Below are 55461 nucleotides of genomic sequence, written 5' to 3'. Positions count from 1 at the left end.
CGCGCCTCGATGTAGGTGGCCAGCGGCTCGACGGTGTCGAGCACCTCGTCGACGGTCAGGGCCCGGTCGGCCCCCAGCAGCGCCAGGGAGACGATCGCGGTCACGGTGACCGGTGTCGCGCGATTGAGCCGGTGGGAGATGTCCAGCGCGATCCGCTCGACCGCCTGGTGGCCGGTGACGCCCTCGGCTGCGAGGTCGTCCATCCGCTCCTTCAGCGAGAACGGCTCACCCACCGTCAGGTAGGCGCGTCCCAGCCGGTTGCGCTGGAGCCGCGCGAAGCGCACCAGCCAGCGCCAGTCCTCCGGTGTCTTGCGGGCCCCGCGCGCCTCGTCGGTCATCAGCGCGACCTCGTGGAGCTGGTCGTAGACCACCGAGAGCGGCACCACCTGGACGTCCGGGGCACCGTCGTCGCCGTCGCCCTGCACGGTGTCGGTGAGGTACTTCAGGATCCCGTGGACCGGCGGTCGGAGCTTGCCGGTGCGGGTGCGACCGCCCTCGATCGACCACGCGAGGTTGCGCCGGTTGGTCACCATCTGGCGGATGTAGGAGCGCAGCGCGAGCCGGTAGACCGGGATCTCCTGGGTGGCCCGACGGATGAAGATGACGCCGGTGCGGCTGGCCACCGAGCCGATCAGCGGCAGGTTGAGGTTGGCACCGCCGAAGGTGTAGGTCGGTGAGAACCGCCGCGCCATCAGCGCGTTCGGGATGACCATCCCGTCGAGGTAGGACCGGTGGCTGAAGGCGAGGGCCAGGGAGTGCGTCCGGTCCAGCCTGCGCAGCTGGTGCATGTCGTCCTCGTCCACCAGCACGTCGTACGCCCGGAGGAACCACTCGCCCATCCGCGCCCAGCCCTGCGAGGCACGGTCGTCGTGGGCGGCGGACATCTCGTGGAGGTAGCCCTCGACCTCCTTCATGACGTCGGACGCGTCGCGACCCTGGCTCGCGGCCTGCTCGGCCACCGCCTGCCGGAAGCGCTCGTCGGCGAGCAGCTCGCCCACCTCCTGCGGCGGCGCGGCCGGAAGCCGCTCCCCCACGGCCCGGGGCAGCGAGGACCTGGCGAGCTCACGGATGCGTCGGACGGCGGCCACGGCTCCTCCTTCCCGCGTGCGCGTCGACGAGCACAGGCGTGCGGCGAAAGTTACCGCCGTCACAGCCGGGAGACCACGGCATCGGCCCAGTTGCTGGACCTGGTCGGACAGGTGGCCGCCGGTTTCCTGCTCTCCCGACCCCTCCGGTAATGTTCCGCGCGGTGGCGTGTCCGAGCGGCCGAAGGTGCAACACTCGAAATGTTGTGTGGGGTCAAACCCACCGTGGGTTCAAATCCCACCGCCACCGCCAACCGATCGGGCCGGTCCCTCGCGGACCGGCCCGGTCGTCGTCTCGGGCCCGGCTCAGAGCTGCTGCGGCGCGGCGCTCGACGCCCGCTCGACGAGCGTCACCGGCACGGAGACCAGGCCTGGCGTGCGCCGCGTGCGCGGCCTGCCCCGCACGGCGTCGAGCAAGGACGACATGGCGAGCCTGCCCACCGATGGCGGGAGGCTCACCGTGGTCAGCTGGGGGCGGACCAGGCGCGAGATGGTCAGGTCGCCGTATCCCACGACCGAGACCCGGCCAGGGACGGCGACGTCCCGCTCGGCGCACACGGTGACCAGCGCGGCGGCCAGGAGGTCGTCGTCGCACACGACCGCGGTGACGGAGTCGTCCGCACCGATCGCGTCGAGCATGGCGCCGGCGGCCTGCTCGGCGGCGTCGAGGTCGAGGGCCGACTCGATCGAGCACGTCTCCACGATCACGCCGTCGTGCTCGCCGAGGGAGTCGGCGAGTGCGCGCCGTCGTCTGAGGTAGGTCTCCCGGGCCGGGTGCACGGCGAAGTAGCCGACCCGTCGGTGCCCGAGCCCGGCGAGGTGCTCGGCGACGAGGCTCGCACCGTGCTCGATCTGGAGGTCGATCCGGGTGAACTGGTCCGAGCCTGCCTCGACGAGCACCAGGCGGTCCCGGATGCTCGTGAGGGCCGCGACCTCGTCGTCGGTCGGTGCCCACACGATGGCCCCGTCGAGCTGTGTGCTCCGGACCATGCGGGCGAGCCGGTGGGTCCAGTCGTCGTCGCCGCCGCTGTCGAAGAGGATCACGTCGCAACCGGCCCCCCGGGCCTCCTTCTCGGCCTCCACGAGCACGCTGGCGAAGTAGGGCTGGGTGATGGTGGGCACGACGAGCGCGACGACGTCGGCCCGCCCGCGCTTGAGGTTGAGCGCCACGGCGTTGGGTTCGTAGTCCAGGTCGCGCGCCGCGGCCCGGACCCGGGCCGCGGTCTCCGCGGTCACGCGTCCTTCGTCCTTGCCCCGGAGGACGAGCGACACCGTCGACTGGCTGACGCCGGCCCGACGCGCCACGTCCGTGCTGGTCGCGGGCCGCTTCATCTCAGTCCCTTCCGGTGGGCTGGCTCATCGAGACAGCGGAACGGCGCTGTGCCCGACGCTCTCCTCGGCGGTGGTCCGGGAGGCGAGGTAGTCGTTGGCGACGCGCTCGTCGATGAACCGCGGCACCGGGACGACGCAGTCTCGCCGTCCGACGCGGTCAGTGGCAACTGCTTCGAGGCAGCGCGCCTGCAGCGCGAAGCCGAGGTCCATGGAGTCGATGGAGTTGCCGAGCGGGAGCGGACCACTGAGGTTCATCATGTGTCCCTCTGCGACCACGTGGACTCGACGTCCGTCCTCGAGGGTCCAGGTGTCCATCCCGTTCACGTTGGCGGCGACGTCCTTGACGGAGGCGTCGGTCGACATGCCGGCGACGTCGATCTCGAAGGGGAAGTGGCCGGCGTTGGACAAGATGGCGTCGTCCTTGAGGAGCGGCAGATCGGCCGCGGTGAGGACGTCGCTCGCGCCGGTGACCGTCACCAGGACGTCGGCGCCGCGGATCGACTCCTCGCGCGAGGCGACGACGTAGCCGTCGAGGAAGGCCTCCAGGCGTCGGACGGGGTCGTGGTCGACGACGGTGACCTGCGCGAAGGCGTTGCGGAAGTTCATCGCGACACCGCGGCCGCACTCGCCGTAGCCGAAGACGGTGACCCGCTTGCCGTTGGTCATGATGTTGGTGATCCGCAGCATCGACTCGAACACGCTCTGACCCACGGCGTGCCGGTTCTCGCCGAACTGCTTGATGGGGCTGTCGTTGATCACGAGGACGGGCATGTCCAGCCGATCGCGGAGACCGGCGAGGCGAGTGCGTCCCGAGGTCGTCTCCTCGGTGCCACCGCGCAGACCCTCGTAGGGCGCCTCGAGGTAGCGGGCGAACAGGTCGCCTCCGTTGTCGAGGATCAGGTCCGGCTCGTGGGCGATGACCTCGGCGAGGAAGCCCTGGTGCTCCGCACGGTCACGGGTGGGTCCTCCGACGACGGTGACGCCGTGGCGACGCAGGTAGTCCACGGCCGTCGGCTGGGTGGTGTTCAGGTTGCCCGTGCTGACGACGTTGGCGCCGCCAGCGGCCAGGGCGAGCAACAGGGTGACCGTCTTGGGCTCGAGGTGGATGCCGGTGCCGATGGTCATGGCCTCGAAGGGCCGCGTCTGCTCGTACTCCTCGCGCAGGGCTCGGAGGAGCCGGCACTGGGACTGGACCCACTCGATGCGGGCGTCGGCGTTGGTGTTCGTCATGCGGTGCTGTCCTGACTCGTGTGACCCGAGGGGTCGTGGTGTGAGGGTGGGTGCTGCTCGCGCGCTGCGCGGCGCGGGCTCAGTGCTGGGTGGGGTCGATGCCCTTGGTCTCGGGGCCGTAGGGGAAGGGCGCGATGGCGCCCATGGTGAGCAGCTCGAGCGGGCCGTCGGTGGGGGCACTGACGACCACCACGTCGGGGTCGGCGCCACAGAACTCCCACACCGTCTGGCGGCACTCCGAGCACGGGATGCCGGAGTAGGGGCCGACGACGCAGACCGCCCGCAGGCGACGGTGCCCGGCGTTGGCCATGGCGACGACGGCGGATCGCTCGGCGTGGACCGAGGCCTGGAGAGTGACGGTCTCCATGTTGGCACCGGCGAACACGCTTCCGTCGAGGGTCAGGACGGAGGCCCCGACGTGGTGGACGGAGTACGGGGCGTAGGCGTGTGTCCGGGCCGCGGTGGCGGCGTCGACGAGGCGTGCCACGTCGGCATCGGTGACGGTCATGCGGTTCCTCCTGAGGCGCTCACGACCACGGCACGGGCGTGGTCGACGTAGATGTCGAGGGCGTCCCCGGCGATCGGGACGCTCGAGGTGGGCGGGACCGACACGATCCCCTCGTCGCCGGAGGCGACTCGCAGCTTGAGCTTGAGGTGGTCCCCGGCGAACGCCGAGGCGACGACCGTCGTCGGCACGCACGCCCACGAGTCACGTTCCCCGGGCCGCGGTGCTGCCGAGACCGACCCCGACCGCCAGATGGAGCGGGCCGGCCCCTCTTCGACGTCAGCGACGTCGAGGCGGAGCGGCACGTCGCCGTCCGCGGTGAAGGCGCCCCCGGTGACCTGGCCGCTGATGGAGAACGACTCCCCGAGGAAGTCGGCCACGAACAGCGACCGCGGTCGGTCGTAGACGTCCTGCGGCGTCCCGACCTGCTCGACGCGGCCCTGGTTGAACACGACGATCTGGTCGGACATGGCCAGGGCCTCCTCCTGGTCGTGCGTGACGTAGATGATCGTGACGTCGAGCCGCTCGTGCAGGGCCTTGATCTCCAGCTGCATCGTCTCGCGCAGGCGTCGGTCGAGCGCGCCGAGCGGCTCGTCCATGAGCAGCAGCGCCGGGTCGAAGACCAGCGCGCGGGCGATCGCGACGCGCTGCTGCTGCCCGCCCGAGAGCTCGTGCGGACTGCGGCTCGCGACGTGGGGCAGCTCGACGAGCTCGAGCGCCGCGCGGACCCGCCTCGACCGGTCGCTGCGATCCACACCGCGCATCCGGAGGGGGAACTCGACGTTCTTCGCGACGGACATGTGCGGGAAGAGCGAGTAGTTCTGGAACACCACCCCGACCCCGCGCTGCTCGGGCGGCTGGGAGGTGATGTCGCGGTCCCCGAAGAGCACGGCACCCTCATCGGGTCGCTCGAAGCCGGAGATCATCTTCAGCGTCGTCGTCTTGCCCGACCCCGAAGGGCCGAGGAAGGAGACGAAGGAGCCCGCCTCGACGGTGAGGTCGAGCGGCGCGACGGCGACCTCCGTCCCGTAGGACTTGCTCACCCCCCGCAGCTCGACCGGGACGGCACCGGTCGGCGTGGTGCCGGCGCGGGCGCGCGCGGCGGCTCCCGGAGGGCCGCTGGGCGACGGGCCGGCCTCGCTGCCGGTACGGGTCTCACTGGACACGCTTCTTCCTCTCTCCCTTGAGCACGACGTACGCCATGACCAGGCTGGTCACCGCGAACAGCAAGGTGGCCACGACAGCGACGTTGGGATCGACCCGCTCCCGCAGCTGGTTCCACATGACGACGGGCAGGGTCTTGAACGTCGGGTCGGTCAGGTAGATCGCGACGACCACCTCGTCCCACGAGGTGATGAACGCGAAGATCGCCCCTGCGGCCATGCCGCCCTTGACCAGGGGTAGCACGATCTCGACGAGCACGCGCCACCGCTTCGCACCCAGGCTCTGCGCGGCCGTGAGGAGGGTCGGGTCGACGAGCTGGGCGCTGGACATCACCGTGAGCACCACGAACGGGAGCGCCATCACGGTGTGCGCGGCGACCAGGCCCCAGTAGCCGACCAGGTCGAAGCGCGCGTAGGTGATGTACATGCCGATCGCCAGGACCATGGGGGGCATCACGGCCGGCACCAGGGCGAAGCCGAGGAAGAGGGACCGTCCTCGCCAGCGCCACAGACCGATGGCGATCCCGGCCGGCGCGCCGATGAGCGTGGACAGCACGACGACCGCGAGGGCCACGGCCAGGCTGTTGCGCGCGGCCTCGAGCCAGACGGCGTTGCCCGCGATCGCCTCGTACCAGCGCAGGCTGAAGCCCTGCGGCGGGAACTCGAGGATCTGCGAGGAGGAGAAGCTCATCGGCACGACCACCAGCGACGGCAGCACGAGCAGCAGCACGATGAGCAGGACGGGCAGCGGGCGCAGGACCCTCGCGACGAGGGACATCAGCTCTTCCTTCCGGTCTCGAGCACCGAGCGCGTCAGCGAGCGCCACCCGGCCATCAGCGCGACGAGCACCATCACGGTCGTCAGCGCCGCCAGGGCACCCGCCAGGCCCCAGTCACCCTGCTGCTGGACCGCGTTCTCGATGAGCACGGCGATCGGCTGGTCGCCTGGTCCTCCGAGGAGCACCGGGGTGATGTAGTAGCCGGTCGCCAGGATGAAGGTGAGGAACGCGCCCGCCGCCAGCCCGGGCCTCGTGAGTGGCAAGAACACGCGGAAGAACGCCTTCGTGGGGCTCGCGCCGAGGCTGCGGGCGGCCTGCACGAGGCTGACGTCCACGCGCGTCATCGCGCTGTAGCAGGGCAGGATCACGAAGGGCAGCAGGATCTGGGTCATCCCGAGCGTGACCGCGAAGCTGTTGCGCAGCAGTGGCAGCGGCGCATCGATCATGCCCAGCGAGGCCAGCGTCTTGTTGATGACGCCCTCGTCGCGGAGCATCACGGCCCAGGCGTAGGTCCGTACGAGCAGGCTCGTCCAGAAGGGCACCAGCACGCAGTAGAGCAGGAACACCCGCATGCGCCGTGACGCCTTGAAGGTCGCGTAGGCGTAGGTGTAGCCGAGCAGGGAGGCACACACCGTGACGGTGACGGCCGTGCGGACGGTGTTCCACGCGAAGCGGCGGGCGGCCGGGTCGTCGAGCACACGACGGTAGTTGTCGAGTCCGGCGCCGGCCGGGTCGGTGAAGCCACGCTCGATGACGAAGTAGAGCGGCGCGACGAAGAACAGGGCGAGCAGGCACAGGAGCGGCATGATCAGCAGCCAGTGCAACGACCCGGTCCTGGGTTGCGACATGGTGTCCTCCTTCGTCATCGAGCGTGGCGTTGCGGGATCGTCAGAGCGTGGAGCGCCACTTCTGGTAGGCGGCCTCGACGTCGGCTGAGTTCTCGGCGATCCACACGTCGTCGAACTCGGCGTGCGGCTCGTCGAGGTGCGCGGTCGGGAGGTCCTTCTCCATCGCGGCGTCGGGGGTCGCGGCGGTGTTCGACGGGGCGAGCGGGAGGTACTGGCTCGGCTTGCCGTTGGCGTCGGCCCCGACGGCGTAGGCGATCAGCTCCATCGCGGCGTCCTTGTTCTTGGTCCCCTTGGGGACCGAGAGGTAGGAGGCGGCGAGGATCTGGTCGCGGAAGGTGTAGTCCACGGGCTTGCCGAGCTCGTTCTTCACGTCGTAGGCGCGCGCGTTGTAGGTCATCACCATCGCGACCTCACCGGAGCCGACGAGGTCCTCCGACTCGGCGCCGCTGGTCCAGAAGACCAGGTCGTCCTTGATCGTGTCGAGCTTCGCGATCGCGCGGTCGAGGTCGAGGGGGTAGAGGTCCTCGGGGGCGACGCCGTCGGCGAGGAGCGCGATCTCGACGATGCCACCGACGGAGTAGTCCATGACGGCGCGCTTGCCGGGATAGGTCTCGGTGTCGAAGAAGTCGGCCCACCCCTGGGGAGTGCCACTGACCTTGTCGGTGTTCCAGGCGAGCTGGATGGAGTAGATCGTGTTGGCGACGCGGTACTTCGAGGCATAGCCGTCCAGGATCTCGTCCTCGGGGATGACCGAGTAGTCCAGCGGCTCGAGGTAGTCGGAGTCGGCCTCCGTGCCCCAGGTGTTGTCACCGTTGTAGACGTCCCAGGTCACCCGGTCGGCCTCGACCATGGCGCGGAGCTTCGCGTTGTCGGTGCCGGCCTCGGAGACGATGTCGACGTCGTTCTCGCTCGCGTAGGGCTGGAGGACGCCCTGGTCGATCGCCTCGTGGAAGGCTCCGCCCCCGTCGACCCAGACGATCGAGTCGCCGGATCCCGAGCCGTCGCCCGACGACCCGCAGCCCGCGGCCGCCATCAGTCCGAGGGCAGCGACCGCTGCCAGGGCTTTCCGCTTCATGATGTCTTCTCCGATGCGCGTCATGGGCCCGAGAGCCGACCCGGATGGCCAGCAGTCATTCGTATGACTGGGGAACCTAGGCCGCCCGCGATCACCCCGTCAAGAGGTCTTGCCGAACTCGTCCGATCCGTGTCATCGTTCCCACTCCCGTCTAGTCATACGATTGACCTAGGAGATCCCGTGAGTCGTCAGTCCGTCCCACAGCTGCTGAACAGGAAGCGACACGGCGAGGAGCTCACCCCCGCGGAGATCCGCGGACTGGTGGAGGGATACGTCGCCGGCGAGGTGGCCCACGAGCAGATGGCGGCGTTCTGCATGGCCGTGTGCTGCTGGGGCGCCTCGGAGGCGGAGACCGTCGCCCTCACCGGAGCCGTGATCGACTCGGGCCACCGACACGACCTGTCGGCGCTGGGTCGACCCGCGGTCGACAAGCACTCGACGGGCGGGGTGGGCGACAAGATCAGCCTCCCGCTGGTCCCCCTCGTCGTCGCCTGTGGCGCCGTCGTCCCGCAGACCGCCGGTCGGGCGCTCGGGCACACCGGCGGCACGCTCGACAAGATGGAGTCCTACCTCGGCTGGCGCGCCCGGCTCACCCCCGACGAGCAGCACCGCATCCTGACCGAGGTCGGCGGTGTCATCAGCGGCCAGAGCGACGACCTCGCCCCCGCCGACCGGCTCATGTACGCCCTGCGCGACATCACCGGCACGGTGGAGTCCGTCCCGCTCATCGTCGCGAGCGTCCTGGGCAAGAAGATCGCCGAGGGCACCCAGGGCCTCGTCCTCGACGTGAAGGTCGGCAGTGGCGCCTTCATGAAGGACCTCGACCAGGCCACCGAGCTCGCCCGTGCCCTGGTCGGGACCGCGACCCGGTTCGGGGTCGCGACGAGCGCCCTGCTGACGGACATGAGCACCCCGCTCGGCCTCACCGTCGGCAACGCGCTTGAGGTCCGCGAGGCGGTCGAGGTCCTGCAGGGCGGCGGGCCGAGCGACGTCGTCGAGCTCACCTTGGCCCTCGCGCGGGAGATGGTGCGCCACGCGGGCATCGACGTGGATCCCGCGACCAAGCTCGCCGACGGCAGCGCGTACGACGTGTGGCGACGCATGGTGGCCGCCCAGGGTGGCGATCCCGACCAGACCCTCCCGACCGCGACGCACGTCGAGCACGTCGTCGCGACCACGGAGGGGCACCTCGTCCTCGACGCGTGGGAGGTCGCCGCGGTCGGGCGTGCCGCCGGCACCGGACGCGAGCGCAAGGAGGACGAGGTCGACCTCACCGCGGGTGTCGAGCTGCTGGTCTCGGCCGGCACCCGGGTCAGTGCGGGGCAGCAGGTCGCGCGGGTCCACTCCTCCTCCCCCGATCGGATGGCGGCCGCCATGTCCCTCACCGACGCCATCGCCGCGACGACCCCGGAGGCGCCGAGCCCCCCGCCGCACGACCGCGTGCTCGCACGGATCGGCTAGCGGCCGGTCGAGGGCGACCGACCGGGATCGACGGTGCGAGGATCGCCCGCATGCGAGCGATGGTGGTCGATGCCGTCAGGGCACAGCCGGAGGTCCGCGAGGTCCCCGATCCCTCGGCACCCGAGGGCGGTGTCGTCGTACGGGTCCAGGCGACGGGCCTGTGCCGCAGCGACTGGCACGCCTGGGCGGGCCACGACGACATCGCCTTCCCGCACGTGCCCGGTCACGAGCTGGCCGGCGAGGTCGTCGAGGTCGGCGCCGGGGTCACGCGCTGGCAGCCGGGCGACCGGGTCACCGTCCCCTTCGTGTGCGGGTGCGGGCGCTGCGAGTGGTGCGCCAGCGGCAACGCACAGGTCTGTCCCGACCAGCAGCAGCCGGGCTTCACCCACTGGGGGTCCTTCGCCGAGCTCGTGGCGCTGCACGCGGCCGACACCAACCTGGTCGCCGTTCCCGAGGAGGTGGAGACCACCGCCGCGGCCGCGCTGGGCTGCCGGTTCGCCACTGCGTACCGCGCGCTCGTCGGTCGCGCGCAGGTGGCGCCGGGCGAGTGGGTGTGCGTCGTGGGCGCGGGCGGCGTGGGCCTCAGCGCGCTCATGATCGCCCGAGCGCTCGGCGCTCGGGTGGTGGCGGTCGACCGCCACGCCGAGGCGCTCGAGGTCGCGACCGGGCTGGGGGCCGAGCACGCCGTCCTCGCCGACGGAGCCGACGTCGCGGCGATCGTCGCCGACCTCACGGGCGGCGGCAGCCACGTGGCGGTCGACGCGGTCGGGAGCGAGCAGACGTGCTCCGCGGCCATCCTCGGCCTACGGCGGCGAGGTCGGCTCGCACAGGTGGGCCTGCTGCCTCCGGTCGACGGTCACCCGCGCGTGCCGATGGACCGGGTGATCGCCTGGGAGCTCGACCTCCTGGGCAGCCACGGCATGGCCGCGGTCGACTATCCGGCCATGATGGCGCTGATCGCCTCCGGGGACCTGGAGCAGCAGCGACTGGTCGAGCGCACGGTCGACCTGGCGGAGGCCTCGCTCCTGCTGCCCGGCTTCGACCGGCTCACCGTCGCCGGGATGACGATCGTCGACCCCGCCCGCTGACCCGGGGCGGTCAGCCGGATCAGGCGGCGGTGCGCGTGGTGAGCCTGGCGACCAGGCGCCGCAGCGCGCTCTGGCGCGGCGCGCCGAAGGTGAGCGGCAGCATCGAGGTGAGGCCCTCGCGCTCGGCCATCAGCGCGATGGCGTCGTCCTCGTAGGCCTGGGCGAGCCGGTCGGCGGCTGCGAAGTCGTCGCGACCGACGGCCAGGTCGATCTGGCTGCGGTAGTGGGCGTGGAGCTCGTTGAGCTCGTCGATCAGGCGCATGGGATCTCCTCGGGAAGCGTCGTACGTCCAGTGTGCGCACATCCATTGGATCGATCCAAAGGGTGGGTGGTGTGATTTCCAACCCGCCGGTCGGCGTCCGCCGGGGCTTCGCACCCGAGACTCCCGCTTGGCGGCCGAGATCTGGTGTCACAACCGGGGCGGTCACCGGATATCCGGTGATTCCGGAGCACGGGGCGGGCGCAATTTGCACTCAGTGCAATACTCGACGACGTGAACTTCCTCTGTCGTCCGGCGTCGGCGCGCGAGCAGCGGCACGACGCCATCGTCGAGGCCGCTCGCGCGCTGGCGAGCGAGCACGGGGCCGGTGGCTTCACGGTCGACCAGGTGGCCGCGCTGGCCGGGGTCTCGCGGCGTACGGTCTTCAACCACTTCGCCGGCGTGGACCAGCTGCTGGTCGCGGTGTGCGACCAGATCCTTGCCGAGGTGATCGACGAGCTCCTCGTGGCCGTCGACCGGCTCACGACGGACCTGCCGCCGGGAGAGGCCGGAGCGAGGGCGGCCCTCGACGCGCTCTGCGAGGCCACGCGAGGTGTCGACCTCCCGACCGCGATCGTCAGCATCCACCAGGCGATCGCGGGCCCGGAGGCCGGCCACGACGACGACAAGGTCGGCGGGATCTCGCGGGCCGCGTTCGAGCACGTCATGGTCCGGTTGAGCGAGCGCCTGAGCGAGCGCGCGCCGGACCTCGACCCCCTCGACCTCGAGCTCACGCTCACACTGCTGACGAACGGGCTCGCAGCCGTCGGTCAGCGGTGGGCCGAGCGGCACGACGTCCTCACCCACGACGTACCTCCCGCAGCTCGCGCCGACTGGGACCACCTGGTCGACCGCCTGCTGCACCTGCTCCGTGTCGGCCACTCCGGCTGACTCCACCGACCTCGCCACCACCCTCCCCGAAAGGCCTGCCCCCACATGGCTGAGCTCCTCTACCGTCTCGGTCGCTTCGCGGCCCGCCGCCACTGGACCGTCATCGGTGCGTGGCTGGCGCTGCTGGCCGTGACCGCGGTGACGTACGTGTCGTTCGCCGGCACGCTCTCGTCGGCGATCACCCTGCCCGACACCCCGACGACGCGGGTCTCCCAGCAGCTCGAGGACGACTTCGAGGGCACCGGTGGCGGCAACGGTGCCCTCGTGGCCGAGACGACCGACGACGCTGCCTTCACCTCGCAGCAGGAGAAGCAGCTCGGCGAGCTCTTCGACCGGATCACAGGAGTCGACGGCGTCGCCGACGTGACCGACCCCTTCGAGACCCAGGCACAGCTCGACGACTCGGCGAAGCAGGTCTCCGACGGCAAGGAGCAGCTCGACGACGGCCTGGCCAAGCTGCGCGAGGCCCAGGCGCAGATCGACGGCGGCCGCGCGGCGCTCGAGCAGCAGCGCGAGCAGGCGCGCGAGGCGGGCACGCTCGCCGACGTACGCGCCCAGCTCGCCGCGGCCGAGAAGCAGCTCGACGAGGGCCAGGCCGAGCTGGACGAGCAGCGCGCCAAGGCTGAGGCCCAGGCGCCGCAGCTCGAGCAGGGCCTCACGCTGTCGCGGCTGTCCGCGCCCTACCGCAGCGTGTCGGAGGACGGCTCGGCCGCAGTGGCCAACGTGGTCTTCGACGTCGCGACCAACGAGGTCAGCGTGGAGACCAAGACCGCGATCGAGGACCTCGTCGCCGATGCCGACATCGACGGCGTCGAGGTGTTCGCCTCGCAGGAGATCGCCCAGACCGTGCCCGAGATCCTCGGACCCGGCGAGATCGCCGGTGTCGTCGTCGCGGCGATCGTCCTCGCCGTCATGCTCGGAACCCTCGTCGGAGCGGCGCTGCCACTGGTGACCGCGCTCCTCGGCGTCGGCATCGCCTCGCTCGGGTCGCTCTCACTGTCGGGGACCGTGGAGTTCCTGTCCGTGACGCCGGTGCTCGGCGTGATGCTCGGTCTCGCCGTGGGCATCGACTACTCGCTCTTCATCATCAACCGCCACCGCCGTCAGCTGATGCAGGGAGCCGACCTGCACGAGTCGCTCGGCCTCGCCAACGGCACCTCGGGCAACGCCGTCGTCTTCGCCGGCGTCACCGTGATGGTCGCCCTGCTCGCCCTCAACGTGACGGGCATCGGCTTCCTCGGCCTGATGGGCACCGTCGGGGCTGTCGCGGTGCTGGTCGCGATCCTCATGGCGGTCACCCTCACCCCGGCCATCCTGTCCCTGGTGGGCCACCGCATCCTGAGGAAGAAGGAGCGCGCCCGGCTCGCGTCCGGCGAGCGCGTCGACGACGCGGTGGTCAGCGAGCGCGACAAGCCGATGCGCACCAGTCGTGCGTGGGCGGTGCTCGGCCTCGGCGTCGTCGCGCTCCTCGCCGTCGCCGCCCCCGCCACCCAGATGCGGCTCGGACTGCCGGACGGTGCCACCCGGGCACCCGACTCGTCGGGCTACCGGGCCTACGAGGCGCAGGCGGAGAAGTTCGGCGACGGGTTCAACGGACCGCTGCTAGTCGTCGCCGACCTGCCGAAGACCGTCGGGAAGGACGACGTCGTCGCCGAGCAGGCCGCCGTCGGCGAGGCGCTCGGCCGGGTGTGGGACGTCCACGCCGTCGTCCCGATCGGTGCGTCGACCGACCGCTCGGCGCTGGCCTTCCAGGTCATCCCCGAGCAGTCCCCGTCGAGCCAGTCGACCACCGACCTGGTGCACAACCTGCGCGAGCTCCGGCCGACGACGAGCGACGGCGAGCGGGCGACCCTCGGCGTCGCCGGCAACGCCAGCGCCGGCATCGACATCTCCGAGCAGCTCGCCGGCGTGCTGCCGGTCTACCTCGTCCTGGTCGTCGGGCTCTCGCTGCTCATCCTCGTCGTGGTGTTCCGCTCGATCCTGGTGCCGGTCACCGCGACGCTGGGCTTCGTGCTCTCGCTGCTCGCGGCCTTCGGCGGGCTCACCGCGATCTTCCAGCTCGGCTTCCTGAGCGACCTCTTCGGCGTCCACGCACCCGGACCGGTGCTGAGCTTCCTGCCGATCATCGCGACCGGAATCCTGTTCGGCCTGGCGATGGACTACCAGCTCTTCCTCGTCTCGGGCATGCGCGAGGCGTTCGCCCACGGCGCACCTGCACGGGTCGCCGTCCAGCACGGCCTCCGCGCCGGACGGGCGGTGGTCACGGCCGCGGCGATCATCATGACCTCGGTCTTCGCGGGCTTCATCTTCAGCCACGACGCGACGATCAAGCCGATCGGCTTCGCACTCGCCTTCGGCGTCCTGATCGACGCCTTCGTCGTCCGGATGCTGCTCATCCCGGCCGCGATGCACCTGCTCGGCGAGCACGCGTGGTGGCTGCCGCGCTGGCTCGACCGGATCCTCCCCGACGTCGACGTCGAGGGGGCCGGGCTCGAGCGGAGCCACCCGGTCGAGGCGGCGAGTGGGACGCACCGCGCCGGTCCTGACGCCTGACCCCGCCCGCCGGGGTGGGGTCGGCGCGTCAGTACCAGCCGAGCTCGTGCAGCCGCTCGTCCGAGAGACCGAAGGCGTGCCCGACCTCGTGCCCGAGCACCTTGAGCACGCGGGCGGGTACGTCGTCCGCGTCGCGGCAGGTCGACAGGATCGGCAGCCGGTAGAGGGTGATCGTGTCGGGCATCGAGCCCGGCGGGCGACCGCCGTAGCGGGTGCGCGGGACGCCGCGGTAGAGCCCGAGCAGGGTGCGGCCCGGGCCGACCAGGTCGGCGGGAGGCGCGTCGTCGACGGTGATCACGATGTCCTCGACGAAGTGCTCGACCCACTCGGGGAGCTCGTCGATGGCGTCGCGCACGAGGTCGTCGAACGCCTCGGCCGACACCAGCTCCTCCACGATGCGAGCCTACGTCGGCCGACCTCGGTCAGACTGTCCTCGTGACCGAGACCCGACCCGTCCTCACCTGGCTGACCGACATGGACGGCGTGCTCGTCCGAGAGGAGGACCCGATCCCCGGCGCGAAGGAGTTCATCGCCGCCCTGCGCGAGCAGGAGATCCCCTTCCTGGTCCTGACCAACAACTCGATCTACACCCCGCGCGACCTGCGCGTGCGTCTGCTGCGCAGCAGCGGCATCGACGTGCCGGAGGACTCCATCTGGACCTCGGCGCTCGCGACCGCGCAGTTCCTCGACGACCAGCGTCCGGGAGGGTCGGCCTACGTCGTGGGCGAGTCGGGCCTGACCGCGGCCGTGCACGACATCGGCTACGTGATGACCGACCGCGACCCCGACTACGTCGTCCTCGGCGAGACGCGGACCTACTCGTTCGAGGCCATCACCCGGGCGATCCGCCTCATCAACGACGGGGCGCGCTTCATCGCGACCAACCCCGACCCGAGTGGTCCGAGCGCCCAGGGGATGCTGCCGGCGACGGGATCGGTGGCCGCGCTGATCAGCACCGCGACGGGACGCTCGCCCTACTTCATCGGCAAGCCCAACCCGCTGATGATGCGCTCCGCCCTCAACCGGCTCGAGGCGCACTCGGAGACCACCGTGATGATCGGCGACCGGATGGACACCGACATCATCAGCGGCCTCGAAGCCGGCCTGCGCACGATCCTGGTCGCGACCGGTGCCACCGAGCGGCACCAGGTGGAGGACTTCCCCTACCGACCCACGCGGGTCGTCGACTCGATCGCCGACGTGGTGTCGCTGGTCGGCGAGCTGTTCCGTCCCGACGAGGCCTGACCCGCGACGCGCCGAGACCCGGACACCCACCCCGTCGGGGATGGGCGTCCGGGCCTCTGGAGCTGCGGGTGTGCACCGGGATCAGACCCGGGTCTTGTCCTTGCCCGCGACGGTCTCGGCGACGCCGATCAGCAGCACGGCGGCGATCACCGCGAAGATGAAGCCGAGGACGTTGAGCTCGCCGATGTCACCGGTGCCGATCATCGAGGCGAGCAGTCCGCCGATGATCGAGCCGACGATGCCGAGGCCGAGGGTGGCCAGGAGGCCCAGGTTCTGCTTGCCGGGCTTGATGAGTCGGGCCAGCGCTCCGATGATGAGGCCGGCGATGAGGAATCCGATGATCCCGAACATGGTGTGCTCCTGCTTTTCGAGGGTCGGAGCGAATGACTCCGCCTCCACCATAGCCGCGCCTAGGCCAGGGGCCCCGGTCGCCGCAGGCGGTCGCTGCGCCACGAGCGATGGACGACGATCGCCGCGACGACGGCGCCGAGCACGCCGAGACTCAGGTCGCTCAGCGTGTCGGCGTAGGCGAAGCGCCGCTCGGTCGACCTGCTGATGAAGGCGAAGAACTCGGCCACCTCCCAGGCGATGGCCGCGGTCGCACCGAACGCGAGGGCTCGCTCGAGGACGCGGCCGAGCCCCACCTCGCGCGAGAGCGTGAGGAGGATGAACGCCGCCGCGAGGAGCCCGGTGTTCATGAAGTGCATCCAGTCGTCGAACCACCAGACCGTGTCGTAGAGGTCCATCCGGTTGCCGAGGATGTCGGTGAAGCAGGTGATGGTGATCAGGAGGTCGGGCAGCCACGGGAACGAGATCCGGTCGCGCCAGAGCGTCCACCACAGGACCGGCACGACGAAGGAGGCCAGCGGATAGCCGACGGCGCGGAGCCCGGCGGCCTTGTCGCGCAGGTTGGCCTGGTCGGGGTACAGCACCGCGAGGAACAGCATCCCGACCAGCAGCCCTTTGGCCAGGACGTTCGCCGTCTTCGCGATCGTCGGGGTCGTCGTACGCTCGATGGCTGCCTCGGTCACGCGCACACCCTCTCATCGGGTGGGCGCGGCCGACCTCACCAGGATGCGGCGTGGCACTCCTTGGCGGGGTTGGCCTCGACCTGGAGCGTGGCGTGGTCGATGCCGTGGCCCTCGCGCAGCGTGGTCTGCGCACCGGCGAGGACGGCCTGCGCGTCGGCGCCGACGCACACCACGAGGTGGGCGGTGGCGACGTTCATCCCGGAGGTCAGCGTCCACGCGTGGAGGTCGTGCACCTCGGCGACGCCCGAGACCTGCTCGAGGTCGCGCACGACCGCGGCGAGGTCGACGTCCTGCGGAGCGTGCTGCCCGAGCACGGCGAGCACCTCACGCCCGAGCACCACCGCCCGGACCGCGACGAAGAGACCGATCGCGACGGCGACGACGGTGTCCCACTGGCCGGCGCCGGTGAGGCTGACGAGGAGCCCGGCGACGATGACTCCGACGCTGCCGGCGGCGTCGGCCACCACCTCGAAGTAGGCGCCCTTGACGTTGAGCGACTCCCGCGCCCCGCTCCGCAGCAGCGCCAGGCAGACGACGTTGACGAGCAGACCGAGGGCGCCGACGACCAGCATCGGTACGGACGCCACCTCCACGGGCCCGCCGATGCGGCCTACGGCCTCGATCACCACGAACGCCGAGACGCCCAGCATGATCAGCACCGTGAGGCCGGAGGCGAACACCTCGGCGCGGTAGGAGCCGTAGGTACGTCGACCAGTGCCGTCGGGCCGGGTGGCGATCTTGGTCGCCACGAGCGCGGCGCCCAGCGCGACCACGTCGGCGGCCATGTGGCCGGCGTCGGAGATCAGCGCGAGCGACTGGGCGGCGAGGCCGACCACGAGCTCGACGACGAAGAAGCTCGCGACGAGGCCGAACGCGACGGCCAGGCGCCAGCGGTGCCGGCCCGCCGCACTGCCGTGACCGTGTCCTGCACCCACGTGCATCCTCCATCGCCTGTCATCTTTGTCATCGCTCTTTGGCGATGATAGACCGGACGGGGCGTCGCCGTCCACCTTGCTCGCATGCCGCAGGATGGAGCCGACCAGACCCGCCCACGCGCCGAGGACCACGGATGAGCCAGCACGACCCGGAGCCGGTGACCGACGACCGCCGCCTCGCCTGGGGCCTCGTCGTCGGCGGTCTGATCGCCTTCGTGGCAGCCTTCGTGCTGCTGCTCGAGCGGCTGCGGCTCTTCGAGGACAGCTCGTACGTGCCCAGCTGCAGCATCAACCCGGTGCTCAGCTGCGGCAACGTGATGGAGTCCGCACAGGCCTCGCTGCTCGGCTTCCCCAACCCGATCATCGGCGTCGCGTCGTTCCCCGTCGTCATCGCGACGGGCATGGCGCTGCTCGGCGGCGCGCGGCTCGCCCGGTGGTACTGGGCCGGGCTCCAAGTCGGCGTCACCGTCGCGATGGTCTTCATCTCGTGGCTGGTCTTCCAGAGCCTCTACCGGATCGGCGCGCTCTGCCCCTACTGCATGGTCGTGTGGGTCGTGGTGATCCCGATGTTCCTCTACGTCACGCTCCGCAACGTCTCGGCGGGCGTCCTCGGCAAAGGCGCGGCCGGGCGACCGGCGGCAGTGCTGCGCGACTGGCACGCACCGCTGCTGGTGCTCGCCTACATGGTCGTGGTGCTGCTGATCCTCGAGCGGTTCTGGGACTACTGGTCGACCCTGCTCTGAGGCGCGCCGTCCGCTCCCTCAGCCGTGGTGGTCCTCGTAGTGGTGCCCGGGGCTGACGGCCGTGAGGTCGAGCAGGCGCTCCGCGGTGCCGAGGACCTCGAGCAGCTCGTCGCTGTGGTTGAGCGACCACATCGACGCCCGCCCCTCCGGACGCGAGGTGACCAGGCCGCAGTCCTTGAGGCACGCGAGGTGCTTGGAGACGGTGCTCTGCGCCAGACCGAGGTGGGCGGTGAGGTCGACGACGCGGTGCTCACCGAGGACGAGGTGGCGCACGATCAGCAGCCTCGAGGGATCCGACAGCGCGTGGAAGAGGGCGGCCTCGGCGGTCAGGCCGTCGGTCTCCTGCTTCATCGCCACCCGACGATGCTAGGTCATCGTGGACCACCCACCCGGCCCCGCCTGCGGGTCGCCTAGCCTGCGAAGGTGGACAGGCGACTGCTGGCGGACACCCGGCCGCTCGCCAACCCGCACTTCAAGCGGCTGTGGCTGGCCAACATCGTCACGGTCATCGGAGCCCAACTGACCGTCGTGGCGGTGCCCGCGCAGATCTATGCGATGACCGGCTCGTCGGCGTACGTCGGGTTGACCGGTGTCTTCGGGCTGATCCCGCTGGTCGTCTTCGGTCTGTGGGGCGGCGCGCTGGCCGACGTCTTCGACCGGCGCACGCTGCTGATGATCACCACGACCGGGCTGATCGTGACCAGCGCGTGCTTCTGGGCCCAGGCCGCGCTCGGCGCGGAGGACGTGTGGCTGCTGCTGTCGCTGTTCGCGGTGCAGCAGGCGTTCTTCGCGGTCAACCAGCCGACGCGCTCGGCCCTGCTCCCGAGGCTGCTCGACAAGGAGCTGCTGCCCGCGGCCAACTCGCTCAACATGACCGTGATGCAGGCCGGTGGTATCGCGGGCCCCCTCGTCGGCGGCGCGCTGATCCCGCTGATCGGCTTCTCGTGGCTCTACCTGCTCGACACGATCACGCTCTTCGCCACCCTCGGCGCGGTGGTCGGCCTCCCCGCGCTGCCGGTCATCGGGGCGACCGTGACACCCGGGCTGTCGGCGGTGATCGACGGGTTCCGCTACCTGCGCACCCAGCCGGTGCTGATGATGTCCTTCGTCGTCGACCTGATCGCCATGGTCTTCGGCATGCCGCGGGCGCTGTTCCCCGAGATGGCGCACGTCGACTTCGGCGGACCGAGCGAGGGCGGGCTGGCCTTCGCCCTGCTCTTCGCCGCCATCCCGGCCGGCGCGGTCGTCGGCGGCGTGCTGTCGGGCTGGGTCTCGCGGGTCGAGCGCCAGGGCCTCGCGGTCATCATCTCGATCGTCGTGTGGGGCGTGGCGATGGTCGGCTTCGGCGTCTCGGCGATGTTCGCCTCGCTCGCCCCGGCCGCCATGCTCACCGTCGCGGTCCTCATGCTCGCGATCGGGGGCGCGGCCGACATGGCCTCAGCGGCCTTCCGGATGTCGATGCTCCAGGCCGCCGCCGACGACTCGGTCCGCGGGCGCCTGCAGGGCATCTTCATCGTCGTGGTCGCCGGCGGACCCCGCATCGCCGACGTGGCCCACGGTGCGACCGCGGCAGCCACCGGTGCCGCGGTCGCCGCGGCGGGTGGCGGCGTGCTCGTGGTGGTCTTCACAGTCCTCGCCGCGCTCCTCGTGCCGGCGTTCGTGCGCTACCGGATCACGCGGGTCGCCTGACCGCCGCCGTCCGGAGCCGTCGTACTCCCGCCCGGACGCACACGTGTCCGAGATGTCGCCCCCGATCGGTCCGACTCAGGGCAACTTCGCGGACACGTGTCCGGCGCGGGCGACGGTCGTTGCCTCCAGACCGCAGGCCCGGCGCCACGACCGCGGCGGCGCGGGTCAGACCGGGCGGGACTTCGGCGAGTTCTCCGCGGTCAGCTTCGGGTCGCGGACCACGACCGAGCCGATGGCGTCGTCGATGCGCTTCATCACGTCGGCGTCGAGGCGTACGCCGGCGGCCTTGACGTTGTCGGCGACCTGCTCAGGGCGCGAGGCACCGACGAGGGCGGCGGCCACGTTGTCGTTCTGGAGCACCCAGGCGACGGCGAGCTGGGCCATGCTCAGCCCGAGGTCGGAGGCGATCGGCTCGAGGTCCTGCACCGCGGTGAGGACGTCGTCCTTCATCCAGCGCGAGATCATGTCGGCGCCGCCCTTGGTGTCGGTCGCGCGCGAGCCGGCCGGCGGCTCTGCCCCGGGCTTGTACTTGCCGGTGAGCACGCCCTGCGCGATCGGGCTCCACACGATCTGCGAGACACCGAGCTCCCGCGAGGCCGGCACGACCTCGTCCTCGATGACGCGCCAGAGCATGGAGTACTGCGGCTGGCTCGAGATCAGCTGGAAGCCGAGCTCCTTGGACAGCTCGACGCCGGCGCGGATCTGGTCGGCGGTCCACTCGCTGACGCCGATGTAGAGCGCCTTGCCCTGGCGCACGACGTCGGCGAAGGCCTGCATCGTCTCCTCGAGCGGGGTCTCGGTGTCGAAGCGGTGGGCCTGGTAGAGGTCGACGTAGTCGGTCTGCAGGCGCTCGAGGGAGCCGTTGATCCCCTCCATGATGTGCTTGCGGGACAGGCCGACGTCGTTCTTGCCCTTCGGGCCGGTCGGCCAGTAGACCTTGGTGAAGATCTCCAGCGACTCGCGCCGCTCGCCCTTCAACGCCTCGCCGAGCACCGTCTCGGCCGCGGTGTTGGCGTAGACGTCAGCCGTGTCGAAGGTCGAGATGCCCTCGTCGAGCGCGGCGCGCACGCACTGCGTGGCGACGTCGTTCTCGACCTGGGAGCCGTGGGTGAGCCAGTTGCCGTAGGTGATCTCGGAGATCTTGAGTCCGCTGTCGCCGAGGTATCGGAATTCCATCCCTCGACACTAGCCCCGGCCCCGCGCGCCCGCGACGGCGCGGCTCAAGCCTCGGCCGAGGGCGGCGTCGGCGACAGCGTGCGGTCGAGCCACACGTAGAGCGCGAAGAAGCCGACGAACAGCAGCGTGATCCCGCCGCACGCGACGAGGACCGGGCCCCAGCCGTCCTTGTCGGCGTCCATGAACGGATAGGGCACCCACCCGTCGATCTCGGCGAAGACCAGCGTCCACGCCGTCCACGCGATGGGCCAGACGATGGCGTACGCCGCGTCCCGCACGCTGGCCCTCGGCCGGGGTCCGACCCAGGCCCAGGCGGCGACGGCCACGACCGGGACGACCATGTGCAGCCACTTGTCGGCGAGCCAGTCGGCACCGTCGAGGTGGAGCAGCGGACGGAGCAGGAAGAAGTGCACCAGCCCGGTGACGGTGATGCCGACGAGGCCGGCCAGCCGTGCCACCCGCCACCAGGGCCGGTCGGCGAGCGGGTCGCGGGCCAGGACCGTGGAGGGGATCGCGACCAGCAGGTTGCTCTGGATCGTGAAGTAGGCGAAGAAGCGATAGATGCGCTCCCCCATGCCGGGCGGGTCGTCCTCGAGCAGCACGTCCGAGCCCCGGAGCACCAGGACGAGCTGGAAGAGCACCGCTCCCCAGGCGAGGACGGCGACGACGAGGTGCACGGTCCGGGCGCGCGCGGGGCTCATGGCAGGAGCCTAGGGCTCCGAGGAGTCGGCAGCGAGGATCAGTCGAGGACGACGAGGACGTCGCCGTCCTGCACGACGTCGCCGACCGTCACCTTGATGGCGGTGACGGTGCCCGCGCGCTCGGCGAGCATCGGGATCTCCATCTTCATCGACTCCAGCAGCACCACGGTGTCACCGGCCTCGACGCGGTCGCCCTCCGCGACCTCGATCACCAGCACGTTGGCGACCAGCTCGGACACGATCTCGAGGGAGGTGGGACGGGCCATGCCGCCGACGTTAGCGGTTACCGCGCCGTATGCAGGGATCGGACCTCACAGCTCGGCGAACCGGCGCGGCTCCGGCCGGTGCGGCCCGGCCTCCTCGGCGCGGCGTCCGCCGCGACCCTTGGTCCCGGTCAGCGCCAGGTCGGCGCGGATGATCAGGTAGCCGAGCAGCACACCGAGGACGAGGGAGTACGCCGCCCGCAGGCCGGCGTCGGCGTAGGAGCTGTCCGGCGACACGAGGCCCGTGGCCAGCGGCACCGTGGCCGCGACGCCGAACGCGCACACCCACCACCCCTGGCGCCGGCGGGCGCGGACGTGGGTGCCCCACACGAGCGCCGGGATGCCCAGGAGCACGACGAGCGGCCGCGGGAAGGCGCCGATGCGGTCGGTGGTCCAGTCGGTGAAGTCGAGGATCGAGGAGACGAAGGACTGGGCGCCGTAGCGGCGCAGCAGCTCGGCGTACGCCAGCGTCAGGACCAGCACGGCGATGCCGATCGCGACGACGATCAGCCCGCGCCTGCCGAGTCCGTGCAGTCCGGCGCCGAGTCGGTAGACGATGGTGAAGACCAGGCCGAGCGCGAGGAAGAGGGCTGCGAGGTCGAAGCGCTCGGTGGCGACGGTCGGCTCGAAGCCCACGGCTGCGAACGCGGTGATCCCGGCGACGACCGTCGACACGAGCACCTCGCGGACCGAGCGCAGCCACGTCACGGCCGGCACGGTCACCATCACGGCGTACACGCTGCCGATGACGCAGGTCATCACCGCGGCACCGGTCGGCAGCACCCGGCCACCGACGAGGAGGCTCGCGACGCCGAGGACGAAGGCGAGGCCCGCCGAGATGAGGGGGCGACCGGCCGTGCGGGTGCCGAGGAACCACGCCAGCGCGGTGACCACCAGGACCGAGCCGACGCCGTCGATCCACTCCGGGCCGGCCCCGATCGCCCGCAGGGTCTGGTTGTGGTGCCAGATGCCGTTGACGGCCGACCAGGCGAGGACGGCGCACCCGAGGGCGAGCACGCCGAACCAGGTCGCCAGCATCCGGCGCCCCGGCCCGGGGAACGGAGGATCCTCCACGACGGGAGCGACCGGGAGGGTCGGTGGCGTCGGCGGCGGCTCGACCGCGACCGACCTGCGCCCACGCCGCAGCCGCGACGGCGGCCGGTCGGCAGCCCGCTTGCCGCGCGCGGACCCGCGCGGGCTGCTGGAGGTGGGGGAAGACACGACGGAGGAGGTTACAGCCGGCGGTTGGCCAGGGACGGGTTGGTGCGGCGGGCCGCCGCGAGCTCCTCGCGGTCGAGGACGACCTCCAGCGTCTCCTCCTCGCCGGCGGCGGCGGCGAGGGTGTCACCGAGCGGACCGAGGACCGCGGAGTGGCCGCTGTAGCGCGGTTCCGGCTGCCCGGCGCCGACCACGAAGCAGGTGTTCTCGATCGCGCGGGCGGCCAGGAGCGTGCGCCAGTGCTCGACCTTGCGTTCGCCGGGCAGCCACGCGGCCGGCACGACGATGACCTCGGCGCCCGCGTCGACGAGCCGGCGGGCCAGCTCGGGGAACCGCAGGTCGTAGCAGGTCATCAGGCCCACCTGCCAGCCCGCGACCTCGATCACGACCGGGTCGAGCGCACCTCCGGTGAGCCGGTCTGACTCGCGGTAGCCGAAGGAGTCGTAGAGGTGGATCTTGCGGTACGACGCCGACGCACCCCCGCGCGCGACGAGGGTGTTGTAGGGGCGACCGGGGTCCTCGGCCGTCTCGAACATCCCGGCCACCACGGTGCACGAGGCCGCGTCGGCGACGCGGGCGACCTCGTGGGCGAACGGCCCGTCGAGCGGCTCGGCGTACGCGCTCACGTCGGAGCCGGCGGCACCGAAGTCGCGGGCGAAGGCCTCGGGGAGCACGACCAGGTCCGCACCGGGCGCGACGCCCTGCGCCAGGCGGACGCGGTTGTCGGCCGGGTCGAGCCCGCTCGCCCACTGGTGGACGCGCACGCGCAGGTGATCGGTCATGGGGTTCAGACTAGGACGGCCTGCGAGGATGCCCGCATGGACTTCAGCGGCGTCGTCCTCGCCGGCGGCACCGCCGTGCGGATGGACGGGGTCGACAAGGCGAGCGTCGAGCTCGACGGCCGCACCCTGCTCGCCCACGCGATCGAGGCGTTCCTCGACGCCGACGATGTCGTGGTGGTCGCGCCGACCCGCGTGTCGACCGACCGGCCGGTGACCTTCGCGTGCGAGGACCCGCCCCGCGGCGGACCGGTCGCCGGCCTGCTGGCCGGCCTCGACGCGCTGCCGCGCCGGCCCCGGCTCCTGGGCGTGCTGGCGGTCGACATGCCGCGCGTCACGGCGACGACGATGCGGCGGCTGCGCGAGGCGGCGCCCGGCCGGGACGGCGCGTTCCTCCACGACGGCGACGGCCGGCGACAGCTCGCCGGGGTGATCGACACGGCCCGCCTGGCCGACGTACGACCCGGGCCGGAGGAGCAGCACGGCATGTCGTTGCGCCGGCTGCTCGCCCCGCTGGACCTCGCGGAGGTGCCGACGGACGGCGACGAGGCGGTCGACGTCGACTCCTGGGACGACCTGCGCGACCTCCGTCCGCCCCCGTCCTGACGCTGGTGCCGTCGCAGGTGCGTCCAAGGTTCCGGACACGCCCGGATCGACCCGACTCCCTTGCCGCGACCCCGGCGGTGCGAGAGATTGGGATCGTGAACCTCCACGACTGGATCGATGAGCTGAGCGACGTGCTCGACGTCGAGACCGAGCTCGACGAGGGGCTCGTGCTCGACCTGGCGCGCATCGCCGCCCAGAACGTGCAGAAGACCGCGGCGCCCATCACGGCGTACCTGCTGGGCTTCGCGGCCGGCGCGGGCGACGCGAGCCCCGAGACCGTCGAGCGGCTGGCCGCCAAGGCACAGCGGCTCGCAGAGGGCTGGGACCGCCCCGCCGACGCGGCCGATCCCGACGACGTGGACGATGAGGTCCCGGACGACTCGACGGTCGACCACTCCGACGATCTCTACGAGGACTGATCCCTTGCGTGCTGTCGTGACCACCGGCGCCGGTGGCCCTGAGGTCCTGTCCGTCGGCGAGGTCGAGGAGCCGCGGCCCGGTGCCGGCGAGGTGTTGCTGGACGTCGTCGCGACCGCGGTCAACCGCGCCGACACCCTGCAGCGCAAGGGCGTCTACCCGCCGCCCCCCGGCGCCTCGGAGGTCATCGGCCTCGAGTGCAGCGGCCGGATCGCCGAGCTCGGCGAGGGCGTCGAGGGCTGGAAGGTCGGTGACGAGGTGTGCGCGCTGCTCGCCGGCGGCGGCAACGCCGCCCGCGTGGCGGTGCCGGTCGGGCAGGTCATGCCCGTGCCGGCCGGCCTCTCCCTCGTCGAGGCGGCCGGCCTGCCCGAGGTCGCGGCGACGGTGTGGTCCAACGTCTTCATGACCGCCCACCTGCAGAAGGGCGAGCGCCTGCTCGTCCACGGAGGTGCCGGCGGCATCGGCACGATGGCGATCCAGCTCGCCTCGGCGCTGGGTGCCGAGGTGTTCACCACCGCCGGCTCGCCGGAGAAGCTCGAGCTCTGCCGATCGCTCGGTGCCGCGCACGCGATCAACTACCGCGACGAGGACTTCGTCGAGGTGCTGGAGAAGGCTGGCGGCGCCGACGTCATCCTCGACAACATGGGCGCGAAGTACCTCGGTCGCAACGTCTCGGCCCTCGCCACGGGCGGGCGCCTGGTCATCATCGGCATGCAGGGCGGCGCCACGGGCGAGCTCGACATCAACGCGCTGCTCCGCAAGCGGGCCTCGGTCACCGCGACCTCGCTGCGTGCCCGGCCGCTCGCCGAGAAGACCGCGATCTGCTGCGGCGTGGTCGAGAACGTCTGGCCGCTCGTGGCCTCGGGCAAGGTCCGACCGATCGTCGAGGCGACGATGCCGCTCGAGGACGTCGCCCGGGCCCACGAGCTGATGGAGACCGGCGGCCACGCGGGGAAGTTCGTCCTCACGCTCTGATCGGCCTGTGGGGTCCGGCTAGGGTCGTGGCATGACTGAGCAGCAGCCCGAGTCCGCCGGAGCGAGCGAGGACATGGTCGTGGTCGTCGGACCCGACGGTCAGCCGATCGGCACGATCCCGGCGAGCGCGCTCCCGGCGATGACCCAGGTCTCCTCCGACGGCGGCGACGCCGAGGACGGCGACGGGGACGGCGGGGGCGAGCGCCACATCACCGAGCTGGTCGAGCAGCCGGCGAAGGTGATGCGGATCGGCAGCATGATCCGCCAGCTGCTCGAGGAGGTGAAGGCGGCGCCCCTCGACGAGGCCAGCCGCCAGCGCCTGAAGGAGATCCACGCCGCCTCCATCAAGGAGCTCGAGTCCGGCCTCGCGCCGGAGCTCGTCGAGGAGCTCGAGCGCCTGTCGCTGCCGTTCACCGAGGACGGCACACCGTCCGAGGGCGAGCTGCGCATCGCCCAGGCCCAGCTCGTGGGTTGGCTCGAGGGTCTCTTCCACGGCATCCAGACCGCGATCTACGCCCAGCAGGTCGCCTCGCGCGCCCAGCTCGAGCAGATGCGCCGCGCCTTGCCGATGGGTCAGGGCGGCGGCGAGCCGCAGCACCAGCCGACCGGCATGCCCACGATGCCCGGAGGCGAGGCGTCGGAGGGATCCGGCGGACCCTCGGGCGGTATGTACCTCTAGGAGGCTGCTGGACGGGTCCTGGTCAGCGGCGCGCGAGGCGGCGCACGACGACGAGGCCGAGCAGGCCGATGATCGCGGCGGCCGCCCCGGGGGCGGCGGTGCGCGCCAGGCCGGCCGGCGGCGACTCCTCGACCTTGGTCAGCACGGCGGTCGGCGGCGGTGGCGGGTCCACCGACGTGCCCTCGCCGAGCAGCGCCTCGACCTTGCCGATCCGGTTGGGGTTGGCCAGGCTCGTGCCGCTGCATCGGTCGGTGACGTAGGGCGCCTCGGCGCCGGTCGCGAGGAACACGTAGGTCGTGCCGACCGTGAGCCCCCCAAGACCGCAGTCGTTGCGGCCGCCGGTGGAGGTGGACACGACCTGGGTCGAGCGCGCCGGGGTGCCGGCGTAGGCACGCGAGGCCGTGACGTCGTACGTCGTGTCGTTGCCCTCGGTGGCGACCTTGTCGATGGTGCCGATGAAGACGGCGTCGGCCCGGTTGACCTGCTGCTCGAGCTGGCCCTGCTTGCAGGAGCACGCGGCGCTGGCCGGGGTGCTGACCGTGAGCACGAGTCCCAGGCACGCCAGCAGCAGCGCGGCGGCGGCGCCCAGGGAACGGATCACGGCACGGGACATGGCGATCAGCCTAGCGACGCGAGGTCGAACAGCTCGCTCAGCACGACCGCGACGCCGTCCTCGTCGTTGGCCGGCGCGACGTGGTCGGCGAGGTCGCGCACCGACGGGTGCGCGTTGGCCATCGCGTAGGACGCGCCAGCCCACTCGAGCATCGGGAGGTCGTTGGGCATGTCGCCGAAGGCGACGACGTGCTCGGGCCCGAGCCCCATCTCGGCGGCGACGGTGGCCAGCGTCGTGGCCTTCGTGACGCCTGCGGCGCTGATCTCGACGAGGGCGAACGTCGAGGACCAGGTGGTGGTGACGAGGTCTCCGACGGCGTCGTCGACGCGCTTCCAGAAGTTCTCCGCGTCGAGGTCGGGGTGGACCGCGAGCACCTTGACGACGTCGTCGGCCCAGATCGACTCCCACCGTCCCTGGACCGACTCCTGGTCGTCCGGGTGTCGCGGGAAGGCGGTCTCGCTCGCCCAGCCCGAGGTGTGCTCGACGGCGAAGGTGGTGCCCGGGATCGCAGCACGCACCCGCTCGGCGACCTGCATGCCGACCTCGCGCGGCACCGCGCTGTAGTCGCGCACCTGCTGCGCCGCGACGTCGTACACGACGCCGCCGTTGCTGCAGATCGCCAGCCCGTGGCCGCCGACGGCGTCCCAGAGGTCGACCATCCAGCGGATCGGGCGCCCGGTGGTGAAGACGACGGGCACGCCGCGCGCGTCGAGCTCGTCGAGCACGGCGCGGGTGCGCTCGGAGACCCGGCCCCCGGAGTCGAGCAGGGTGCCGTCGAGGTCGGTCGCGACGAGGCGCGGCTCGTCAGGCATCAGGCGGGAACCACCGCGACATCTCGATGGCGGCGCCCTCGTCGACGACGGAGTCGGTCACGAAGTCCGCGGCCGCCTTCACCTCGTCGACGGCCTGGCCCATGGCCACCCCGCGACCGGCCCACTGGAGCATCTCGATGTCGTTGCGGCCGTCGCCGATCGCGAGCACGTCGGCCGCGGTGAGGCCGCCGATCGCGTCGCAGACGTGCTGGAGGCCGGAGGCCTTCGACACCCCGACCGGGGAGAGGTCCATCCACGCTGTCCAGCCGACGACGTAGTCGGTGCCGTGGAGGCCCAGCCGCGAGGCGAGCTCGATGAAGTCGTCTGCGGTGGCCTCGGGATCGCGGATGATGACCCGGCTGACCGGCTGGCCGACGATGTCGTCGACCTCGGTGATCAGCTGCTCGCCGGAGAGCTCGCCCTCGGGGAAGACGCGGTTGACCCGGTAGCCGCCGACGCCCCGCTCCTCCACCGCGACGAGCGCGCGGGGGTGGTGCTCCAGCACGGCGGCGACGGCGGGAGCGGCGTCGAAGGTCTCCTCGTGGACGACGTCGATCGGCGGGTAGCGGAAGACCACCGCGCCGTTGGAGGCGACGATCCAGAGCCGGTCGGCCTCCTCGCGCGGGAGGTCCAGCAGGTCGGCGATGCGGGTCATGCCGTGCGGCGAGCGACCGCTGGAGAGCACGATGTGCGCGCCGGCGTCGAGCGCGCGGTGGATCGCGTCGTAGACCGGCGCGGTGATGGTCTCGTAGTCCTCGGTCTGGCCGTCGACCCACTTGAGCAGGGTGCCGTCGATGTCGAGCGCGACCACCTTCGGTGTCCAGTCCGTCATGCGAGCGGCTTGATGAGCTCGAGGCCACCGAGGTAGGGCCGCAGTGCCTGGGGCACGGTGACCGAGCCGTCCTCGTTCTGGTGGGTCTCGAGCAGCGCGATCATCGGCCGGTTGGTCGAGCAGAGCGTGCCGTTGAGGGTGGCGACGTTGACCGTGCCCGACTCGCCGCGGGTGCGGATGTCGAGGCGACGGCTCTGGAAGTCGGTGCAGTTGGACGTCGAGGTCAGCTCGCGGAAGCGGCCCTGCGAGGCGATCCAGGCCTCGCAGTCGAACTTGCGCTGCGCCGAGGTGCCGAGGTCGCCGGCGGCGACGTCGATCACGCGGTAGTGCAGCTCGAGGGCGTCCATGAACTCCTTCTCCCAGGCCAGCAGGCGCTGGTGCTCGGCGTAGGACTCCTCGACGGTCGTGTAGACGAACATCTCGACCTTGTCGAACCAGTGCACCCGGAAGATGCCGCGGGTGTCCTTGCCGTGCGAGCCGGCCTCCTTGCGGAAGCACGAGCTGAAGGCGGCGTAGCGCAGCGGCAGCTGGGCGCCGTCGAGGATCTCGTCGGAGTGGTAGGCCGCGAGGGGCACCTCCGAGGTGCCGACGAGGTAGAGGTCCTGGCCCTCGATCCGGTAGACGTCGTCGGCGGCCTGGCCGAGGAACCCGGTGCCCTCCATCGCCCGGCTCTTCACCAGGGCGGGCGCGACGACCTCGGTGAAGCCGTTGGCGTGGGCCATGTCCATGGCCATGTTGACCAGCGCGCGGTGCAGCCGGGCGCCGATGCCGGTGTAGAAGTAGAAGCGCGAGCCACTCACCTTGGCGCCGCGCTCGAGGTCGAAGGCACCGAGCATCGCACCGAGCTCGACGTGGTCGCGCGGCTCGAAGTCGAACTCCGGCTTGGTGCCGATGGTCTCCAGCACGACGAAGTCGTCCTCGCCACCGGCGGGTGCCTCGTCGGCGGCCGGGTTGGGGATCGCCCGGATCGCCTCGTCCCACTCGGCCTCGGCGGCGTTGCGCGCGGCCTCGGCCTCCTTCACCCCGGCGGCGAGCTCCTTGACCTGCGCGAGCAGGGCCTGCTTCTCCTCGCCCTGTGCCTTGGCGACCCGGGCACCGCTGGCCTTCTGCTCGGCCCGCTTGGCCTCGAAGTCGGCGATCGCCTGCCGGCGCGCGGAGTCCGCCGCCAGCGCCCGGTCCACCACGTCGTCGGACAGCCCGCGCTTGGCCTGGGCGGCACGCACGCGGTCGGGGTCGTCACGGAGCAGGCGAGGGTCGATCATGCACAGAGGCTATCGGCCGGGAGATGGGGAGAAGGAACCGCCTTTGGGCATACTTCGCAGGTGACCCCCGCCTCTCGGAACCGCTGCCTCACCTGGGCTGCCATCGCCTTCGTGCTGTTCGGCGTGCTCGCGATCCTGGTCACCCGCGAGCGGGCGCCGCTCCAGGCCCTCGACACCGAGGGCAAGTCCCTGCGGGAGTGGTCGGAGGACTACTCCGTGCTCATCGACGCGCTGCGGGTCATCGAGGTCGCCTTCGGGACCATCGGGATGACGGTCCTCACCGTCCTGCTCGCCCTCGTGCTGCTCGTACGCCGGCACCGCTGGGCGGCGCTGCTCACCGTCGTCGTGATGAGCTCGACCGCCTTGGCCACGTCGGGCACCAAGCTGTGGCTGGGGCGCGACCGGCCGAGCTGGCAGGACACCCTGGGCCTGCACGAGAACTACAGCTTCCCGTCCGGCCACGCCTCGGCCGTGGCGGCGTACTCCGCGGTGCTGGTCATGCTGCTGGTGCTCTTCGTGCGCCGCGCCAGCCTGCGCCGGCTCGGCATCACGCTGGTGGTGGCCTGGTGGCTGCTCGTGTGCTTCGACCGGCTCCTGCTCGGGCGGCACTACCCCACGGACGTCATCGGCGGCACCCTGCTCGCGCTGACCCTCTTCTTCGTGGCCCTCGCCTTCATCGACCCGCGACCGCGCTCGACGGCGGCCAAGGCCGACCCGCTGCCGGAGGTGTACGCCTCCGAGCGCCGCCTGGCGGTGATCCTCAACCCGGTCAAGGTCGAGGACGTCGGACAGTTCCGCTCGATCGTCGGCGCGATGGCCAAGGAGTCGGGCTGGTCCGAGCCGACCTGGCAGTACACGACGGTAGAGGACCCGGGGACCGGCATGGCCGAGCAGGCCGCCGTCTCGGGCGCCGACCTGGTGATGGTCTGCGGCGGGGACGGCACCGTGCGCGAGGTCTGCGCCGAGCTCGCCGGCACCGGCATCCCGGTCGGCATCATCCCCGCCGGCACCGGCAACCTCCTGGCCCGCAACCTCGACATCCCGCTCTACCTGCGCTCGGCCATCGACGTCGCCCTCAACGGCCAGGACCGCGCGATCGACCTCGTCGAGGTCGGCGGCGACGGCATCGAGGACACCCACTTCATGGTGATGGCGGGCATGGGCTTCGACGCCGCGATCATGGAGGGCGTCAACGAGGACATCAAGAAGAAGATCGGCTGGGTCGCCTACGTCGTCTCGGCGCTGCGGTCGCTGATGTTCCCGGCGGTGCGGATCGAGATCCAGATCGACGACCAGGAGCCCACCGTCCACCGGGCCCGCACGGTCGTCGTCGGCAACGTCGGCTTCCTCCAGGCCGGCATGCCGCTGCTGCCCGACGCCGCGATCGACGACGGCGTGCTCGACGTGGTGATCCTCCACCCGCGCCAGTTCCTGTCCTGGATCCCGCTCGCGGTCCGGGTGCTCCGCAAGAGCTCGGCGACCGACGAGCTCATCGACCGGCGCACGGGCTCCCGGGTCCGGATCAAGGCCACCTCCGACACCCCGCGCCAGCTCGACGGCGACTCCATCGGCGAGGGGCGCGAGCTCTGGATGGAGTGCATCCACGGGCGGCTGCTGGTCCGCGTCCCGCGCTGACGCCTCGCGGTCGCGCCTGGCCCGACCCTGGCGGCGTACGACACTGCCCACCCCGACCCTGGCGGCGTACGACACTGCCCACCCCGACCCTGGCGGCGCACGACATCGGAACGAGGCCGCGGGATGTCGTACGCCGCCACCCTCAGGTCCGAGGTGGCGGCCGGCCGGGCGAGCCGCGCGCGTCAGCCGGCGGCGAAGCGGTAGCCCATCCCGGGCTCGGTCAGGAACAGCACCGGACGCCCGGGGTCGCGCTCGAGCTTGCGCCGGATGCCGGCCATGTGGACCCGGAGGTAGTTCGTCTGGGTGTCGTACGCCGGACCCCACACCTCGCGCAGCAGCTCGGCCTGGCGGACCAGGCGGCCGCGGCGACGCGCGAGGACGTCGACGATCCGCCACTCGGTCGGCGTCAGGTGCACCTCCACCCCGTCGCGCCAGGCCCGCGAGTCGGTGAGGTCGAGCCGCAGGCCGTCGGCCTCGACGACGAGGTCGGGCTCCTCGCGACCGGCGCGCCGGGTGGTGACCCGGATCCGGGCGAGCAGCTCCTCGATCGAGAACGGCTTGGTGATGTAGTCGTCGGCGCCGAGGTCGAGCGCCTCGACCTTGTCGTCGGACTCGGTGCGCGCCGACACCACGATCACCGGGACCTCGGTGAACGACCGCAGCTGGGTCAGCACCGCGATCCCGTCGAGGTCGGGCAGGCCGAGGTCGAGCAGCACCACGTCGGGCATCCGCTCGTCGACCACCTGCAGCGCGGAGCGTCCGTCGCCGGCGGTCTCCACGTCGTAGTCGCGGGCACGGAGGTTGATCGACAGCGTGCGTCGCATCGCGGGGTCGTCGTCGACCACCAGGACGAAGGTCACGAGACCGCCTCCAGCTCCAGCACGAACGTGAGCCCGCCACCGGGCGTCTCCTCGGTCGCGATCGTGCCACCCATCGCCTCGGTCAACCCGCGCGCGACGGCCAGGCCGAGCCCGACGCCGTCCTGCTGCGGCACGTCGCCGAACCGCTGGAACGGCGCGAACAACCGGTCCCGGTCCTGGTCGGCCACGCCGGGTCCCGAGTCCGCGAGACGTACGACGACCCGCTGGCCGGCGGCGACCGCGTCCACGCGGACGCCGGCCGAGGCGGGGGTGTACTTGAGGGCGTTCTCGCAGATGTTGGCCAGCACCCGGTCGAGCAGCCCCGCGTCGGCCATCACGGAGAGCGAGGGATCCACGTCGACCTCGATGCGCGAGCCGCCGTCGAGCGGCGCGATGCTGGTGCGCACGGCGTCGGCCAGCCCGACCTCGCGCAGCACGACGCTGACCGACCCGGTGCTGATCCGGCTCATGTCGAGCAGGTTGGTCACCAGCGCCGTCAGCCGGTCGGTCGACTCCTCGATCGTCGCCAGCAGCGCGTCGCGGTCCTCGTCGGAGAAGACGACATCGGTGCTGCGCAGGCTGTCGACCGACACCTTGACCGCGGCCAGCGGGTTGCGGAGGTCGTGGGAGACCGCCTGCAGCAGGGCGGTGCGGGTGCGGTCGACGTCGACCAGCCGGAGCCGCTCGACCTCGGCGGAGGTGGCGCGCCGGCGTTCCTCCATCACCTTGGCGTAGGCGGCGTAGGCGTTGAGCAGGCCCCGCTGGTGAGCCGGCAGGGTGGCGCCGGTCAGCACGAGCGTCGAGCGGTCGTCGATCGCCGCGGCCATGTCGGCCCGCTCGACCGACGCCGGCGGGGAGCCGCAGCTCGCCACGACGACGTCCCCGTCCGACGAGCCGCGCAGCACCGCGGCGCCGTCGGCGTCGAAGAGCCGGCAGGCCGACGCCAGCAACCCGGGAAGGTCGTCGCTGGAGGTCAACAGGCTGTGGGCCAGCACCGTCAGCGCGTCGGCCTCCCGCCGGGCGGCGCGCGCCTCGGCCGTCCGGCGCGCAGCGTTGTCGACGACCGTCGCGACCGCGATGCCGACGGCGACGAAGATCGCGATCGTGACGACGTTCTCCGGCTCGGCGACGGTCAGCGTGTGGATCGGCGGGGTGAAGAAGTAGTTGAGCAGCACCGCGCTCACCAGCGCCGACAGCACCGCCGGCGCGAGTCCGCCGACCAGTGCGGTCGCGACCACGACCAGCATCAGCGACATCGCCTCGATCGGCAGGCCGTGGAGGTCCTTCGTGGCGTCGAGCGCCGCGGTCAGTGCCGCCGGCACCACGAGGCCGAAGACGAGCCCGGCGACCCGACGCCGGGCACCGAGGTTGTCGACCTCGGGTCGGCGCTCGGAGGACCGGGCGTAGTCGTGGGACACGATGTGCACGTCGATGTCGCCCGACCCGGCGACGACCCGCTCCCCCACACCGGGGCGCAGCACGGTCGAGACGCGGCTGCGCCGGCTGGCGCCGATGACGACCTGGGTGGCGTTCTCCGCGCGGGCGAAGGCGAGCACCGCGTCGGCCGGGTCGTCGCCGACGACGGTGTGGAAGCTGCCGCCGAGCTCCTCGGCCTTCGCGGCGAGCGCGGTCAGGTCGTCGGGCGCGATGCCGCGCAGCCCGTCCTGCCGGGTGACGTACAGCGCCTGCCACTCGCCGCCCGACCGACGGCTGGCGATCCGCGCCGCGCGCCGCATCAGGGTCGAGGACTCCGCCCCACCGCTGACGGGCACGACGATGCGCTCGCGTGTGGCCCACGTGGCCTCGATGTCGTGCTGCTCGCGATAGCGCTCGAGGCCCTCGTCGACACGGTCGGCCAGCCAGAGCAGCGCCAGCTCGCGGAGCGCGGTGAGGTTGCCCTCGCGGAAGTAGCGCGAGAGGGCCGCGTCGATCTTGTCGGCGGCGTAGACGTTGCCGTGCGCCATCCGGCGCCGCAGCGACTGCGGGCTCATGTCGACCAGCTCGATCTGGTCGGCCGAGCGCACCACGTGGTCGGGCACGGTCTCGCGCTGCCGGACGCCGGTGACCTGCTCGGTCACGTCGTTGAGCGACTCGAGGTGCTGGATGTTCACCGTCGTGACCACCTCGATGCCCGCGTCGCGCAGCACCTCGACGTCCTGCCACCGCTTGTCGTGGTCGGCCATGCCGCCGGGGAGGTTGGTGTGCGCGAGCTCGTCGACCAGCACGACCTCGGGCCGGCGCGCGAGGATCGCCTCGAGGTCCATCTCCTCCTGCTGGGTGCCCCGGTGCTCGAGCCGCCGCCGCGGCACGACCTCGAGCCCCTCGACGGCCTGGGCGGTCCGTGCGCGGCCGTGCGTCTCGACGTAGCCCACGACGAGGTCGGTGCCGCGCTCGAGGCGGCGATGACCCTCGTCGAGCATGGCGAAGGTCTTGCCCACCCCGGGGGCCGCACCCAGGTAGACGCGCAGCGGTCCTCTCTCCACGGGCTCAGTCTCCACCCCGGTCGGCGACGGTGGTCGCGATCGCGAGGTTCAGCCCGAGCACGTCGACGGTCGGCTCGCCCAGGAAGCCGAGGCTCCGGCCGTCGGTGTGGGCGGTGACCAGCCGCGCGACCTCGGCGACCGGCAGCCCGTTGGCCCGCGCGACCCGGGCGACCTGGATCCGGGCGTACGCCGGCGAGATGTCGGGGTCGAGGCCCGAGCCGGACGCCGTCAGCGCGTCGGGCGGCACGTCGGCAGGTGCGACGCCCTCACGCGCGGCGACCTCGCTGCGCCGCTCCTCGATCCCAGCCAGCAGGTCGGGGTTGCTGGGCCCGAGGTTGCTGGGCGCGGAGGCGAGGGTGTCGTAGTCGTTCGGCGACGGCCGCCCGTGGAACCACTGGTCGCCGTCGAACTGCTGGCCGATCAGCCGTGATCCGACGACGTGTCCGTCGAGACGTACGGGCTGGCCGTCCGCACGGTCCGCGACGACCTGGCCGGCGGCCCAGACCGCGGCCGGGTAGCCGACGCCGAGCACGACGGTCATGACGACCAGCAGCCGCAGGGCGGCCAGCGACTGGCGGGCGAGGTCGGAGAGGAGGTGGGTCATGGCATGCCTTTCTAGGAACCCAGCCCGGGGAGGGTCGAGACGATGAGGTCGACGAGCTTGATCCCGACGAACGGGACCACGAGGCCGCCGACCCCGAAGACGAGGATGTTGCGACGCAGCACCGACGTCGCCGACGCGGCGCGGAAGCGCACGCCGCGCAGCGCGAGGGGGATCAGCGCCACGATCACCAGGGCGTTGAAGACGACGGCGGAGAGGATCGCCGACTCCGGAGACGACAGGCCCATCACGTTGAGCCGGTCGAGCGAGGGGTAGGCGGTGACGAACATCGCCGGGATGATCGCGAAGTACTTCGCGACGTCGTTGGCGATCGAGAACGTCGTCAGCGCACCGCGGGTGATGAGCAGCTGCTTGCCGATCTCGACCACGTCGATGAGCTTCGTCGGGTCGGAGTCGAGGTCGACCATGTTGCCGGCCTCCTTCGCGGCGGCGGTGCCGCTGTTCATCGCCACGCCGACGTCGGCGGCGGCCAGCGCGGGGGCGTCGTTGGTGCCGTCGCCGGTCATGGCGACCAGCCGGCCGCCCTCCTGCTCGCGGCGGATGTAGGCCATCTTGTCCTCGGGCGTCGCCTCGGCGAGGAAGTCGTCGACCCCGGCCTCGGCGGCGATCGCCTGGGCCGTGAGGGCGTTGTCGCCGGTGATCATGACCGTGCGGATTCCCATCGCGCGCAGCTCGGCGAAGCGCGCGACCATGCCGTCCTTGACCACGTCCTTCAGGTGGATCACCCCCAGCACGGCGCCGGACCCCGAGGCGTCGGTGCGGCCGATCACCAGCGGCGTACCTCCCTCGCGGGAGACCTCCTCGACGACGTCCCGGACCTCCGGGGGCTGGTCGATGCCGAGCCACTGGGCGACGGCGGAGCCTGCGCCCTTGCGCACCTGGGTGCCGTCGGCGAGGTCGACGCCGGACATCCGGGTCTGCGCGGTGAACTCGACAAAGGTCGCCCCGGCCGGGAGGAGGCGGTCGTCGGCCCCCTGCGTGAGGGCGAGCTCGACGACCGACCTCCCCTCGGGGGTCTGGTCGGCGAGGCTGGCGAGCCGCGCGGTGTCGCGCAGCTCCTCCTCGCTCACGCCGGGGGCGGCGACGAAGCGGCTGGCCTGCCGGTTGCCGTAGGTGATCGTGCCGGTCTTGTCGAGCAGCAGGGTGCTGACGTCGCCGGCCGCCTCGACCGCGCGCCCCGACATGGCGAGCACGTTGACCCGCACCAGCCGGTCCATGCCGGCGATGCCGATCGCGGAGAGCAGCGCGCCGATGGTCGTGGGGATCAGGCAGACCAGCAGCGCGACCAGGACGACGAGGTCCTGCGGCGCACCGGCGTACGTCGCCATCGGCGCCAGCGTCGCGACCGCGGCCAGGAAGACGAGGGTCAGGCTGGCGAGCAGGATCGAGAGCGCGATCTCGTTGGGCGTCTTGCGCCGCGAGGTGCCCTCGACGAGCGCGATCATCTTGTCGAGGAAGGTGTCGCCCGCTGCCGCCGTGATGCGTACGACGATGCGGTCGCTCAGCACGCGCGTGCCGCCCGTCACCGCCGACCGGTCGCCGCCGGCCTCCCGGATGACGGGCGCCGACTCACCGGTGATGGCCGACTCGTCGACCGAGGCGATGCCCTCGACGATGTCGCCGTCACCCGGGACGACCTCGCCGGCCTCGACGACCACGCGGTCGCCCACCTTCAGCTGGGTGGCCGCGACCTCGGTCTCGGTGCCATCGGGGGCGAGGCGCCGGGCGACGGTGTCGGTGCGGGTGGCGCGCAGCGAGGCGGCCTGCGCCTTGCCGCGGCCCTCGGCGACGGCCTCGGCGAGGTTGCCGAAGAGCACCGTGAGCCAGAGCCAGGCGGCGATCGAGATGGTGAAGACGCTGGGGTCGCCGACCGCGGCGACCGTGGTCGCGACCGAGCCGAGGAGCACCAGGAACATCACCGGCGCGCGCCACAGGTGGCGGGGATCGAGCTTGCGGAAGGCGTCGGGGAGCTGGTGCCCGGCCTGGGAGAGGAGATTCATGTCAGGGCCTCTGCGATCGGTCCGAGGGCGAGCGCCGGGAAGTAGGTGAGGCCGGTCATCACCACGAGGACGGCGACCAGCATCCCGACGAAGAGGGGGGTGTGGGTGGGGAGGGTGCCGGCGGTGACGGGCACCTTGCCCTGCGCGGCCAGCGAGCCCGCGAGCAGCAGGACCAGCACGATCGGCACCAGCCGCCCGAGCAGCATCGCGAGCCCGAGGGTGAGCTGGAAGAAGTCGGAGGTCACCGTGATCCCGCCGAAGGCGCTGCCGTTGTTGTTGGCCGCCGAGGTGTAGGCGTAGAGCACCTCGCTGAAGCCGTGGCCGCCCGGGTTGCCCATCGCGTCGGCGGTGCTGCCGCGCGCGATGGCGGCGCCGGTGCCGACGAGGACGAGCGCCGGGGTGGTCAGCGTGTAGAGGGCGACGTACGTCATCTGGCGCGCGCTGATCTTCTTGCCGAGCAGCTCGGGGGTGCGCCCGACCATCAGGCCGGCGACGAAGACCGTCAGGATCGCCATCACGAGGATGCCGTAGAGGCCGGCGCCGACGCCGCCGGGCACGACCTCGCCCAGCATCATGTTGACCAGCACCGCGCCGCCGCCCGCCGGGGTGAGCGAGTCGTGGGAGGCGTTGACCGCACCCGTCGACGTCCCGGTGGTGGCGACCGCGAAGAGCGCCGACGCCCACTCGCCGAAGCGGGTCTCCTTGCCCTCCATCGCGGCGCCCGCGGCCCGGGCGGCGGCGGAGTGCCCGCCGACCTCGGCCCAGGTGGTCACGGCCAGCGAGACCGACCAGAGCAGGCCCATCACCGAGAGCACGGCGAGGCCCTGGCGGCGGTTGCCGAGCATCGTGCCGAGCGTGCGGGTCAGCGCGACGGGCAGCACCAGGATCAGGAAGACCTGGAGGAGGTTGGTCAGCGCGGTCGGGTTCTCGAAGGGGTGCGCGGAGTTGGCGTTGAAGAACCCACCGCCGTTGTTGCCGAGCTCCTTGATCGACTCCTGGCTCGCGACCGGCCCGCCGGTGAGCACCTGCGAGTGCCCGGCGAGCGTGGTGATCGTCGTGTCGGTGAAGCTCTGCACGACGCCGCCGAGCACGAGCAGCAGCGCGGCGACGAACGCCAGCGGCAGCAGGATCCGCACGGTCGCGCGGGTCAGGTCGACCCAGAAGTTGCCGAGCGTGCCGCTGCGCGACTTCGTGAAACCCCGGAGGAGGGCCACCGCCACGGCGATGCCGACGGCCGCGGAGAGGAAGTTCTGGACGGCCAGTCCCGCCATCTGCGCGGCGAACCCGAGCGTCGACTCGCCGGCGTACGACTGCCAGTTGGTGTTGGTGACGAAGGAGACCGCGGTGTTGAACGACATCCACCACGGCATGCCGGGCAGGTCGCGGCTCATCGGCAGGTGGGCCTGGCCGAGCAGGATCGCCATCAGGACGACCACGCTGACGAGGCTGAAGCCGACCACGCTGGTGGCGTACGAGCGCGCGCCCTGCTCGGCGGCCGGGTCGACACCGGTCAGGCGGTAGACGGTGCGCTCGACGCGGAGGTGACGGGTGCTGGTGAGCACGCGCGCCATGTAGTCACCGAGCGGGACGTACGCCGCCGCGAGCAGCGCCACGAGGACGGCGATGGTCAGGAGGCCGGAGGTCGCGTCGCTCACTCGAAGCGCTCCGGGAAGACGAGGGCCGCGAGGACGTAGAGCGCGAGGACGACCACCGCGACCACGAGCAGGCTGCTGGAGAGGGACATGCCCCCAGCCTCAGCCCGCTCTCGGCCGCCCGGCCCGGTCTTGACGCCGTCTTAGCGGGCCTTGACGCCCGTTTGTCGCCGCCGCCGCTCAGGGGCGGGCGTGCTCGATCGCCTCGTCCTCCTCTGGCGAGAGCTGCTGCTCGCACGACCAGGAGGCGATGGACTTGGCATAGGTGCGGGCCTCGCTGCGGCCGTGGATCGAGGTCAGCACGACCCCGTGGCCGGCGTCGTCGAGCAGCGCCAGGCTCCAGCTGAGGTGGCCGCCCACGTCGCCGAAGGCGTCGTAGCGCACCACCGAGAGGTGCCGCAGCGCGTCGCGGTTCTCGGCCTTGAGCGCGGCGACCTCCTGGCGGAGACCGTGCACGTCCTCGGGCAGCGCGTCGACGTCGTCGCCGGTGCGGCGCGACGTCGTACGTCGCAGGGCGAGGCCGGCGAGCACGCAGGCCAGGGCGGCGAGGACGACGGCGACCACATCGAGCATGAGGCGACCCTATGTTCGGCGACTGGTCACGGCCGGTCGGACACGGCCGGTGGTGACAGACTCTCCGGCGTGACCTCCACCCCGCGCCGGATCGCCTACCAGGGCGAGCCCGGGGCCAACTCCCACCTGGTCTGCCAGCAGGCCTACCCCGACTGGGAGCCGCTGCCGTGCGCGTCGTTCGAGCACGCCTTCGCCGCGGTCGAGAACGGTGACGCCGACCTCGCGATGATCCCGATCGACAACTCGATCGCGGGCCGGGTCGCCGACATCCACCACTTCCTGCCGACGTCGTCGCTCAAGATCGTCGGCGAGCGCTTCCTGCGGATCCAGTTCTCGCTGATGGCGCTCCCGGAGGCGAGTGTGGACTCCCTGCGCACCGTGCACAGCCACGTGCACGCCCTCGGGCAGTGCCGCGGCGTGATCCGCGAGCTCGGCCTCACCCCGGTGGTGGCCGGCGACACCGCGGGTGCGGCGCGCGAGGTGGCCGAGAGCGGCGACCCGACCCAGGCTGCGATCGCGCCCCCGCTCGCGGCGGAGATCTACGGCCTCCAGGTGCTGCGGGCCGACGTCGAGGACGAGGACCACAACACCACCCGCTTCGTGGTGCTCTCCCGCGACTTCGAGCAGGCGCCCTCCGGCAGCGGCCCGGTCGTCACGACCTTCATCTTCAACGTGCGCAACCTGCCGGCCGCCCTCTACAAGGCGCTCGGCGGCTTCGCCACCAACGGGGTGAACATGACCAAGCTCGAGAGCTACATGGTCGGTGGCCACTTCACCGCGACCCAGTTCCTCGCCGAGGTCGACGGCCACCCCGACGACCCCGACGTGCGCAACGCGCTCGAGGAGCTCGCGTTCTTCACCACCGAGGTCAAGGTGCTCGGCGTCTACCCCGCCGACTCGTTCCGCGGCGCATAACCCCTTGCGCGTCGCTGGCACTATCGGTCAGGTGGCAGACGACATCCACACGTCCATCCGCGACCGCTTCGTCGCCGTCAACGGAGACCATCCGATGACCCCCGACGACGACGCCTACGTCCGCGAGCACTTCGTCGCCGCGACGCCCGAGGCGCTGTCGCTGATGCTCGAGCGCCGCCTGCCGCTGCCGTCGTACGTCCTCTCCGACGGCACGCCGATGGTGCCCGCCGACCATGGCGGGCTCGCCGAGATCGCCGGAGGTGTCGAGCACCTGCACGACTGGTTCGTCGCCTTCTGGGAGGACGACCCCGACACCGGCGAGCAGGAGTGGTCGGCCTACCTCTCGGGGCAGTACGTGTGCCTGCGCGAGGTGAACCCGTTCCGCATCAAGCAGAAGACCGAGCGCGTCGCCGAGGCCGCCGCAGCGGTCGACCGGCTCCGTCACGACCCGCACGACCCGGTCGCGCGCGGGATGCTCGGTGAGGCGGTCGACGGCGTGATCGCGGTGCCCGGGCTCGACTCGCTGCTGCTGCCGATGACCGCGTACGACCGGCTCCGCTTCGGCGGCCCGACGACCCGCCAGACCTGGGTCGACCGTCCGCGCGAGGAGTTCCTCACCCCGGTGCCGCCGATCTGGCCTCTCACGACCGAGCGCCTGGTGCTGCGGCCGTTCGAGTCCGAGGACGGCGAGGCCTTCGTCGAGGCCTGGGCGGACGAGGCCTGGACGAGCATGCTCCTGACCCGCCCGATGAACCGGGCCGAGGTCGTCGAGATGATGCGCCGCCGGACGACGCCGGGCTCGGGCGAGGTCGTCGGGCTCGCGGTCGTCCACGACGGCGAGGTGGTGGGCGACGTGATGCTCCACCTCCAGGGTACCGGCCTGAGCGAGGCGGAGATCGGCTGGACGATGCTGCCCCAGCACGGCGGTCGCGGCTACGCCACCGAGGCCGCCGCGGCGCTGATCCGGCTGGGCTTCGAGCACTACGGCCTGCGCCGGGTCGTGGCCAACCTCGACGCCCGCAACGAGCGCTCCGCCGCCCTCTGCGAGCGCCTCGGCATGCGCCGCGAGGTCCACCGGCTCGGCGACTTCTGGTCGAAGGGCCGCTGGACCGACTCCTACGAGTACGCCCTCCTCGCCGAGGAGTGGCGCGCGGCGCAGGCCTGAGCGTCGTACCCGCACCTCCGCCCCGAGCCCTCGGCTCCCACACGTGTCCGAGATGTCGCCCGCGCTGGCGTCGAGCCCCACACGTGTCCGAGATGTTGCCCCCGCCGGCCCCGAGCCCCACACGTGTCCGAGATGTCGCCCCCGCCGGCCCCGAGCCCACACGTGTCCGAGATGTTGCCCCTGGATCCGGGTACCGAGGTCAATATCGCGGACACGTGTACGGCGACGGGCGGGCCTGTGGAGGACGGCAGCACGGGAGGAACCGATCTGGGCACCATCTCGGCATGACCTTCGACCCGACGCAGCCGTTCCTCCGCGCCGACGGACTCGAAGCCGGACTGACCGACAAGGTGCTGCGCGGTCCTGGCTACCGACGGCTGTTTCGCAACGTCCTCGTGTCGGCGACGACGCCACCCACCCCGCTGCAGCGGGTCAGGGGCGCGCTGGCGCTTCAGTGCGCAGAGGCGTGGGCGAGCCATGCGTCGGCTGCCCGGGTGAAGGGGGCGCCGATCCCGACCATCGCCGACGAGCACGTCAGCGTCTGGCACCAGAAGCTGCGGCGCCACCACAGGGGCGTCCGCTGCCACGTCGGCGATCCGCAGGGCGTCGTGATCGAGCGAGGAGTCCGCGTCTCCGGTGATGTGGCGATGTTCATCGAGCTCAGCGGGCTGTTGAGCCTCGTCGACCTCGTCGTGGTGGGTGACTGGCTGGTCCGCCGCCGCGGGGTGGTGCCGGAGCAGCTGGTGAAGGCGTGCGAGCGGAGCAGGCACAAGGACGCGCGCAAGGCCCTCGCGGCCGCCCACTACGTCCGTCGCGACGTCGACTCACCGATGGAGACGCGGCTCCGGATGCTGCTCGTCCTGGCCGGGTTCCCCGAGCCGGTGGTCAACCTCGTCGTACGCGACGCGGACGGCGAGGTCGTCCGCCGCTACGACCTCTGCTACCCCGCGGCCAAGACGGCGGTGGAGTTCGACGGCAGGATCCACGTGGAGATCGTCGAGAACTGGGAGAAGGACCTCGAGCGCCACGCCGACATCGACGATGACGAGTGGCGTTTGATCGTGGTGATCAGCTCCGGCATCTACCGCGACCCCCTCCGTACGCTGCGCCGCGTCCATCGCGTGCTGCTCGCCCGCGGTCTGCCGGGTGTCCCTCGGCGGCTGGGCGACGACTGGCGGCCGCACTTTCCCGGGTTCGCCGCCGCCGCCTGATCGTCGTACGCAGCGCGGTCAGCGCTCGCCTGGTCGGTTCCGTCGCCACACCCCACACGTGTCCGAGATCTTGCCCCCGACGCGCTGCCCTCGGGGCACGCTCGCGGACACGTGTACGACCTCGAGGTGAGGGCGGCGAGTTCCGCGCGGACCGGCGGACACGTGTCCGAGATGTCGCCCCCAACCGCGGGTCTCGAGGTCAACTCCACGGACACGTGTACGAACGCGGGACCGGGCGCCACCAGAGGACCACTTCTCGGACACGTGTGGATCGGCCCGCCGGAGATAGAGTCCGAGCCATGGCACAGACCCCCCACGGCGCGGACAGCGAGGTCGGCCGCCTGGCCACCGTCATGCTCCACCGGCCCGGCAACGAGCTGAAGCGGCTCACGCCCCGCAACAACGACCGCCTCCTCTTCGACGGCATCCCGTGGGTGAGCCGGGCGCAGGAGGAGCACGACGCCTTCGCCGACACGCTGCGGGGCCGCGGGGTGGAGGTCCTCTACCTCACCGAGCTGCTCACCGAGACCCTCGACAGCGAGCTGGCCCGCAACCATGCGATCACCAGCGCGCTCTCGGGCCTGCACCTCGGCGACACCATGCGCCGCTACCTCGCCTCGGCCCTCAGGGACCTGGCGCCGGCCGAGCTCACCGACGTCCTCACCGCGGGCATCCGCAACGACGAGGTCAAGGGCGGGCACGGCCTGGTCACCAGCCTGCTCGACCCGCACGACTTCCTCGTCGACCCGCTGCCCAACCTCCTCTTCACGCGCGACTCGAGCGTGTGGGTGCGCGACCGGGTGGCCGTCACCAGCCTGGCGATGCCGGCGCGCAAGCGCGAGACCCAGCTGACCGAGCTGATCTACACCGAGCACCCGCGCTTCGCCGGCACCCGCAAGATCCACGGCTGGCACAACGAGCACGTCGAGGGCGGCGACGTCCTGCTGCTCGCTCCCGGCGTGATCGCGGTCGGCGTCGGGGAGCGTACGACGCCCGCGGGCGTGGAGCGGCTGGCCCGCCAGGTCTTCCACGCGGGCCTGGCGCACACCGTCCTGGCCGTGCCGATCGCGCAGGAGCGCGCGACGATGCACCTCGACACGGTCTGCACGATGGTCGACGTCGACAAGGTCGTCATGTATCCCAACGTCGCCGACACGCTGCGCGCGGTGACGGTCACGATGCGCAGCGCGGGTGCCGACGAGGCCGACCTCGAGCTCGACGTCAGCGGCTCCGAGCCGTTCCTGGTCGCGGCGGCCAAGGCGATGCAGATCGACACCCTCCACCAGATCGACACGGGCCTGGACCCCGTGACCGCCGAGCGCGAGCAGTGGGACGACGGCAACAACACCCTCGCCCTCGCCCCGCGCGTGGCGGTCGCCTACGAGCGCAACGACGAGACCAACGACCGGCTCGAGGACGCCGGCATCGAGGTCGTCCGGATCGCCGGGTCCGAGCTGGGCTCGGGTCGCGGGGGGCCGCGCTGCATGAGCTGCCCGGTCGCGCGCGAGCCGCTCCACGCCGACTGAGGTCCGGCAGCGGAGCGCGAGGGGCTCCGCACGGCCGGAAGCACCCCCGGAGCACCGCTCGAGCGGGCGATCCGCGACTCAGTGCACGACTGTTGACCGAGCTGCCGTCACGTCGCCGGCCGTGATTCGTTGACGGGTCATGACTGAATCCATCCTGGACGCCCTGAGCCCGGCCGACGCCGAGCGCGTCCTCGCCTCCGGCCGGGCGCTGACCTTGCCGCAGGGGTGGTCGCCCATCGCCGAGTCGACGCCCGCGGACAAGGCCTACCTCATCACCGAGGGCGAGGTGTCGGTGCGCAAGGGCGGCGTCGAGGTCGCCACCCTCGGCCCCGGCTCGGTCGTGGGCGAGGCCGCGATCGTCAACCGGACGCTGCGCTCGGCGACCGTGGTCGCGCTGACGCCGCTGCGGGTCGTGCACTTCACCAGCGAGCGCCTGACCGAGCTCGTCGACCAGGTGCCCGCCTTCGGCGACGCCCTGCGTGCGGCGGCCGCGGCCCGGGTCGACCGGGGCTGAGCCCTCGTGGACGCCCCGGGTGACGGCGGGGAGGGAGCGCGGGACGCGCCGCCCGACGTGGCGCGCGAGCTGGCGGCCCTGCTGATCGGCGAGCTGCCCCACCTGACGCGGGTCCAGGTCGCCGAGCGCGCCGGCGTACCGCTCGACGTGGCGGTCACGCTCTGGCACCAGCTCGGCTTCCCGCACCACAGCGACGACGACGTCGCCTTCACCGAGGGCGACGTCGCCGCCCTGCGGCTGACCTCCGAGCTGGTCGGCATGGGCATCTGGTCACCGGAGTCGCAGGCCGCCCTGGTGCGGACCTGGGCGCGCAGCTATGCCCGGCTCGCGGAGTGGCAGACCAGCCTGCTGGCCGGTCTCGTCTCAGACGTCGGGGAGCCTGCCACGGCGCTGACCGACCTCGCCGGCGACGTGCTGCCACGGGTCGAGGAGCTCCAGACCTACGTCTGGCGCCGCCACCTCGCCGACGCCGCCCAGCACCTGCTCGAGGACGAAGGAGTGCTCACCGCCGCCGAGACGCAGCTGTCGGTCTGCTTCGTGGACATCGTCGGCTACACCACCCACAGCCGCGGACTCGACGGCACCGAGCTCGTCGCGTGGGTCGACGGCTTCGAGCAGGACACCGCGGCCCTCGTCGTCGACCACGGCGGGCAGGTCATCAAGACCATCGGCGACGAGGTGCTCTTCACGGTCGCCGACCCGGCCGCCGCGGTCACGGTCGCGATGGCACTCACGGCCCGCGGCGAGGACGCGGACGACCCCTTCCCCGCCGTCCGGGCGGGCATCGCGCACGGAGCCGTCGTACGACGCCTCGGAGACGTGTTCGGGACCACCGTCAACGCCGCCTCACGCCTGACGTCGGCCGCTCGGCCCGGCAGCGTGCTGGTCGACGCGGGGGTCCACGAGGCGCTGGCGGCGCACGACGCGGATCCGGGCGGGGCCGAGGCTGCCGGATGGCGCTGGCACCGGGTCCGTCGCCTCCCGGCGAAGGGTTTCACCCACCTGGAGGCGTGGCGCGTGCGCCCACCACGGAATGACGGGTGAGCGGGGTCCCCGGACCGCGGAAATGTGAAAGCCCGGTCGTTGTCGACGGGGGAAACGACAACGACCGGGCGAGAGGTGAATCTACTCCGCTCGCGAGCGCCCGCACAACTGTTGGCCCGGTTGTGTTCGACTCTTGGAGGAGCGGTAGACCGCTTCTTACCGGATCGTCACCTGCCGGTTGGCGAGTCCGGCCCGGGCGGACCGCTCGGCGGCCGTGAGGTCGCCCCCACGCAGTGCGTCCTCGAGGGCGGCGGCGAAGGTCGCGGCCGGTCCCTCGAGCACCTCGGCGCCGGTGCCGAGCGGCAGGTCCCACACCGGGGCGAGCAGTCCGTGCGCCCGGAACATCCCCACCAGTCGCGAGCCCTCGGCCACCGAGTCCTGCCCGGCGGCGTGCAGGCGAGCGAGCGCGTCGAGCAGCTCGTCCTCGGGGTGCGGCATCACCCAGCGCAGGTGCTCCTTGGTGGCGACGTCGGTCCAGTACGCCGCCTCGACGGAGGACAGCCGGCTGGTCGGCATCACGCCGCCGTTGGCCTGCTCGAGCGCCGCCTCCATGCTGGCGTCGCGCTCGGGGATGTCGTCGATCCAGTACTCGAAGCCGTCGTGGACGGTGATGTCGAGCGAGGTGTCGGCGATGAGGTCCTGGAGGCTCGGGCCGTCGCCCGGATCGCTCATCAGGCCGACGATGCCGGGTTCCTCGGTCGCCAGCGCGGCCTCGAGCACGGCGCCGAGGTCGCGCGCCGGGTTGCCGTAGGAGTGCTGCACCTGGAGGCCGAGCCAGATGTCGCCGGAGTCGCGCACCATGGCGGGCGCGGCGCCCGGGAGCAGGGTGGCGAGCCGGACGGCGCGCTCGCCCTCCTTGAGGGTCAGCGGTGCGGTCGCAGCCGGGACCAGCTCGCGCAGCGCGATGACGTCGCACTCGTCGGGCATGCCCTCGAAGGGCCGGGCCACGAAGGTCGGCGCGGCGCCGCCGGCCGCGCCGTGGCACGCCTTGTAGCGCTTGCCCGATCCGCACGGGCAGGGCTGACGGGGACCGACCTCGCCGGGAGCAGCGGGAGCGGACGGGGCGCGGTTGCGGGACTTCTTGGCCATTCCCAGAACCTATCGGCCGAGCAGCTCCAGGATGTATCCCGGTCGGTCGCTGATGACCGCGGTGACACCGAGGTCGAGGCAGATCTGCAGGTCCTCGGCCGTGTTGACCGTCCACACGTGCACCTCACGCCCGGCCTTCACCAGGTGGCGGCCCAGACCCGGATGCGCGCGCAGCTCCTGGATGCCCGGCCCGATGATCCAGTCGTCGTCGACCAGCGGTCGCAGGACGGGCCAGTGGTGCGCCTTGTCGACCAGCATCACCACGTCGAGGTCGGGGGCGAGGCGCCGCAGCCGGTGCACGGCGTTCAGCGAGAAGCTCATCACCCGAGCCGGCGAGCCCGCACGGTCCCAGCCGAAGTCGCCCAGTGTCTCGACGAGGCGCCGCTCGACGAGACCGCCGAACCTCGTCGGGTGCTTTGTCTCGATCGCGAGCTCGACGTGCCGGTCGTAGTCGGCGACCGTCTCCAGCAGCTTGCGCAGCGTCAGCACCTTGCCGTGGTCGGGGTCGCGCTCGGGCGCCTCGTCGTCGAGCTCGGACCACGGGCTCTTCCAGGACGCGAAGTCCAGCTCGTCCAGCTCGGCCAGGCTCGTGGTGGACACCAGCCCGGCGGTGGAGGCGGTGCGTCGCAGGTCGCGATCGTGCACGCACACCAGGTGCCCGTCGGCCGTGAGCCGCACGTCGCACTCGAGCGCCTCGGCGCCCTCGTCGAGCGCCTTCACGTAGGCGGCGAGCGTGTGCTCGGGGTTCTCGTGGCTGGCACCTCGGTGGGCGACGACCTGCGGTCGCGACACGGACGCAGTGCTCCCGCGGGTGGCAGCGCGGCGGATGCGCGGCGTACGACGCATGCGCAGAGCATGACACGTCGAGGACCGCCGGCACAGGGTCGGCACCCGGTGCCGCTGGTCTAGACGGCGACCACGGAAAGCGTCCTACTTTCGAACCGTTTCCACGGATTCCTTGACGTCTCAACGACACGGCCGCGGAGTCATGGCTAGTCTCGCCGGGACGCAGCACCTGTTCGTCGGCGTGGGGGTACGCCGGGGGAGCTGCGCGGGACGGGGATGGTCTTGACCACTTGCACACTGCCCACGAGACGCACGGTCGCCGGCGCCGCCGCCGGACGGACCGCACCGGTCGGGGCGCTGGGATGCTGAGCGCTCAGCGCCTGCTGGGCGGGATCAGTGCACCTGGTCCTGCCAGTCCGACGGCACCCTGCCCGCCGGGCCGGGGACCGGCTGGGTGTCGGGGTGGCTCTGAGGGTCGGCGAGTCGCGGGCCCGTGAGGCCGACCTGCCGGCCGAAGTCCCAGAACCAGTCCTCACCCGGCTCGTAGCTCTGCATGACCGGGTGGCCGGTCGCCTCGAAGTGCGCGGTCGCGTGCTGGCCCGGGCTGCTGTCGCAGCACCCGACGTGACCGCACTGGGCGCAGCGGCGCAGGTGCACCCACCAGCCCTCGGCGGCGTCGCACTCCACGCAGCCCGGACCGGACGGGGCGACCTCGGGGACGATGCCTTCGGGAGTCGTGGCTGTCATGGCTCCAGACTGCCCCGTCACGCCCCGGTGAGGAACCCCTCCAGCCAGTGGCTCTCCCACGCCGGGATCTCCTGGCGCTGGGTCGCGGAGCGCTCCGGTGCGTGCGCAGCGGTGCGGTAGCGGCCGTCCTCCCGCTCGAGGTAGTGGTAGTTGACCAGCTCGCGGCGGAGGTAGGCGAAGTCCTCGTGCACACCGAGGAGCACCTCGTTGACCTCCTTCTCGGAGTAGTCCCGCCCCGGCTCGAAGCGGCTCAGCACCTCCAGCAGCACCGCGGCGCGCACCTTCCGCCTCGCGGGCACGCGCTCGATGCGTCCGTCGGTGAACAGCCGCCCGACGAGCCGTTCCTGCTCGGCCCGCGCGGCGTCGTACGCCTCCCGGTGGAGCGCGGCGCGTGCGGCGGTGTAGCCCTCGCCGGTCGCGGCCATGCGAGCGCGCACGACCTGCTTGAAGTCACTGTTCCTGGTCATCGTGATCACCTTCGACTGCGCCGCGTCCCCAGTACGCCGCTGCAGCGGGCGTCATCGATGTGTGGGTGTGACGTCCGAGGATCTGCTCCCCTTCGCCACCTCGCACGGACTGGGGCCGCTGCGTCGGGCTGGGCGTTGGACAGCGCCCTCGGACGTGAGTCTCCCAGAGACTCACAGCCCGGCGCGAGTCGATTCGCGTTCACCGCACGGGAGTTGACCCGTCGCGCCCGATCGGGTCGGGTGGAGGCAGCGACGAGGCCATCGGGGGTCTCGTCACGACCACGGAGTGATGCCCATGCACCGCACCACCAGCAGGATCCTGTCCCTCCTCATCGCCACGATCGTCGTCGTCGTCGGCCTCGCGAGCCCCTCCCAGGCGGTCACCAAGCTGAGCGACGCGCAGGCCGACAGCCAGCTCACCGCGGCCGGCATCACTCGCGTCTCGACCGGCGGCTGCACGGACCGCAACGTCGGGACGTGCACGTCCTACGACCAGATCAACCAGGAGACGGTCAGCGGGATCATCACCTTCAAGGGGGCCAGCGGCTGCGCCATCACCATCACCGGCGCCACCGAGACCGGCCACGCCGGTGGCACCTACAGCCACTGGAACGGCTACAAGGTCGACATCCGCCCCACGACCTGCGTGTCGAGCTTCATCACCAGCACCTACTCCTACTCGGGCACCCGAGGCGACGGTGCGGCGCTCTACACCGCGCCGTCGGGCAACGTGTACGCCCGCGAGGGCAGCCACTGGGACATCACCTACTACTCCTGCGGCGGCTGCTGACGTCCGGGCGGCGTCGGTCGAGGAGGGTCGCGCGATCCCTGCCGCCTAGGCTCGCGCCATGCGCACCCTCCTCGCGACGCTGCTGTGCCTGACCGCGCTGGCGGCGCCGTCGTACGCCGCTGACCCGGCCCCGCTGCCGACCGGCACCGACCTCGACTACCAGCTCGGCGGCCCCGCCTACGTCCCGGACAACGTCGGGATCGTCGTGCGCGACCGCACGGCCGAGCCCGCGACCGGGGTCTACAACATCTGCTACGTCAACGGCTTCCAGACCCAGCCCGACGCCAAGCGCTTCTGGCGCACGCACCGCGACCTGTTGCTCCAGGACGCCCGGGGGCGACTCGTCGAGGACGAGGCGTGGGGCGAGTGGCTCCTCGACATCCGCACGCCGAGCAAGCGTGCGAGGCTCGCGAGCATCGTCGGCCGCTGGACCGCCGGGTGCGCCCGCAACGGCTTCGACGCGGTGGAGTACGACAACCTCGACTCGTTCTCGCGCAGCCGCGGCCTGGTGAAGGCCCGCCACGCCAAGGCGTTCGCCCAGCTGCTCGTCGCGCAGGCCCACGACGCCGGCCTCGCCGCCGGTCAGAAGAACTGGTCCGAGTGGGACGGGACGAGGGCCGGCTTCGACTTCGCCGTCTCCGAGCAGTGCGGGCGCTACGACGAGTGCGGGTCCTACGTCGACCACTACGGCGAGCAGGTCCTCGTCATCGAGTACCGCGCCCGTGACTTCGCGAAGACCTGCCGGGCCTACGGCGAGCAGCTGGCCGTGGTGCTCCGCGACCTCGACCTCAGCCCCGACGGCGTACGCCGCTGGTGCTGAGGCCGGGCCGCGCCGGGGTCAGCCGACGGCCTCCGTCTCGCGCGACTTCGTGCGCTTGCTGGCGATGAGGCTGGTCGTGATCGTGATGGCGAGGATGCCGACGATCACGAACAGCGAGGCGAGGGTCGGCACGTCGGGGATCGAGGGCCACACCAGGTGCGCCCAGTGGAGCACCAGCTTGAACCCGATGAAGCCCAGGATCGCGGCGAGGCCGTAGCTCAGGTGGACGAGCGCGCTCAGGGCGCCCTCGAGGACGAAGTAGAGCGCGCGCAGGCCGAGCAGGGCGAACGCGTTGGTCACGAAGACGAGGTAGGGGTCGCCGGTGATGCCGTAGACCGCGGGCACCGAGTCGACCGCGAAGACGATGTCGGTGGCGAACACGGCGGCGGTCACCAGCGCGAAGGGCGTCAGCATCCGCACGCCCTGCTTCACGACCGTGAAGCGCGGGCCGTCGTAGTCGTCGCTGACGGGCATGAAGCGCTTCATCAGCTTCACGATGCGCATCTCGGAGACCTCGACCTCGTGCTCCTCGCCCCGCACGGCGTCGCGCAGGAGCTTGAGGCCGGTGAGCAGCAGCACGCCGCCGAAGATCAGGAAGACCCAGTCGAAGCGGGACAGCGCGGCGGCGCCGAGGGCGATGAAGATGCCGCGCAGGACCAGCGCGCCGATGATGCCGTAGAGCAGCACCCGCTGCTTGAGCACCTCGGGCACCGCGAACGCCGCGAGCAGCAGCATGAAGACGAAGAGGTTGTCGACGCTGAGCGTCTTCTCGACGAGGTAGCCGGTGTAGTACTCCAGGCCTCGGTCACCGCCGTGAGCGCTCCAGACGTAGAGGCCGAAGGCCAGCGGCAGCGCGACGTAGAACGCCGACCAGGCCACGGCCTCCTTCATCTTCACCTCGTGCGGGCGACGGGTGGCGACGAAGTCGAGGGCGAGCAGGGCGATCACGACGCCGATGGTGACGAACCACAGGGTGGGTGACGCGATGGACGACATGGGTCTCCTCAGGAGCGTGAATTCCTGAGGTCTCCCCCGCCGTCCTCTCGGACCGGCCGTACGCCGGGGCGCCTGCGGAGGCGCCGTAGTGACCGACGGACGTTGGTGGGGTACTCCCCTCGAGGACAAGTGTAGTTGAAGTGGCAAGGGTCCCGCGAATCCCGGGTGAGGTCTAGTGTCGCGAGCATGGAGAGTCAGTCACAGGTCCGCGAGTACGACGTCGTCGTGATCGGCGGCGGGCCGGCCGGCGAGAACGCCGCGCAGTACGCCGTCGAGGGCACCGACATGACCGCCGCGATCGTCGAGCGCGAGCTGCTCGGCGGGGAGTGCTCCTACTGGGCGTGCATGCCCAGCAAGGCGCTCCTGCGGCCGGTCGCGGTCGCCGACCTGACCGCCGACCTGCCGGGCGTCTCGACCGCGCACGTCGCGCCGAAGGCGCTGCTCGAGCGACGCGACACCTGGGTGTCGCACTACGACGACGCCGGCCAGGTGACGTGGGCCGAGGGTGCCGAGATCGCGGTGCTCCGCGGCGACGGTCGCCTCGCCGGCGAGCGCACCGTCCGCGTGGCCTCGTCGTCCGGGGACCTCACCGTCACCGCCCGACGCGCCGTCGTCATCGCCACCGGCAGCGCGGCCCACGTGCCGGCGATGTACGCCGACGCCCTCCCCTGGGACTCCCACGACGCGACCGGCGTGGTCGAGGTCCCCGACCGGCTGGTCATCGTCGGCGGCGGGGTCGTCGCCTGCGAGGCCGCGATCTGGATGCACGCACTCGGCTCGTCGGTGACGCTGGTCGTCCGGGACAGCCGACTGCTCGGGCGCACCGAGCCGTTCGCGGGTGAGGCGGTGCTGACCGGACTCCGCGGCCGCGGCATCGACGTCCGGCTCGGCGCCGAGGTCACCGACGTACGCCGCGAGGACGCGGCCGCGACCGGCATCGGCAAGGTCCACGGTGGGACGCTCACCCTCACCACCTCCGACGGCGAGATCGTGGCCGACGAGCTGCTGCTCTCCATCGGGCGGGCACCGCGGCTCGACGACATCGGGCTCTCCTCCGTGGGCCTCACGGCCGACGACGTGAAGTCCGGGCGCCTGCCCGAGTGGCTGCACGCCGTCGGCGACGCCAGCGGCGGCCCGCCGCTGACCCACTGGGGCAAGCACCAGGCGCGCGTCGTCGGCGCGCGGATCGCCGCGGCCGCCGCGGGCGAGGTGGCCTGGGAGCCCGACCGCGAGGCTCCGGTGCCGCAGGTGGTCTTCAGCGACCCCGAGGTCGCCAGCGTCGGGATGACCGAGGCCGAGGCGCGCGAGGCCGGGCACGACGTCGTCACGTCACGGGTTCCCACCTCGTCGGCCGCCGGCACCGCCCTGCTGCGCGACCACGTCGCCGGTGAGTCCCAGCTCGTCGTCGACGCCGCCTCCCACCTGCTGCTGGGCGCCACCTTCGTCGGTCCCGAGGCCGGGGAGCTGGTCCACGCAGCGACCGTGGCCATCACCGGCGACGTCCCGGTCCACGTGCTGCGTCACGCCGTCGCGTCGTACCCCACCGCCGCCGAGCTCTGGCTCCGGCTGCTCGAGGAGCTGCCGCGCGAGCTCCGCATCCCGCCCGCCTCCCCCGCCGGTTGAGCAGCGAGCGCCCCCTCCCTCCCGCCGGTTGAGCAGCGAGCGCCAGCGAGCGTGTCGAGACCCAGGGCTCCGCGCAGGCTTGGTTTCGACACGGGCGCCAGGGCGCCCTGCTCAACCGGCGGTGTTGGCGCCAGGGTGCCCTGCTCGACCGGCGACGGTCAGCCGCGCTCGCGGAGGTAGCGCCCGAAGTGGGGCACGGTGAAGGCGATGCGGCCGCGCTCGCCGGAGTAGACCAGGCCCTTCTTGAGCAGGGAGTCGCGCGCGGGCGAGAGCGACTGCGGCTTCTTGCCCAGCGCGGCGGCGACGTCGGCGCTGGTCACGGACTCCTCGACGTCGGAGCCGTCGGCGGGAGCCGCGGCGGCGACGTCGGCCATCGCCATCAGGTAGTCGCGCTCCCCCGGCGTCGCTCGCTCGTAGCGCGAGCCGAAGAACCCGACCGCCAGCTCCGCGTCGGCCTCGGGGGCAGCGACGGCGACGTCCGCCGCGGTGATCGGCGAGCGCGGGGCGAGGTCCCACACGGCCTTGCCGTAGGCCTGGATGAAGTAGGGGTAGCCGCCGGTCGCGTCGTACATCGCGGCCAGCGCCTCGGCGTCGTACGCCGCCTCCTCCTCCGCGGCGGGCGCCTCGAGCGCGCGGTCGGCTGCCTCGCGGCTCAGCCGGTCGATGCGCTGGTAGCGGAAGAGGCGCTCGCTGTGGGACTTGCTGGCGCTGAGCACGGCCGGCAGGTGCGGCAGGCCGGCACCGACCACGATGACCGGGAGCCCGGACTGGCTGAGCTCGTGGCAGGCGGCGCAGAGGGCCGACACGTCGTCGGGGCCGAGGTCCTGCATCTCGTCGACGAAGATCCCGATGCCCTTGCCGACGTCGGCGGCGAGCCCGCCGAGGTCGGTGAAGAGCTCGACGAGGTCGATCTCGATGTCCCCGGAGTCGGCGCGCCCGCGCACGGCCGGGGCGTCGATGCCCGGGCTCCACTGGTCCTTGAGCTTCGCGCCGGCACCGGCGTCGCGGTGGGCGAAGGACTTGATGACGCCGAGCACGTGGTCGACCGAGTCCTGGTCCCCGTGCCCGAGCTCGCGCACGGCCTGGTGCAGCGCGCTGCTGAGCGGGCGCCGCAGCCCCTGGCCGGGACGGGCCTCGAGCTTGCCGGTCCCCCACCCCTTGCGCACGGCGGTGCCGCGCAGCGCGTTGAGCAGCACGGTCTTGCCGACTCCGCGCAGACCGGTCAGCACCAGGCTGCGCTCGGGGCGGCCCTTGGCCACGCGCTCGAGGACGACGTCGAAGGCGGCCAGCTGCTCGTCGCGGCCGGCGAGCTCGGGCGGGCGCTGGCCCGCGCCGGGGGCGTACGGGTTCCGGATGGGGTCCACGACCACACGCTATCGGTGCATCTAGCCAGATCCTTAGACCAGCGGATACTCGGCAAGTCACCTGTGTCCTGCGACGATCGGGAGGTGACCGAGTCGCAGGAGCCGTACGCCGCCCAGTCCATCTCCTACCCGGCGGAGTCGCGGCAGTCGTCGCGCTACGCCCAGGAGCATCTCGACCCCCACGTGATCGTGCTGTTCGGCGCGTGCGGCGACCTCGCTCGCCGCAAGCTGCTGCCCGGCATGGCCCACCTGGTCCTCTCCGACCTGGCGCCGGACATCCGCATCGTCGGCACGTCGCTGGAGGACAAGAGCGACGAGGAGTTCCGTGCCTTCGC

Annotated in this window: 58 protein-coding genes and 1 tRNA gene (2 of these 59 only partly in view); 23 read left to right on the top strand and 36 right to left on the bottom strand. The window is 71.9% G+C overall.

The genetic code is table 11. The features are described from left to right. Positions 1-1088, bottom strand: the 5' portion of a protein-coding gene (locus IEZ25_RS17720; RefSeq protein ID WP_318152308.1) for a lysophospholipid acyltransferase. The gene continues 832 nt to the left of window position 1, outside the view; only the first 1088 of its 1920 coding nucleotides appear in the window; it begins with the start codon at positions 1086-1088; its stop codon lies beyond the left edge, outside the window. Positions 1089-1248: 160 nt separating this feature from the next. Here IEZ25_RS17720 and IEZ25_RS17715 point away from each other — a divergent pair. Next, positions 1249-1338, top strand: a tRNA-Ser gene (locus tag IEZ25_RS17715). A gap of 53 nt (positions 1339-1391) precedes the next feature. On the opposite strand, the gene IEZ25_RS17710 is transcribed toward IEZ25_RS17715, so the two are convergent. The 7 genes from IEZ25_RS17710 to IEZ25_RS17680 all read right to left on the bottom strand — a co-directional run bounded on the left by IEZ25_RS17710 (position 1392) and on the right by IEZ25_RS17680 (position 8016). Then, positions 1392-2417 carry a LacI family DNA-binding transcriptional regulator gene (locus IEZ25_RS17710; protein WP_191200766.1) on the bottom strand — a complete coding sequence of 342 codons (1026 nt, stop codon included), beginning with the start codon at positions 2415-2417 and terminating at the stop codon, positions 1392-1394. 24 nt (positions 2418-2441) lie between these two features. Further along, the gene (locus tag IEZ25_RS17705; RefSeq protein WP_191200765.1) at positions 2442-3647 is read right to left on the bottom strand and encodes an adenosylhomocysteinase; all 1206 of its coding nucleotides are present in this window, start codon (positions 3645-3647) and stop codon (positions 2442-2444) included. 79 nt (positions 3648-3726) lie between these two features. Then, positions 3727-4155, bottom strand: coding sequence for a cytidine deaminase (locus IEZ25_RS17700; protein ID WP_191200764.1), 429 nt, complete (start codon positions 4153-4155; stop codon positions 3727-3729). Beyond that, positions 4152-5318 carry an ABC transporter ATP-binding protein gene (locus IEZ25_RS17695; protein ID WP_318152307.1) on the bottom strand — a complete coding sequence of 389 codons (1167 nt, stop codon included), beginning with the start codon at positions 5316-5318 and terminating at the stop codon, positions 4152-4154. The genes IEZ25_RS17700 and IEZ25_RS17695 overlap by 4 nt, the downstream gene beginning before the upstream one ends. Beyond that, positions 5308-6093 carry an ABC transporter permease gene (locus tag IEZ25_RS17690; protein WP_191200763.1) on the bottom strand — a complete coding sequence of 262 codons (786 nt, stop codon included), beginning with the start codon at positions 6091-6093 and terminating at the stop codon, positions 5308-5310. The genes IEZ25_RS17695 and IEZ25_RS17690 overlap by 11 nt, the downstream gene beginning before the upstream one ends. Then, positions 6093-6941: an ABC transporter permease gene (locus tag IEZ25_RS17685; RefSeq protein ID WP_191200762.1), complete on the bottom strand. Its 849-nt coding sequence runs from the start codon at positions 6939-6941 to the stop codon at positions 6093-6095. Before IEZ25_RS17685 ends, IEZ25_RS17690 begins: the two co-directional genes overlap by 1 nt. A 40-nt stretch (positions 6942-6981) precedes the next feature. Beyond that, positions 6982-8016 (bottom strand): extracellular solute-binding protein, encoded by a 1035-nt coding sequence (locus tag IEZ25_RS17680; RefSeq protein WP_191200761.1) that lies wholly within the window; start codon positions 8014-8016, stop codon positions 6982-6984. A gap of 180 nt (positions 8017-8196) precedes the next feature. Here IEZ25_RS17680 and IEZ25_RS17675 point away from each other — a divergent pair, with 180 nt between their 5' ends. Together IEZ25_RS17675 and IEZ25_RS17670 are read left to right on the top strand one after the other, a co-directional pair. Then, positions 8197-9477, top strand: coding sequence for a thymidine phosphorylase (locus tag IEZ25_RS17675; protein WP_318152306.1), 1281 nt, complete (start codon positions 8197-8199; stop codon positions 9475-9477). 50 nt (positions 9478-9527) lie between these two features. Next, entirely contained in the window at positions 9528-10565 is a 1038-nt protein-coding gene (locus IEZ25_RS17670; RefSeq protein ID WP_191200759.1) for an alcohol dehydrogenase catalytic domain-containing protein, read from the top strand. Between the two features lie 19 nt (positions 10566-10584). Here IEZ25_RS17670 and IEZ25_RS17665 read toward each other — a convergent pair whose 3' ends face one another. Further along, positions 10585-10827 (bottom strand): hypothetical protein, encoded by a 243-nt coding sequence (locus IEZ25_RS17665; protein ID WP_191200758.1) that lies wholly within the window; start codon positions 10825-10827, stop codon positions 10585-10587. A gap of 231 nt (positions 10828-11058) precedes the next feature. On the opposite strand from IEZ25_RS17665, the gene IEZ25_RS17660 reads away from it, so the two are divergent. Both IEZ25_RS17660 and IEZ25_RS17655 read left to right on the top strand, forming a co-directional pair. Next, positions 11059-11715: a TetR/AcrR family transcriptional regulator gene (locus IEZ25_RS17660; RefSeq protein WP_191200757.1), complete on the top strand. Its 657-nt coding sequence runs from the start codon at positions 11059-11061 to the stop codon at positions 11713-11715. A 45-nt stretch (positions 11716-11760) separates the two neighbouring features. Beyond that, complete coding sequence (locus IEZ25_RS17655) at positions 11761-14268, top strand: MMPL family transporter (protein ID WP_191200756.1); 2508 nt, start codon at positions 11761-11763, stop codon at positions 14266-14268. Between the two features lie 28 nt (positions 14269-14296). On the opposite strand, the gene IEZ25_RS17650 is transcribed toward IEZ25_RS17655, so the two are convergent. Next, on the bottom strand, positions 14297-14662 hold the full coding sequence (locus IEZ25_RS17650; protein ID WP_318152305.1) for a metallopeptidase family protein: 366 nt from the start codon (positions 14660-14662) through the stop codon (positions 14297-14299). A gap of 80 nt (positions 14663-14742) precedes the next feature. Between IEZ25_RS17650 and IEZ25_RS17645 the strand changes: the two genes are divergently transcribed. Further along, positions 14743-15513, top strand: coding sequence for an HAD-IIA family hydrolase (locus tag IEZ25_RS17645; protein ID WP_191200831.1), 771 nt, complete (start codon positions 14743-14745; stop codon positions 15511-15513). 81 nt (positions 15514-15594) lie between these two features. Here the strand turns inward: IEZ25_RS17645 and IEZ25_RS17640 are convergent, their stop codons facing one another. From IEZ25_RS17640 to IEZ25_RS17630, 3 genes are read right to left on the bottom strand one after another with little or no spacing between them, the layout of a single operon-like run. Next, entirely contained in the window at positions 15595-15864 is a 270-nt protein-coding gene (locus IEZ25_RS17640; protein ID WP_224749189.1) for a GlsB/YeaQ/YmgE family stress response membrane protein, read from the bottom strand. Positions 15865-15923: 59 nt separating this feature from the next. After that, entirely contained in the window at positions 15924-16544 is a 621-nt protein-coding gene (locus IEZ25_RS17635) for a hypothetical protein (RefSeq protein WP_191200755.1), read from the bottom strand. A 35-nt stretch (positions 16545-16579) separates the two neighbouring features. Continuing rightward, on the bottom strand, positions 16580-17485 hold the full coding sequence (locus tag IEZ25_RS17630) for a cation diffusion facilitator family transporter (RefSeq protein ID WP_191200754.1): 906 nt from the start codon (positions 17483-17485) through the stop codon (positions 16580-16582). Positions 17486-17613: 128 nt separating this feature from the next. On the opposite strand from IEZ25_RS17630, the gene IEZ25_RS17625 reads away from it, so the two are divergent. Beyond that, a complete protein-coding gene (locus IEZ25_RS17625) occupies positions 17614-18222 on the top strand; it encodes a vitamin K epoxide reductase family protein (protein WP_191200753.1) in 609 nt (202 codons plus the stop codon). Positions 18223-18240: 18 nt separating this feature from the next. Here the strand turns inward: IEZ25_RS17625 and IEZ25_RS17620 are convergent, their stop codons facing one another. Then, positions 18241-18573 (bottom strand): ArsR/SmtB family transcription factor, encoded by a 333-nt coding sequence (locus tag IEZ25_RS17620; protein WP_191200829.1) that lies wholly within the window; start codon positions 18571-18573, stop codon positions 18241-18243. 72 nt (positions 18574-18645) lie between these two features. On the opposite strand from IEZ25_RS17620, the gene IEZ25_RS17615 reads away from it, so the two are divergent. Then, positions 18646-19911: an MFS transporter gene (locus IEZ25_RS17615; protein WP_191200752.1), complete on the top strand. Its 1266-nt coding sequence runs from the start codon at positions 18646-18648 to the stop codon at positions 19909-19911. Positions 19912-20076: 165 nt separating this feature from the next. Here the strand turns inward: IEZ25_RS17615 and IEZ25_RS17610 are convergent, their stop codons facing one another. The 5 genes from IEZ25_RS17610 to IEZ25_RS17590 are packed head-to-tail and all read right to left on the bottom strand — an operon-like array spanning position 20077 to position 24051. After that, complete coding sequence (locus IEZ25_RS17610; RefSeq protein WP_191200751.1) at positions 20077-21087, bottom strand: aldo/keto reductase family protein; 1011 nt, start codon at positions 21085-21087, stop codon at positions 20077-20079. A gap of 44 nt (positions 21088-21131) precedes the next feature. Then, entirely contained in the window at positions 21132-21788 is a 657-nt protein-coding gene (locus IEZ25_RS17605) for a Pr6Pr family membrane protein (RefSeq protein WP_191200750.1), read from the bottom strand. A 38-nt stretch (positions 21789-21826) separates the two neighbouring features. Next, a complete protein-coding gene (locus IEZ25_RS17600; RefSeq protein ID WP_191200749.1) occupies positions 21827-22054 on the bottom strand; it encodes a biotin/lipoyl-binding carrier protein in 228 nt (75 codons plus the stop codon). 45 nt (positions 22055-22099) lie between these two features. Beyond that, on the bottom strand, positions 22100-23272 hold the full coding sequence (locus IEZ25_RS17595; protein WP_191200748.1) for a hypothetical protein: 1173 nt from the start codon (positions 23270-23272) through the stop codon (positions 22100-22102). 11 nt (positions 23273-23283) lie between these two features. Then, positions 23284-24051 carry a carbon-nitrogen hydrolase family protein gene (locus IEZ25_RS17590; RefSeq protein WP_191200747.1) on the bottom strand — a complete coding sequence of 256 codons (768 nt, stop codon included), beginning with the start codon at positions 24049-24051 and terminating at the stop codon, positions 23284-23286. A gap of 36 nt (positions 24052-24087) precedes the next feature. Between IEZ25_RS17590 and mobA the strand changes: the two genes are divergently transcribed. The 4 genes from mobA (at position 24088) to IEZ25_RS17570 (ending at position 26725) form a co-directional block, all read left to right on the top strand. Further along, positions 24088-24654: a molybdenum cofactor guanylyltransferase gene (gene mobA / locus IEZ25_RS17585; protein ID WP_191200746.1), complete on the top strand. Its 567-nt coding sequence runs from the start codon at positions 24088-24090 to the stop codon at positions 24652-24654. 95 nt (positions 24655-24749) lie between these two features. Continuing rightward, a complete protein-coding gene (locus IEZ25_RS17580) occupies positions 24750-25073 on the top strand; it encodes a DUF6457 domain-containing protein (protein ID WP_191200745.1) in 324 nt (107 codons plus the stop codon). Positions 25074-25077: 4 nt separating this feature from the next. Then, positions 25078-26046 carry an NAD(P)H-quinone oxidoreductase gene (locus tag IEZ25_RS17575; RefSeq protein ID WP_224749188.1) on the top strand — a complete coding sequence of 323 codons (969 nt, stop codon included), beginning with the start codon at positions 25078-25080 and terminating at the stop codon, positions 26044-26046. Positions 26047-26077: 31 nt separating this feature from the next. After that, on the top strand, positions 26078-26725 hold the full coding sequence (locus tag IEZ25_RS17570; protein ID WP_318152303.1) for a bacterial proteasome activator family protein: 648 nt from the start codon (positions 26078-26080) through the stop codon (positions 26723-26725). A 22-nt stretch (positions 26726-26747) separates the two neighbouring features. On the opposite strand, the gene IEZ25_RS17565 is transcribed toward IEZ25_RS17570, so the two are convergent. The 4 genes from IEZ25_RS17565 to serS are packed head-to-tail and all read right to left on the bottom strand — an operon-like array spanning position 26748 to position 30244. Then, positions 26748-27338: a hypothetical protein gene (locus tag IEZ25_RS17565; protein ID WP_191200743.1), complete on the bottom strand. Its 591-nt coding sequence runs from the start codon at positions 27336-27338 to the stop codon at positions 26748-26750. A gap of 5 nt (positions 27339-27343) precedes the next feature. Beyond that, positions 27344-28150 (bottom strand): Cof-type HAD-IIB family hydrolase, encoded by an 807-nt coding sequence (locus IEZ25_RS17560; protein WP_191200742.1) that lies wholly within the window; start codon positions 28148-28150, stop codon positions 27344-27346. Further along, positions 28143-28982, bottom strand: a complete 840-nt coding sequence (locus IEZ25_RS17555) for an HAD family hydrolase (protein ID WP_191200741.1) — start codon at positions 28980-28982, stop codon at positions 28143-28145. Before IEZ25_RS17555 ends, IEZ25_RS17560 begins: the two co-directional genes overlap by 8 nt. Then, positions 28979-30244 (bottom strand): serine--tRNA ligase, encoded by a 1266-nt coding sequence (gene serS, locus IEZ25_RS17550; RefSeq protein ID WP_191200740.1) that lies wholly within the window; start codon positions 30242-30244, stop codon positions 28979-28981. The genes IEZ25_RS17555 and serS overlap by 4 nt, the downstream gene beginning before the upstream one ends. A 60-nt stretch (positions 30245-30304) precedes the next feature. On the opposite strand from serS, the gene IEZ25_RS17545 reads away from it, so the two are divergent. Next, positions 30305-31879, top strand: coding sequence for a YegS/Rv2252/BmrU family lipid kinase (locus tag IEZ25_RS17545; protein WP_318152302.1), 1575 nt, complete (start codon positions 30305-30307; stop codon positions 31877-31879). 182 nt (positions 31880-32061) lie between these two features. Here the strand turns inward: IEZ25_RS17545 and IEZ25_RS17540 are convergent, their stop codons facing one another. The 7 genes from IEZ25_RS17540 to IEZ25_RS17510 all read right to left on the bottom strand — a co-directional run bounded on the left by IEZ25_RS17540 (position 32062) and on the right by IEZ25_RS17510 (position 40069). Further along, a complete protein-coding gene (locus IEZ25_RS17540) occupies positions 32062-32739 on the bottom strand; it encodes a response regulator (RefSeq protein WP_191200739.1) in 678 nt (225 codons plus the stop codon). Then, positions 32736-35222: a DUF4118 domain-containing protein gene (locus IEZ25_RS17535; RefSeq protein ID WP_191200738.1), complete on the bottom strand. Its 2487-nt coding sequence runs from the start codon at positions 35220-35222 to the stop codon at positions 32736-32738. The genes IEZ25_RS17540 and IEZ25_RS17535 overlap by 4 nt, the downstream gene beginning before the upstream one ends. Positions 35223-35226: 4 nt before the next feature. Next, a complete protein-coding gene (kdpC, locus tag IEZ25_RS17530; protein WP_191200737.1) occupies positions 35227-35826 on the bottom strand; it encodes a potassium-transporting ATPase subunit KdpC in 600 nt (199 codons plus the stop codon). Positions 35827-35837: 11 nt separating this feature from the next. Continuing rightward, positions 35838-37760, bottom strand: coding sequence for a potassium-transporting ATPase subunit KdpB (gene kdpB / locus IEZ25_RS17525; protein ID WP_425572699.1), 1923 nt, complete (start codon positions 37758-37760; stop codon positions 35838-35840). Between the two features lie 80 nt (positions 37761-37840). Next, the gene (kdpA, locus tag IEZ25_RS17520; protein ID WP_191200735.1) at positions 37841-39499 is read right to left on the bottom strand and encodes a potassium-transporting ATPase subunit KdpA; all 1659 of its coding nucleotides are present in this window, start codon (positions 39497-39499) and stop codon (positions 37841-37843) included. Further along, a complete protein-coding gene (locus IEZ25_RS17515; RefSeq protein ID WP_191200734.1) occupies positions 39496-39588 on the bottom strand; it encodes a potassium-transporting ATPase subunit F in 93 nt (30 codons plus the stop codon). Before IEZ25_RS17515 ends, kdpA begins: the two co-directional genes overlap by 4 nt. Positions 39589-39676: 88 nt before the next feature. After that, entirely contained in the window at positions 39677-40069 is a 393-nt protein-coding gene (locus tag IEZ25_RS17510; RefSeq protein WP_191200733.1) for a DUF4446 family protein, read from the bottom strand. A gap of 69 nt (positions 40070-40138) precedes the next feature. Between IEZ25_RS17510 and IEZ25_RS17505 the strand changes: the two genes are divergently transcribed. The 6 genes from IEZ25_RS17505 to IEZ25_RS17480 all read left to right on the top strand — a co-directional run bounded on the left by IEZ25_RS17505 (position 40139) and on the right by IEZ25_RS17480 (position 46444). Beyond that, entirely contained in the window at positions 40139-40984 is an 846-nt protein-coding gene (locus tag IEZ25_RS17505) for a prephenate dehydratase (RefSeq protein WP_191200732.1), read from the top strand. 31 nt (positions 40985-41015) lie between these two features. Then, the gene (locus tag IEZ25_RS17500; RefSeq protein ID WP_318152301.1) at positions 41016-42149 is read left to right on the top strand and encodes a GNAT family N-acetyltransferase; all 1134 of its coding nucleotides are present in this window, start codon (positions 41016-41018) and stop codon (positions 42147-42149) included. A gap of 284 nt (positions 42150-42433) precedes the next feature. Continuing rightward, a complete protein-coding gene (locus IEZ25_RS17495; protein ID WP_191200731.1) occupies positions 42434-43360 on the top strand; it encodes a hypothetical protein in 927 nt (308 codons plus the stop codon). Positions 43361-43659: 299 nt separating this feature from the next. Then, entirely contained in the window at positions 43660-44886 is a 1227-nt protein-coding gene (locus IEZ25_RS17490; protein ID WP_191200730.1) for an arginine deiminase, read from the top strand. A gap of 139 nt (positions 44887-45025) precedes the next feature. After that, on the top strand, positions 45026-45400 hold the full coding sequence (locus IEZ25_RS17485) for a cyclic nucleotide-binding domain-containing protein (RefSeq protein WP_191200729.1): 375 nt from the start codon (positions 45026-45028) through the stop codon (positions 45398-45400). 6 nt (positions 45401-45406) lie between these two features. Continuing rightward, positions 45407-46444 (top strand): adenylate/guanylate cyclase domain-containing protein, encoded by a 1038-nt coding sequence (locus tag IEZ25_RS17480; protein ID WP_318152300.1) that lies wholly within the window; start codon positions 45407-45409, stop codon positions 46442-46444. Between the two features lie 156 nt (positions 46445-46600). Here the strand turns inward: IEZ25_RS17480 and IEZ25_RS17475 are convergent, their stop codons facing one another. The 4 genes from IEZ25_RS17475 to IEZ25_RS17460 all read right to left on the bottom strand — a co-directional run bounded on the left by IEZ25_RS17475 (position 46601) and on the right by IEZ25_RS17460 (position 49533). Then, positions 46601-47533, bottom strand: coding sequence for a DUF5926 family protein (locus IEZ25_RS17475; protein WP_191200728.1), 933 nt, complete (start codon positions 47531-47533; stop codon positions 46601-46603). A 9-nt stretch (positions 47534-47542) separates the two neighbouring features. Further along, positions 47543-48379 carry a glycerophosphodiester phosphodiesterase family protein gene (locus IEZ25_RS17470; protein ID WP_191200727.1) on the bottom strand — a complete coding sequence of 279 codons (837 nt, stop codon included), beginning with the start codon at positions 48377-48379 and terminating at the stop codon, positions 47543-47545. A gap of 333 nt (positions 48380-48712) precedes the next feature. Continuing rightward, the gene (locus IEZ25_RS17465; RefSeq protein WP_191200726.1) at positions 48713-49066 is read right to left on the bottom strand and encodes a UBP-type zinc finger domain-containing protein; all 354 of its coding nucleotides are present in this window, start codon (positions 49064-49066) and stop codon (positions 48713-48715) included. A 17-nt stretch (positions 49067-49083) separates the two neighbouring features. After that, positions 49084-49533, bottom strand: coding sequence for a DUF2087 domain-containing protein (locus IEZ25_RS17460; RefSeq protein ID WP_191200725.1), 450 nt, complete (start codon positions 49531-49533; stop codon positions 49084-49086). A 295-nt stretch (positions 49534-49828) separates the two neighbouring features. Here IEZ25_RS17460 and IEZ25_RS17455 point away from each other — a divergent pair, with 295 nt between their 5' ends. Next, positions 49829-50323, top strand: a complete 495-nt coding sequence (locus IEZ25_RS17455; protein ID WP_224749187.1) for a hypothetical protein — start codon at positions 49829-49831, stop codon at positions 50321-50323. Positions 50324-50381: 58 nt separating this feature from the next. Beyond that, complete coding sequence (locus IEZ25_RS17450) at positions 50382-51143, top strand: endo alpha-1,4 polygalactosaminidase (RefSeq protein ID WP_191200723.1); 762 nt, start codon at positions 50382-50384, stop codon at positions 51141-51143. An 18-nt stretch (positions 51144-51161) separates the two neighbouring features. Here the strand turns inward: IEZ25_RS17450 and IEZ25_RS17445 are convergent, their stop codons facing one another. Then, positions 51162-52139: a TerC/Alx family metal homeostasis membrane protein gene (locus tag IEZ25_RS17445; RefSeq protein ID WP_191200722.1), complete on the bottom strand. Its 978-nt coding sequence runs from the start codon at positions 52137-52139 to the stop codon at positions 51162-51164. Positions 52140-52325: 186 nt separating this feature from the next. Between IEZ25_RS17445 and IEZ25_RS17440 the strand changes: the two genes are divergently transcribed. After that, positions 52326-53762: a dihydrolipoyl dehydrogenase family protein gene (locus IEZ25_RS17440; RefSeq protein WP_191200721.1), complete on the top strand. Its 1437-nt coding sequence runs from the start codon at positions 52326-52328 to the stop codon at positions 53760-53762. Between the two features lie 158 nt (positions 53763-53920). On the opposite strand, the gene IEZ25_RS17435 is transcribed toward IEZ25_RS17440, so the two are convergent. After that, positions 53921-55126, bottom strand: coding sequence for an ATP-binding protein (locus IEZ25_RS17435; RefSeq protein WP_191200720.1), 1206 nt, complete (start codon positions 55124-55126; stop codon positions 53921-53923). 84 nt (positions 55127-55210) lie between these two features. On the opposite strand from IEZ25_RS17435, the gene zwf reads away from it, so the two are divergent. After that, positions 55211-55461: the start of a glucose-6-phosphate dehydrogenase gene (zwf, locus tag IEZ25_RS17430; protein ID WP_191200719.1), read on the top strand. The gene runs 1258 nt beyond the window's last position; the window shows 251 of its 1509 coding nt (coding positions 1-251); it begins with the start codon at positions 55211-55213; its stop codon lies beyond the right edge, outside the window.

The sequence above is a fragment of the Nocardioides hwasunensis genome (genome assembly GCF_014779665.1).
Lineage (GTDB): Bacteria > Actinomycetota > Actinomycetes > Propionibacteriales > Nocardioidaceae > Nocardioides > Nocardioides hwasunensis.
This window is presented reverse-complemented; position numbering and strand designations above follow the sequence as displayed.

Bases quoted from the DNA above. Each gene is read 5' to 3' on its own strand.
- IEZ25_RS17710 (WP_191200766.1), bottom strand. From the start codon at position 2,417: ATGAAGCGGCCCGCGACCAGCACGGACGTGGCGCGTCGGGCCGGCGTC.
- IEZ25_RS17705 (WP_191200765.1), bottom strand. From the start codon at position 3,647: ATGACGAACACCAACGCCGACGCCCGCATCGAGTGGGTCCAGTCCCAG.
- IEZ25_RS17700 (WP_191200764.1), bottom strand. From the start codon at position 4,155: ATGACCGTCACCGATGCCGACGTGGCACGCCTCGTCGACGCCGCCACC.
- IEZ25_RS17690 (WP_191200763.1), bottom strand. From the start codon at position 6,093: ATGTCCCTCGTCGCGAGGGTCCTGCGCCCGCTGCCCGTCCTGCTCATC.
- IEZ25_RS17685 (WP_191200762.1), bottom strand. From the start codon at position 6,941: ATGTCGCAACCCAGGACCGGGTCGTTGCACTGGCTGCTGATCATGCCG.
- IEZ25_RS17680 (WP_191200761.1), bottom strand. From the start codon at position 8,016: ATGAAGCGGAAAGCCCTGGCAGCGGTCGCTGCCCTCGGACTGATGGCG.
- IEZ25_RS17670 (WP_191200759.1), top strand. From the start codon at position 9,528: ATGCGAGCGATGGTGGTCGATGCCGTCAGGGCACAGCCGGAGGTCCGC.
- IEZ25_RS17665 (WP_191200758.1), bottom strand. From the start codon at position 10,827: ATGCGCCTGATCGACGAGCTCAACGAGCTCCACGCCCACTACCGCAGC.
- IEZ25_RS17655 (WP_191200756.1), top strand. From the start codon at position 11,761: ATGGCTGAGCTCCTCTACCGTCTCGGTCGCTTCGCGGCCCGCCGCCAC.
- IEZ25_RS17645 (WP_191200831.1), top strand. From the start codon at position 14,743: ATGGACGGCGTGCTCGTCCGAGAGGAGGACCCGATCCCCGGCGCGAAG.
- IEZ25_RS17640 (WP_224749189.1), bottom strand. From the start codon at position 15,864: ATGTTCGGGATCATCGGATTCCTCATCGCCGGCCTCATCATCGGAGCG.
- IEZ25_RS17630 (WP_191200754.1), bottom strand. From the start codon at position 17,485: ATGCACGTGGGTGCAGGACACGGTCACGGCAGTGCGGCGGGCCGGCAC.
- IEZ25_RS17625 (WP_191200753.1), top strand. From the start codon at position 17,614: ATGAGCCAGCACGACCCGGAGCCGGTGACCGACGACCGCCGCCTCGCC.
- IEZ25_RS17620 (WP_191200829.1), bottom strand. From the start codon at position 18,573: ATGAAGCAGGAGACCGACGGCCTGACCGCCGAGGCCGCCCTCTTCCAC.
- IEZ25_RS17610 (WP_191200751.1), bottom strand. From the start codon at position 21,087: ATGGAATTCCGATACCTCGGCGACAGCGGACTCAAGATCTCCGAGATC.
- IEZ25_RS17605 (WP_191200750.1), bottom strand. From the start codon at position 21,788: ATGAGCCCCGCGCGCGCCCGGACCGTGCACCTCGTCGTCGCCGTCCTC.
- IEZ25_RS17600 (WP_191200749.1), bottom strand. From the start codon at position 22,054: ATGGCCCGTCCCACCTCCCTCGAGATCGTGTCCGAGCTGGTCGCCAAC.
- IEZ25_RS17590 (WP_191200747.1), bottom strand. From the start codon at position 24,051: ATGACCGATCACCTGCGCGTGCGCGTCCACCAGTGGGCGAGCGGGCTC.
- mobA (WP_191200746.1), top strand. From the start codon at position 24,088: ATGGACTTCAGCGGCGTCGTCCTCGCCGGCGGCACCGCCGTGCGGATG.
- IEZ25_RS17570 (WP_318152303.1), top strand. From the start codon at position 26,078: ATGACTGAGCAGCAGCCCGAGTCCGCCGGAGCGAGCGAGGACATGGTC.
- IEZ25_RS17565 (WP_191200743.1), bottom strand. From the start codon at position 27,338: ATGTCCCGTGCCGTGATCCGTTCCCTGGGCGCCGCCGCCGCGCTGCTG.
- IEZ25_RS17560 (WP_191200742.1), bottom strand. From the start codon at position 28,150: ATGCCTGACGAGCCGCGCCTCGTCGCGACCGACCTCGACGGCACCCTG.
- IEZ25_RS17555 (WP_191200741.1), bottom strand. From the start codon at position 28,982: ATGACGGACTGGACACCGAAGGTGGTCGCGCTCGACATCGACGGCACC.
- serS (WP_191200740.1), bottom strand. From the start codon at position 30,244: ATGATCGACCCTCGCCTGCTCCGTGACGACCCCGACCGCGTGCGTGCC.
- kdpC (WP_191200737.1), bottom strand. From the start codon at position 35,826: ATGACCCACCTCCTCTCCGACCTCGCCCGCCAGTCGCTGGCCGCCCTG.
- kdpB (WP_425572699.1), bottom strand. From the start codon at position 37,760: ATGTTCCTGGTGCTCCTCGGCTCGGTCGCGACCACGGTCGCCGCGGTC.
- IEZ25_RS17515 (WP_191200734.1), bottom strand. From the start codon at position 39,588: ATGTCCCTCTCCAGCAGCCTGCTCGTGGTCGCGGTGGTCGTCCTCGCG.
- IEZ25_RS17510 (WP_191200733.1), bottom strand. From the start codon at position 40,069: ATGCTCGATGTGGTCGCCGTCGTCCTCGCCGCCCTGGCCTGCGTGCTC.
- IEZ25_RS17495 (WP_191200731.1), top strand. From the start codon at position 42,434: ATGACCTTCGACCCGACGCAGCCGTTCCTCCGCGCCGACGGACTCGAA.
- IEZ25_RS17490 (WP_191200730.1), top strand. From the start codon at position 43,660: ATGGCACAGACCCCCCACGGCGCGGACAGCGAGGTCGGCCGCCTGGCC.
- IEZ25_RS17485 (WP_191200729.1), top strand. From the start codon at position 45,026: ATGACTGAATCCATCCTGGACGCCCTGAGCCCGGCCGACGCCGAGCGC.
- IEZ25_RS17475 (WP_191200728.1), bottom strand. From the start codon at position 47,533: ATGGCCAAGAAGTCCCGCAACCGCGCCCCGTCCGCTCCCGCTGCTCCC.
- IEZ25_RS17470 (WP_191200727.1), bottom strand. From the start codon at position 48,379: ATGCGTCGTACGCCGCGCATCCGCCGCGCTGCCACCCGCGGGAGCACT.
- IEZ25_RS17465 (WP_191200726.1), bottom strand. From the start codon at position 49,066: ATGACAGCCACGACTCCCGAAGGCATCGTCCCCGAGGTCGCCCCGTCC.
- IEZ25_RS17460 (WP_191200725.1), bottom strand. From the start codon at position 49,533: ATGACCAGGAACAGTGACTTCAAGCAGGTCGTGCGCGCTCGCATGGCC.
- IEZ25_RS17455 (WP_224749187.1), top strand. From the start codon at position 49,829: ATGCACCGCACCACCAGCAGGATCCTGTCCCTCCTCATCGCCACGATC.
- IEZ25_RS17450 (WP_191200723.1), top strand. From the start codon at position 50,382: ATGCGCACCCTCCTCGCGACGCTGCTGTGCCTGACCGCGCTGGCGGCG.
- IEZ25_RS17445 (WP_191200722.1), bottom strand. From the start codon at position 52,139: ATGTCGTCCATCGCGTCACCCACCCTGTGGTTCGTCACCATCGGCGTC.
- IEZ25_RS17440 (WP_191200721.1), top strand. From the start codon at position 52,326: ATGGAGAGTCAGTCACAGGTCCGCGAGTACGACGTCGTCGTGATCGGC.